General features: G+C 71.5%; 50 protein-coding genes, 2 tRNA genes, 2 pseudogenes and 1 riboswitch. Of the genes and pseudogenes, 19 read left to right on the top strand and 35 right to left on the bottom strand.

The features are described from left to right. From ACFXGX_RS16675 to ACFXGX_RS16655, 5 genes and pseudogenes are all read right to left on the bottom strand, one after another. A pseudogene (locus ACFXGX_RS16675) lies at positions 1–852 on the bottom strand (M18 family aminopeptidase); the annotation flags it as partial. Positions 853–1407: 555 nt separating this feature from the next. Further along, complete coding sequence (locus ACFXGX_RS16670) at positions 1408–3138, bottom strand: AMP-binding protein (RefSeq protein WP_384790905.1); 1731 nt, start codon at positions 3136–3138, stop codon at positions 1408–1410. 105 nt (positions 3139–3243) lie between these two features. Further along, a complete protein-coding gene (locus tag ACFXGX_RS16665; protein WP_384790902.1) occupies positions 3244–3714 on the bottom strand; it encodes a DUF3592 domain-containing protein in 471 nt (156 codons plus the stop codon). 133 nt (positions 3715–3847) lie between these two features. Continuing rightward, positions 3848–4501, bottom strand: a complete 654-nt coding sequence (locus ACFXGX_RS16660; RefSeq protein WP_384790899.1) for a lytic polysaccharide monooxygenase — start codon at positions 4499–4501, stop codon at positions 3848–3850. A gap of 138 nt (positions 4502–4639) precedes the next feature. Next, positions 4640–5830: an SPFH domain-containing protein gene (locus ACFXGX_RS16655; protein ID WP_384790895.1), complete on the bottom strand. Its 1191-nt coding sequence runs from the start codon at positions 5828–5830 to the stop codon at positions 4640–4642. On the opposite strand from ACFXGX_RS16655, the gene ACFXGX_RS16650 reads away from it, so the two are divergent. Beyond that, complete coding sequence (locus ACFXGX_RS16650; protein ID WP_384790893.1) at positions 5771–6142, top strand: hypothetical protein; 372 nt, start codon at positions 5771–5773, stop codon at positions 6140–6142. The genes ACFXGX_RS16655 and ACFXGX_RS16650 overlap by 60 nt on opposite strands. 90 nt (positions 6143–6232) lie before the next feature. Here the strand turns inward: ACFXGX_RS16650 and ACFXGX_RS16645 are convergent, their stop codons facing one another. After that, positions 6233–7573 carry a peptidoglycan-binding protein gene (locus tag ACFXGX_RS16645; protein WP_384790890.1) on the bottom strand — a complete coding sequence of 447 codons (1341 nt, stop codon included), beginning with the start codon at positions 7571–7573 and terminating at the stop codon, positions 6233–6235. 184 nt (positions 7574–7757) lie between these two features. On the opposite strand from ACFXGX_RS16645, the gene ACFXGX_RS16640 reads away from it, so the two are divergent. Then, a tRNA-Lys gene (locus ACFXGX_RS16640) sits at positions 7758–7831 on the top strand. 431 nt (positions 7832–8262) lie between these two features. Here the strand turns inward: ACFXGX_RS16640 and ACFXGX_RS16635 are convergent. From ACFXGX_RS16635 to ACFXGX_RS16575, 13 genes are all read right to left on the bottom strand, one after another. Next, positions 8263–8928, bottom strand: a complete 666-nt coding sequence (locus ACFXGX_RS16635) for a class F sortase (RefSeq protein WP_384790887.1) — start codon at positions 8926–8928, stop codon at positions 8263–8265. Between the two features lies 1 nt (position 8929). After that, the gene (locus ACFXGX_RS16630; protein ID WP_384790884.1) at positions 8930–9487 is read right to left on the bottom strand and encodes a hypothetical protein; all 558 of its coding nucleotides are present in this window, start codon (positions 9485–9487) and stop codon (positions 8930–8932) included. Between the two features lie 292 nt (positions 9488–9779). After that, entirely contained in the window at positions 9780–10559 is a 780-nt protein-coding gene (locus tag ACFXGX_RS16625; protein WP_355771953.1) for an HAD-IIA family hydrolase, read from the bottom strand. 110 nt (positions 10560–10669) lie between these two features. After that, the gene (locus ACFXGX_RS16620) at positions 10670–12151 is read right to left on the bottom strand and encodes an alkaline phosphatase family protein (protein ID WP_384790881.1); all 1482 of its coding nucleotides are present in this window, start codon (positions 12149–12151) and stop codon (positions 10670–10672) included. A gap of 272 nt (positions 12152–12423) precedes the next feature. Next, the gene (locus ACFXGX_RS16615) at positions 12424–13515 is read right to left on the bottom strand and encodes a 2-aminoethylphosphonate ABC transporter substrate-binding protein (RefSeq protein WP_384790878.1); all 1092 of its coding nucleotides are present in this window, start codon (positions 13513–13515) and stop codon (positions 12424–12426) included. Between the two features lie 60 nt (positions 13516–13575). Next, positions 13576–14373 (bottom strand): ABC transporter permease, encoded by a 798-nt coding sequence (locus ACFXGX_RS16610; RefSeq protein ID WP_384790875.1) that lies wholly within the window; start codon positions 14371–14373, stop codon positions 13576–13578. Next, on the bottom strand, positions 14360–15337 hold the full coding sequence (locus ACFXGX_RS16605) for a 2-aminoethylphosphonate ABC transporter permease subunit (RefSeq protein ID WP_384790872.1): 978 nt from the start codon (positions 15335–15337) through the stop codon (positions 14360–14362). The genes ACFXGX_RS16610 and ACFXGX_RS16605 overlap by 14 nt, the downstream gene beginning before the upstream one ends. Further along, the gene (locus ACFXGX_RS16600) at positions 15330–16382 is read right to left on the bottom strand and encodes an ABC transporter ATP-binding protein (protein ID WP_384790869.1); all 1053 of its coding nucleotides are present in this window, start codon (positions 16380–16382) and stop codon (positions 15330–15332) included. Before ACFXGX_RS16600 ends, ACFXGX_RS16605 begins: the two co-directional genes overlap by 8 nt. Next, complete coding sequence (locus tag ACFXGX_RS16595; RefSeq protein WP_384790866.1) at positions 16379–17092, bottom strand: HAD family hydrolase; 714 nt, start codon at positions 17090–17092, stop codon at positions 16379–16381. The genes ACFXGX_RS16600 and ACFXGX_RS16595 overlap by 4 nt, the downstream gene beginning before the upstream one ends. Next, a complete protein-coding gene (locus ACFXGX_RS16590; protein WP_384790863.1) occupies positions 17086–18210 on the bottom strand; it encodes a TIGR03364 family FAD-dependent oxidoreductase in 1125 nt (374 codons plus the stop codon). The genes ACFXGX_RS16595 and ACFXGX_RS16590 overlap by 7 nt, the downstream gene beginning before the upstream one ends. Before the next feature lie 141 nt (positions 18211–18351). After that, positions 18352–19110, bottom strand: a complete 759-nt coding sequence (locus tag ACFXGX_RS16585) for a GntR family transcriptional regulator (protein ID WP_384790860.1) — start codon at positions 19108–19110, stop codon at positions 18352–18354. Between the two features lie 138 nt (positions 19111–19248). Beyond that, positions 19249–20157, bottom strand: coding sequence for a hypothetical protein (locus ACFXGX_RS16580; RefSeq protein ID WP_384790856.1), 909 nt, complete (start codon positions 20155–20157; stop codon positions 19249–19251). A gap of 625 nt (positions 20158–20782) precedes the next feature. After that, positions 20783–22057, bottom strand: coding sequence for an ROK family protein (locus tag ACFXGX_RS16575; RefSeq protein WP_384790853.1), 1275 nt, complete (start codon positions 22055–22057; stop codon positions 20783–20785). A gap of 57 nt (positions 22058–22114) precedes the next feature. Here ACFXGX_RS16575 and ACFXGX_RS16570 point away from each other — a divergent pair, with 57 nt between their 5' ends. Continuing rightward, complete coding sequence (locus tag ACFXGX_RS16570; protein ID WP_384790850.1) at positions 22115–23206, top strand: Gfo/Idh/MocA family oxidoreductase; 1092 nt, start codon at positions 22115–22117, stop codon at positions 23204–23206. After that, on the top strand, positions 23203–23676 hold the full coding sequence (locus tag ACFXGX_RS16565) for a heme-degrading domain-containing protein (protein WP_384790847.1): 474 nt from the start codon (positions 23203–23205) through the stop codon (positions 23674–23676). The genes ACFXGX_RS16570 and ACFXGX_RS16565 overlap by 4 nt, the downstream gene beginning before the upstream one ends. Before the next feature lie 303 nt (positions 23677–23979). Here ACFXGX_RS16565 and ACFXGX_RS16560 read toward each other — a convergent pair whose 3' ends face one another. From ACFXGX_RS16560 to ACFXGX_RS16545, 4 genes are all read right to left on the bottom strand, one after another. Next, positions 23980–24837 carry a fumarylacetoacetate hydrolase family protein gene (locus ACFXGX_RS16560; RefSeq protein WP_384790844.1) on the bottom strand — a complete coding sequence of 286 codons (858 nt, stop codon included), beginning with the start codon at positions 24835–24837 and terminating at the stop codon, positions 23980–23982. Between the two features lie 246 nt (positions 24838–25083). Further along, positions 25084–25860: a YidC/Oxa1 family membrane protein insertase gene (locus ACFXGX_RS16555; RefSeq protein ID WP_384790979.1), complete on the bottom strand. Its 777-nt coding sequence runs from the start codon at positions 25858–25860 to the stop codon at positions 25084–25086. A gap of 169 nt (positions 25861–26029) precedes the next feature. Further along, a complete protein-coding gene (locus ACFXGX_RS16550; protein WP_384790841.1) occupies positions 26030–26338 on the bottom strand; it encodes a DUF6412 domain-containing protein in 309 nt (102 codons plus the stop codon). Between the two features lie 434 nt (positions 26339–26772). After that, complete coding sequence (locus ACFXGX_RS16545) at positions 26773–27345, bottom strand: winged helix-turn-helix transcriptional regulator (RefSeq protein ID WP_384790839.1); 573 nt, start codon at positions 27343–27345, stop codon at positions 26773–26775. Between the two features lie 174 nt (positions 27346–27519). Here ACFXGX_RS16545 and ACFXGX_RS16540 point away from each other — a divergent pair, with 174 nt between their 5' ends. After that, entirely contained in the window at positions 27520–28965 is a 1446-nt protein-coding gene (locus tag ACFXGX_RS16540; protein WP_384790836.1) for an MFS transporter, read from the top strand. Between the two features lie 236 nt (positions 28966–29201). Here ACFXGX_RS16540 and ACFXGX_RS16535 read toward each other — a convergent pair whose 3' ends face one another. Next, complete coding sequence (locus tag ACFXGX_RS16535; protein ID WP_384790833.1) at positions 29202–30014, bottom strand: class E sortase; 813 nt, start codon at positions 30012–30014, stop codon at positions 29202–29204. 284 nt (positions 30015–30298) lie between these two features. Here ACFXGX_RS16535 and ACFXGX_RS16530 point away from each other — a divergent pair, with 284 nt between their 5' ends. The 3 genes from ACFXGX_RS16530 to ACFXGX_RS16520 all read left to right on the top strand — a co-directional run bounded on the left by ACFXGX_RS16530 (position 30299) and on the right by ACFXGX_RS16520 (position 36341). Then, positions 30299–31774: a beta-1,6-galactanase gene (locus ACFXGX_RS16530; protein WP_384790830.1), complete on the top strand. Its 1476-nt coding sequence runs from the start codon at positions 30299–30301 to the stop codon at positions 31772–31774. 249 nt (positions 31775–32023) lie between these two features. Continuing rightward, the gene (locus ACFXGX_RS16525) at positions 32024–33037 is read left to right on the top strand and encodes an SEC-C domain-containing protein (protein ID WP_384790828.1); all 1014 of its coding nucleotides are present in this window, start codon (positions 32024–32026) and stop codon (positions 33035–33037) included. Between the two features lie 139 nt (positions 33038–33176). Continuing rightward, positions 33177–36341 carry a DUF3427 domain-containing protein gene (locus tag ACFXGX_RS16520; RefSeq protein ID WP_384790825.1) on the top strand — a complete coding sequence of 1055 codons (3165 nt, stop codon included), beginning with the start codon at positions 33177–33179 and terminating at the stop codon, positions 36339–36341. Positions 36342–36415: 74 nt separating this feature from the next. Here ACFXGX_RS16520 and ACFXGX_RS16515 read toward each other — a convergent pair whose 3' ends face one another. After that, a complete protein-coding gene (locus ACFXGX_RS16515; protein ID WP_384790822.1) occupies positions 36416–37108 on the bottom strand; it encodes a hypothetical protein in 693 nt (230 codons plus the stop codon). Between the two features lie 108 nt (positions 37109–37216). On the opposite strand from ACFXGX_RS16515, the gene ACFXGX_RS16510 reads away from it, so the two are divergent. After that, positions 37217–37519 (top strand): hypothetical protein, encoded by a 303-nt coding sequence (locus ACFXGX_RS16510; protein ID WP_384790819.1) that lies wholly within the window; start codon positions 37217–37219, stop codon positions 37517–37519. A gap of 45 nt (positions 37520–37564) precedes the next feature. On the opposite strand, the gene ACFXGX_RS16505 is transcribed toward ACFXGX_RS16510, so the two are convergent. After that, the gene (locus ACFXGX_RS16505; RefSeq protein ID WP_384790816.1) at positions 37565–38530 is read right to left on the bottom strand and encodes a GlxA family transcriptional regulator; all 966 of its coding nucleotides are present in this window, start codon (positions 38528–38530) and stop codon (positions 37565–37567) included. Positions 38531–38826: 296 nt separating this feature from the next. On the opposite strand from ACFXGX_RS16505, the gene ACFXGX_RS16500 reads away from it, so the two are divergent. Beyond that, positions 38827–39291, top strand: coding sequence for a DUF2269 family protein (locus tag ACFXGX_RS16500; RefSeq protein ID WP_384790813.1), 465 nt, complete (start codon positions 38827–38829; stop codon positions 39289–39291). Positions 39292–39345: 54 nt separating this feature from the next. After that, complete coding sequence (locus tag ACFXGX_RS16495) at positions 39346–39855, top strand: levansucrase (protein ID WP_384790810.1); 510 nt, start codon at positions 39346–39348, stop codon at positions 39853–39855. A gap of 78 nt (positions 39856–39933) precedes the next feature. Here ACFXGX_RS16495 and ACFXGX_RS16490 read toward each other — a convergent pair whose 3' ends face one another. The 3 genes from ACFXGX_RS16490 to ACFXGX_RS16480 form a co-directional block, all read right to left on the bottom strand. Next, complete coding sequence (locus ACFXGX_RS16490; RefSeq protein WP_384790807.1) at positions 39934–40407, bottom strand: hypothetical protein; 474 nt, start codon at positions 40405–40407, stop codon at positions 39934–39936. A 151-nt stretch (positions 40408–40558) separates the two neighbouring features. Then, on the bottom strand, positions 40559–42070 hold the full coding sequence (locus ACFXGX_RS16485) for an MFS transporter (RefSeq protein ID WP_384790804.1): 1512 nt from the start codon (positions 42068–42070) through the stop codon (positions 40559–40561). An 82-nt stretch (positions 42071–42152) separates the two neighbouring features. Beyond that, a complete protein-coding gene (locus tag ACFXGX_RS16480; RefSeq protein ID WP_384790801.1) occupies positions 42153–43709 on the bottom strand; it encodes a DUF445 domain-containing protein in 1557 nt (518 codons plus the stop codon). A 324-nt stretch (positions 43710–44033) separates the two neighbouring features. Between ACFXGX_RS16480 and ACFXGX_RS16475 the strand changes: the two genes are divergently transcribed. Further along, positions 44034–45362: an SGNH/GDSL hydrolase family protein gene (locus ACFXGX_RS16475; RefSeq protein ID WP_384790798.1), complete on the top strand. Its 1329-nt coding sequence runs from the start codon at positions 44034–44036 to the stop codon at positions 45360–45362. A 135-nt stretch (positions 45363–45497) separates the two neighbouring features. On the opposite strand, the gene ACFXGX_RS16470 is transcribed toward ACFXGX_RS16475, so the two are convergent. The 4 genes from ACFXGX_RS16470 to ACFXGX_RS16455 all read right to left on the bottom strand — a co-directional run bounded on the left by ACFXGX_RS16470 (position 45498) and on the right by ACFXGX_RS16455 (position 49188). Continuing rightward, on the bottom strand, positions 45498–46346 hold the full coding sequence (locus tag ACFXGX_RS16470; RefSeq protein WP_384790795.1) for a DUF1707 domain-containing protein: 849 nt from the start codon (positions 46344–46346) through the stop codon (positions 45498–45500). A 62-nt stretch (positions 46347–46408) separates the two neighbouring features. Continuing rightward, positions 46409–47419, bottom strand: coding sequence for an ATP-binding cassette domain-containing protein (locus ACFXGX_RS16465; RefSeq protein ID WP_384790976.1), 1011 nt, complete (start codon positions 47417–47419; stop codon positions 46409–46411). Between the two features lie 16 nt (positions 47420–47435). Beyond that, positions 47436–48290: an ABC transporter permease gene (locus ACFXGX_RS16460; RefSeq protein WP_384790973.1), complete on the bottom strand. Its 855-nt coding sequence runs from the start codon at positions 48288–48290 to the stop codon at positions 47436–47438. 97 nt (positions 48291–48387) lie between these two features. Beyond that, positions 48388–49188: an ABC transporter permease gene (locus ACFXGX_RS16455; protein WP_384790792.1), complete on the bottom strand. Its 801-nt coding sequence runs from the start codon at positions 49186–49188 to the stop codon at positions 48388–48390. A 199-nt stretch (positions 49189–49387) separates the two neighbouring features. Here ACFXGX_RS16455 and ACFXGX_RS16450 point away from each other — a divergent pair, with 199 nt between their 5' ends. Beyond that, entirely contained in the window at positions 49388–51949 is a 2562-nt protein-coding gene (locus ACFXGX_RS16450) for a transglycosylase domain-containing protein (protein ID WP_384790789.1), read from the top strand. Positions 51950–52122: 173 nt separating this feature from the next. On the opposite strand, the gene bcp is transcribed toward ACFXGX_RS16450, so the two are convergent. Beyond that, the gene (gene bcp / locus ACFXGX_RS16445; protein ID WP_037619171.1) at positions 52123–52590 is read right to left on the bottom strand and encodes a thioredoxin-dependent thiol peroxidase; all 468 of its coding nucleotides are present in this window, start codon (positions 52588–52590) and stop codon (positions 52123–52125) included. A gap of 129 nt (positions 52591–52719) precedes the next feature. Between bcp and ACFXGX_RS16440 the strand changes: the two genes are divergently transcribed. The 6 genes from ACFXGX_RS16440 (at position 52720) to ACFXGX_RS16415 (ending at position 55585) form a co-directional block, all read left to right on the top strand. After that, on the top strand, positions 52720–53058 hold the full coding sequence (locus ACFXGX_RS16440; protein ID WP_382790107.1) for a DUF3618 domain-containing protein: 339 nt from the start codon (positions 52720–52722) through the stop codon (positions 53056–53058). Positions 53059–53155: 97 nt separating this feature from the next. Beyond that, a complete protein-coding gene (locus tag ACFXGX_RS16435) occupies positions 53156–53458 on the top strand; it encodes a co-chaperone GroES (RefSeq protein WP_326790934.1) in 303 nt (100 codons plus the stop codon). A gap of 50 nt (positions 53459–53508) precedes the next feature. Further along, a riboswitch (guanidine-III (ykkC-III) riboswitch) is annotated at positions 53509–53578 on the top strand. A 34-nt stretch (positions 53579–53612) separates the two neighbouring features. Then, positions 53613–53933 carry a quaternary ammonium compound efflux SMR transporter SugE gene (gene sugE, locus ACFXGX_RS16430; protein WP_384790785.1) on the top strand — a complete coding sequence of 107 codons (321 nt, stop codon included), beginning with the start codon at positions 53613–53615 and terminating at the stop codon, positions 53931–53933. A gap of 95 nt (positions 53934–54028) precedes the next feature. Then, positions 54029–54652, top strand: coding sequence for an HNH endonuclease (locus tag ACFXGX_RS16425; RefSeq protein ID WP_384790782.1), 624 nt, complete (start codon positions 54029–54031; stop codon positions 54650–54652). Continuing rightward, on the top strand, positions 54649–55503 hold the full coding sequence (locus tag ACFXGX_RS16420) for an HNH endonuclease (RefSeq protein ID WP_384790779.1): 855 nt from the start codon (positions 54649–54651) through the stop codon (positions 55501–55503). Before ACFXGX_RS16425 ends, ACFXGX_RS16420 begins: the two co-directional genes overlap by 4 nt. Before the next feature lie 7 nt (positions 55504–55510). After that, positions 55511–55585, top strand: a tRNA-Leu gene (locus ACFXGX_RS16415). Here ACFXGX_RS16415 and ACFXGX_RS16410 read toward each other — a convergent pair. Further along, positions 55569–55730: pseudogene (locus ACFXGX_RS16410) on the bottom strand (D-aminoacylase); the annotation flags it as partial. The gene ACFXGX_RS16415 and the pseudogene ACFXGX_RS16410 sit on opposite strands and share 17 nt — an antisense overlap. Between the last annotated feature and the right edge of the window lie 4 nt (positions 55731–55734).

The following is a 55734-nucleotide window of genomic DNA, read 5'->3' as shown; positions in this document are numbered from 1 at the left end:
GTCGGTGCGGGGCTGCCCGGCCCCGCCCCCGCCGCCGGGCCACACAGAGGGGGTGTGCCCGGGGCCGCGGGGGGGGGGGGGGGCGGGCCCCCCCCCCCCCCCCCCCCCCGCGACCAGGGCGGTGACACCCGCGTGCACCGAGATCTGGTTGTCGAGGCGCGGCGCGACGATGAACTCCTCGTCCGCGCCCAGATATCCGGGCCGCTGGATGTCGTGCAGCATGAGGTCCCAGCCGAGGACCTCCGAGGTGTCGGCGCCCGCCTCGTCCGCGACCCGGCCGAGCAGCGCGCCGGGCGCGGAGCCGCCGAGCCCCCACAGCGGGGTCATGTGCCGCTGCCGGTCCAGAGCGAGCCCCTCGTTCACGGTCCGGTCGAGGTGGATGGCGAGCTGCGGCACCCGCAGCAGCGGCTTGTCGACGCGGACCAGCCGCGTCGAGCCGTCACGCAGGACCAGCCGCCCCGAGACGCCGAGGTCCCGGTCGAGCCAGGTGTTGAGCGGCACCGCGCCGTAGATCTCCACGGCGATCTGCCGCCACCCCGCCGAGCCGGTGTCCGGCATGGGCTTCACCCGCAGGTTCGGTGAGTCGGTGTGGGTGCCGACGATCCGGAACGGGGTGCCGGCGGGGGCGCCCGGCGGGACGTACCAGGCGACGAGTGCTCCCCCGCGTACGACATAGCGGCCTCCCTCGGCACCGGCCGTCCACTCGTCCCGCTCCCGCACCTCCGCGAAACCCGCCTTCTCCAGGCGCTGCGCCGCGCTCGCCACCACGTGGTACGGCGAGGGGCTGGCTCTGACGAATCCGAGCAGGTCGTCGTTGTGTCCGCGGTCGTGCGGGTCATGCGTGGGGGACATGATGGCCTTTCGGGTGCCGTCGAGGGGGTGGGGGTGGGGGGCGTCGGACCGGCCGGTGGGGCGCACGGGCCGGCTGGGGCGGCGGTCCTCCCCGGGGGCGGCCTGGGAGGCGGGGGCATGACACATCCCCGGCCGGCTCCGGGCCTCGGCTCCGGCGACACCACCGGCGTCACCGGCGCGGACGTGAGCCGGGGCGGCATCGCCCCGCGGCTTACGTGTCCGCGACCCGGATCAGGCAACGCAACGCCCTTCTTCCCTCGACTCGGGCCCGTGGCGCACAGGCCCCTCGGCACACGTGCCCGGATATCCTCCCCGCGGAAAGCGGCCGGGATGCCTCGTGCCGCCACCGTTCACAAGACACCGCCGGGCGCCACCGGCCCTCACGGACCGTCCGGGACGAACGCCCCATGCCCCCGGGCCGTCCGGGACGACGGTCACCCCTCCCCCGGACCACCCGGAACGAAGGTCACCGGCCCGGACCTGTACGAGTACCGGGCCCGGGACGAGGCCCGCTCGTGTGCCGCTGGAGCGCCCACCCCCGAGCCGTCCCGGCGGCTATCGCGTCAGCAGTTCCTCCCGGCCGTGCGCCCGGTACCGGGTCACCAGCCCGTCCACGTCCGCCGCCGTGAGTCTCCGGTACGCCGGTTCGCCCGGCGGCCGCCACCACACCGGGTCGGCACAGCGGAAGCCCTCGCGCCGCAGGGCCACCCGGTGGATCTTGTTGGTCGCGGTGACGGGCATCCGCTCCACGATCCGCAGGAACCGGGGTGCCATCTTCGTGCCCAGATCCGGCTGGGCCAGCAGGAACGCGGCGAAGGGCGAGGGACCGAAGCGGGCGCCCTCCTTCAGGGCCAGGGTCGCCATCACCTGGTCGCCCGCCACCGGATCCGGTACGGCGTAGACCGCGACGGCGGCGGCGTCCTCGTACCGCGCGAGGATGTTCTCGATCATCGCGGCGGCGAGGTTCTCGCTGTCGACGCGCAGCCGGTCGTCGGCGCGTCCGGCGAAGTAGAGGAAGCCGTCGGCGTCGCGGTAGAAGAGGTCACCGGTCCAGTACCAGCCCTCTCCCGCCCCGCCGTTCCCCTCCCCCGCCTTCCCTTCCCCGCCGTTCCCCTCCCCCGGCCCGGGCGACGCTCCCCGGCGCCGGGCCGCCTCGGCCTCGGGATTGCGCCAGTACCCCTCGAAGAGACTGGCGCCCCGGTTCACCAACTCTCCTATCGCGTCGCCTCCGTTGAGCAGACGCCCGTTCTCGGCGAAGACGGCGGGCGGGCACTCGCGCCGGCTGTCCGGGTCGATCACCGCGAGGTCGTCCGCGGGCGCCGCCCGGCCGATCGCCCCGGCCGGGGTGCCGGGCGTGCGCTGGACGGCGGCACCGCCCTCGGAGGACCCGTAGCCCTCGACGAGCCGCGCTCCGAAGCGCTTCTCGAAGGCGGCCGCGTCGACCGCCCCGGCCTCCGTCCCGAATCCCAGGCGCAGCGGGTTGTCGCGGTCGTCGGGGCGGGCGGGCGTGGCCAGCAGGTACTGCACGGCACGGCCGACATAGGTGAAGTACGTGGCCCCACAGGCCCGTACGTCGGGCAGGAACCCGGAGGCCGAGAAGCGGCGCCGCAGCGCGATCCCCGCACCGGCCGCCAGCGCGGGCGCCCAGTCGGCGATCACGGCGTTGCCGTGGAACATCGGCATGCAGATGTAGTGGATGTCGTCCGCGCGCACCCCGAAGTGGCCGGCCAGCGAGCGACCGGCCGCCGCGATCCTGCCCTGGGTGCAGATCGCGGCCTTGGGCGCGCCGGTCGAACCGGACGTGAAGAGCAGCAGGAAGCGGCTGTCCGGGCTCGCCGCGCCCGCGTCCGGCTGCGCGCCCTCGTACGGCTTCAGGAGCTCGGCGTAGGCGTCCGTGCCGGTCACCAGGACCCGCACGCCCGGGAGTTCGAGTCCGTCGAGGAGCGGCAGGTGGGCCGTCTCGGTGACCAGGACACGGCACTCGGTGTGCAGGATGTCCCGGGCCAGTTCGGGTCCGCGCCGGGTCGGGTTGATCCCCGCGACGGCGGCACCGGCGAGAGCGGCCGCCCCCAGCCACAGGGGGTATTCGGGGGTGTTGTCGAGCAGCACCCCCACATGCGGCTCCGCGCCGGACGGCAGCAGTTCGGTGAGCAGTGCCGCGCGGGCCGCCGCTCCCGCCGCGACCCGGTGATGGCTGACGACCCGGCCCTCGAACCACAGTCCCGGCCGGTGGTCACCCCACCGCTCCCGCACGAGCTCCCCGATGGTGCGCCTGCTGGATTCCATGGCGCCGTACGATAATTGACGATCCATCAGATGAGGAGAGGCACGCGGTGCGATCCCGCCCCGCCCCCGCCGCGGCAGGCGCTCCGGCGGGCGCCGCCGCCGGTCCTACATCCCGCCGAGGAACTCGTCGATGCCCGAGACCGTCTCGTGATAGGTGATCATGAAGCCGACGCAGAAGCTGACGATCAGGCCGAAGAACACCAGCAGGCCGAGGGTGCCCGCGGCCGCCCTGGCCTGGCTCGGCGGCTGCGCCGTGGCCTTCTCGGGGTGCGAGGCGGTGTAGTACACGGGGACGATGTCACCCTCGATGACCGTCGCGCGGCCGCGGGCCTCCTCGAAGCGGACCGCCCGGCCCTCGCGCGTCGTGAACTCGTAGACGTGGTGCAGGGTCGTGGTGACGGAGGTGTCGTTGCCGCCCCCGCTCACCGTCGTGTACGAGCGCAGACAGCGTGCCTCCGCCGTCAGTCCGCTCGTCCAGGCGCTGCGCAGCTCCAGCGAGCGGCGCACGATTCTGGCCGCCGCGATCAGCACCACGGCGATGATCAGGCTGGGTATGACGTAAAAGATCGCACTCATGACGGTCCCCCGGTGGTCGATGTCGTTCCCCGCACGCCGGCTTGGTCGAGTCGGCGTGCGGGGAACATACCCGCACCGGTGGCACCCGCGCCTCAAGGGAGGCTCAGAACTCGGGCCGCCGGGGCCCCGGTCGTCAGAACGTGACGTCCGCGCAGGAGTAGAACGCGTTCGTCGTGTCGGCGACCGTCCACACCCCGAGGACGACGTGGTGTCCGGTCCTGCCGCCGGGCAGCGTGCCGGTGTGCGTGAGCGTGGACGGGGGACGCTGTCCGTTGTAGGGGACCGTCAGGAACGGGGTGGTCTCCAGGTCCGCGCGGGTCAGCGCGTGGTTCTGGTTCCAGCCGGTCTTGGTGATGAAGTACTTGAAGTCGGTGGTCGCGTGCATCGCGGTGAACTGCCAGCGGAACGTGTAGGTCTGGCCCGCGGTGACCTTGGTCGTCGGCCAGGCCGTGCCCGCGGGGGTCTTGGGCTGGTCGAGCTGGCCGAAGTTGGTGTGGTTCGCGGAGCAGATCCGGCCGTCGGCCGGGCCCGCCGCCGGGAAGCCCTTGAGGCCCTCGACGCTCTGCGGCTCCCATTGGATGTCACCGCAGTTGGCCACGACGCCGCCGTTCGCGGCGCACATCTTCTGCCTGCTGAGGGGCTGGTCGGTGTAGCCGTGGGCGCTGGCTCCGCCGGTGGAGAGCACGAAGGTGCCCGCCGTCGCGAGGCCGAGCGCCGCCGCGTACATCTTGGCCTTCCGGCCGGTGCGGGGCCGGCCGGCGCGGAGGTGGTTCGTCCGTGTGCGCATGCTGCCGCTCCTGGAGGACGTGGGGGATGTTCCCGTGAGCTGTGCGCGCGATTTTCAGGTCTAGACCAAGTGTCAGATTATTGCGGGTAGTTGAACATGTCCATACCAATAGCGAACCTGTCCGCCCCTCCCGGCCGCCTACGGGGAGACCTCCCCGCGCCCCGTGCAGAACGCCACCGTCAAGTCCTTCACCAACGCCTTGCGTTCGTAGTCGTCCAGTTCGACCAGCCCGCGCAGGGTGAGCCGGGTCACCGTGTCCTCGACCGAGTCGACGACCGAGCCCAGCACGCTGTCGCGATGCTGGGCGTCCAGGGCCGCGATCCGGCGGCGCTGCATCACCGCGGCGATCTCCGGCGCGTACTCGATCCGGGTCGGCTGCGCGGAGAACACCTCCAGACCGACGGGAGCCGTGTCCGCGGCCACCATCCGGGTCAGCGCCTCGCCGACCGCGTCCGTGTTGCGCAGGGTCAGATCCCTGATCACGGCGGGCGGCAGCTCGGCCGGAAGCTGCGAGAGCACCCGCGACAGGGCCGCCTCCACACATTCGCGCAGATACGTCCGGTGGTCGTCGACCGCGAGCATGGCCCGCGCGGTGTCCTTGACACGCCACACGACGAGCACGACGACCCGCAGCTCGACCCCGTTCGCGTCGACCACGGACATCGGCTCGCTGCGCCAGTGCCGCAGCCGTACGTCGACCCGGCGGCGCAGCACCAGCGGGTTGACCCACATCAGACCCGTGCGCCGGACCGTGCCGCGATAGCGCCCGAACAGACCGAGCACCCAGGCCCGCCCGGTCCGGCCGCGGGCGAGACCGCCGAAGCCGAACAGAGCGACCGCGCCCGCACCGGCGTACGCGGCCCACTGCGCGGGCCCGAGTCCGGTGGCCGCGTGCCCGTGGAGCTCCAGCGCCGCCAGCACGGAGGGCGGCAGGAGACCCGCCCACCAGGTGGTGAGGGCACATCCGGCCACACCACAGGCCCCGGCCAGCACACCCGCCGCGCCGGGCAGCACCCGTGCGGGCCGCTCCACCAGCTCGGGGTCGGCCTCCGGCACCGGGCGCGGCGGGGGGCCGGGCGCGGGCCGCCGGATCCTCGGCTGCTCCCCGGTGCCGCGCCGGCGGCCCACGACGGCGGGCGCGAGCGGCACGGACACCGGGTCGGGGTCGTCGCGGAAGAGCAGGTGGACGGGGATCTCGGTGGTGACCTCGTTGTGGATGAGCCGGGCGGGCCGGTGACCACCGCCGCCCTCGGCCGCGCTCTCGGACCGGTGACCGCCACCCCCCGCCGCCGAGTCGGACCGCTCACCGCCACCACCTCCGGCCGCCAAGTCGGACCGCTCACCGTCACCGCCCACAGCCGCCATGCCGGACCGGTCACCACCACCCCCGGCCGCCGTGCCGGACCGGTCACCGCCACCCACAACCGCCGTGCCGGACCGGCCACCGCCACCCACAACCGCCGTCTCGGACCGGTCGCCGCCACCACCGACAACCGCCGTGTCGGAGCGGTCACCACCACCCACAACCGCCGTCTCGGCGCGGCCACCGCCATCACCCACAGCCGCCGTGCCGGACCGGTCATCGTCGCCACCCCCGGCCGCCGTGTCGGGCCGGGGTTCCGCCGGAGCCGCCCCCTCTGACTCCGGGGTGTCTGACGTCGTCGTACTCATAGCTGCCTCCATGCCTCCGCGCCTGGAAGTGTGTTCACGAGCCGTGGGGAACCCGGCCGCTCAGGAGAAGAGCCGTCGCCAGGTCTCCGGTCCCGGATAGCCGTCCGCCGCCCCACCGCGCCAGCCCTGGGCCCGCTGGAACGCCTCGACGTTGCGCCGGTCCGCCTCGCCCCAGCGCGGCCCGGGGCCGGACGTGTAGTACGTGCCGAAACCCTTCTTGACGAGCTGCTTTCCCAGCGCGGTCACCTGGGCGTCGTTCGCCCCGGGCCGGAACACCGCGCGTCCCGGATAGCCGGGCACGGTGCCCGTGGAACCCGGTCCGGCCGTCACGGCGGGAATGTTCCTGCCCTGCCTGCCGACCAGGTACGACCAGGTCCTCGGCCCCGGCAGCCCGTCCGCGTCGGCTCCCTTCCAGCCCTGCGCCCGCTGGAACGCCTGCGTGGCCCGCCGGTCGGCGGCCGACCAGCGCGGCCCCGGTCCCTTCGTGTAGAAGCGGCGCCCGCCCCGGTCCACCAGGAGCCGGCCGAGCTGGGTGACGTACGCGTTGTCCGCGCCGGTCCCGAAGTACGCGGCCCCCGGATAGCGGGTCGACGTGGACGGCGGCGGACCGCCCGCGCCCTCCGTGATCCCCCGGTAGCGGTAGGGCACGTAGTGGTCCGAGTTCGTCCAGTACGCGTACGGGGTGGACTGCTTCCTGGCGTGCGGCGGGGCCTGCTCGTAGGCGACGTACTGCGTGTGCGTGTAGTCCGTCCAGCCGCCGAAGACGACGACGTGCGAGCCCTGCTCGGGGTTGTCCGGGTTGTGGAAGAGCAGGATGTCGCCCGGCTGGAGCCGGTCCCGGGTGATCCGCACCCCGAAGCTGCCGAGACTGCCGGTCCATTCGTTGCCCGCCAGGTTCCAGGCCATCGACACGAAGCCGGAGCAGTCCTGCCGGTATCCGTCCCGCCAGTAGTCGTCCATGCTGTACGGCACCTGCGCGTCGATCCAGGTCCTGGCCCGGCTGATGATCGCGGCCCGCGTGGTGGTGGGCCCCCGGACCGCCTTGCCCGGCCTGACGGGCAGCGCGGGTTTCCCCGCCGGGCCGTGCAGCGGCGCCCGGTGCCCCTGCGGGGTCTCTTCGTGCCCGTCGGACGGGGGATGACCGGGCCGGGCGGGTGCGTGCACGGCGGCGACCGCCGGCACCGCGCCGAGGACGGCTCCCGCGGAGACGGCCAGCGCGAGCGCCATGGGGGTCCGCGCCACCCCCACGAGGCCGAGGACATGGGCGCGGGCCGCCGGATGGCCCAGCGGGCCGGACGGCCCGAGCCGCGAGGAAGGGGGCAGCACGCGCCGCCAGTGAACACATCCGGGGCAATCGCAGTCACTCGCGGGATCGACTTCCTCGAACACCGGAGTCTTCATGTGGCGCCCCTCGCGATCCAGATTGAAATGTCCGCAATTCTGCACGTTCGTCAGTTTCTCAACTGGTATCCGGAGCCGCACGCTGACGGTCCGAATGATGTACGGGAACGCCCCGACCTGCCCCGCGGCCGCACACCCGGTCGGGAGCACCCTCGAGGGTCGGGTAGAGTTTTCCCGTCAGCAGGCGCCGCTAGCTCAGTTGGTTAGAGCAGCTGACTCTTAATCAGCGGGTCCGGGGTTCGAGTCCCTGGCGGCGCACCGACCGGAGGGCCTCCTCGTGATGAACGAGGGGGCCCTTCGTCATGCCCGGAAGTCGTCCGCCGGGGTGCTCGCCGGAGCTGTTCGCCAAAGCCGCTCGCCGGAGCCGTCCCCGTTTCGGACTTGGCGTCAAACAGTCTATGAACGGTGGCGCTCATCCGTTCTAGGGTGGCCTCAGGTGGGCCCGGCATCAGGTCGGTCGCTCCGGCCCGACCGCGTCACTCCGGTGGGCGGGCCCCGGACCTCCCGTGCCGACGCCGGGCTACTCCCGCAGCCCGTGCGCGTGCGGTCGAGGACCAGCCCGGTCGGCGGCTTCGGGTGGGGGAACCGGCCGTCGACCGGGCCCGGTACCGTCGCGGCCCCGGTACCGCCGGGCACCAGCCGCCTCGCCCCCGGCCCCGCCCGGCACCCTCCGGCCTCCGCCCGGCGCCCTACAACCCGCTCCCCGTGAGATACGCCGAGACGACCACGTTCGCCGTGTAGCTGCCGTCGGCGCGGTCGAAGGTCCCGCCGCAGGTGATCAGCCGCAGCTCGGCCCGCCCCGCCTCCCGTACCCCGTAAGCCTGCCGGGCGTCGAAGTGGTCGCGCGGCAGCACCTGGACGTCGTCCACGGTGAACTCGGCGACCGTCCCGTCGTCGCGCGTGACCCGGACGGTGTCGCCGGGCTTGACGGTGCTGAGCCGGTAGAAGACCGCGGACCGGGTCTCGGTGTCGACGTGGCCGACCATGATCGCCGTACCCGCGGCGCCCGGCCTCGCCCCCGCCGCGTACCAGCCGACGACACCCGGCTGGTCGAACGGCGGCGGGTCGATGGCGCCCCGGCCGTCCAGCCCCCGGGCCACGACGGGGGCCTGCACCCCCATCGAGGGAATGTCGACGCGCTGCGGCCGGGCGCTGCCGAGGGGCTTGAGCGCGGGAGGCAGCCGCACCTCCGGCGGCCGGCCGACGGCCGCGATGTCCCCCGTCGTCGGTGCCGAGATCCCCAGCCGTACGTCCGTTACCTCGCGGCCCCACAGCCACAGCCCGAGCAGCAGGACCAGCCAGGCCACACCGGTCAGCAGACGTCCGGTGCCGGAGGAACGCTCCCGTTCGGCCATGTCAGTCGCGGCCGTCGTCGCCCCGGCGCGCGCTGCGGATCGCCACGGCGATCGCGGCCACGCTCGCGAGGACCAGGCCGACCACGGCCTGCCGGGTGCCGGGTCCGGCCGCGTGGGCGTCGTCGTGCGCCGCGGCGAGCCGGGCGGTTCCGCCGCCGCCCGCGTTCACGGGCGCGACCGGCGAGGCGTGCGGGACGACGCTCGGGGAGGAGTCGGGTGCCGGGACGGTGAGGGTGCCCTTGACCCGGTCACGGTGGCCGTCGCAGTCGACCTGGATGCCGTAGCTGCCGGGGCGCAGTGCGGTACGGACGCGGGTGTCACCGACGAGTCCGCCGCCGCCCCCGCCGGTCAGGCGGGCGTCCGAGACGAACGCGTCCGACACCGCGGTGCCCGTGCGCCCCGCGCAGCCCATGGCCCGCAGCCGGATGTCGCTGCCGGCGGCCGGGGACGCCGGGTTCACGGACACACCGGCCGGTCCCGTGTCGGCCGCGTACGCGGCGGGAGCGAACCCGGCCGCGACCACCGCCCCGGCACAGAGAGTGAGACGCATTGAGCGCATCGTGAAACCTCCAGACAACTGGAGACTCCCCCTCCGGGGGGGGGGGGGGCGCGGGCAGGCGGGGGCGGGGCGCGCCCGGGGAGGGGAGTGGGGGCGGGGGCGGGGGGGGGGGGGGGAGCGCTCCCCCGACCCTCCTCACCCCCACCGCCCCCCACACCCCCCGCCCCCCCGCCCCCCGCCCGCGCCGCCCCCCCCCCCCGCCCCCCCCCCCCCCCGCTGCTCCGTACGGGTCTGTGCGCGCCGCCGGGGGTTTGGAACCGGCCCGACGCGCTCCGGAGGTCGGATCGCTCGCTCAGACGCGGTCGACGAGGTCCGCGATCGAGTCGACGATCTTCGACGGCCGGTACGGATAGCGCTCGATCTCCTCCGGCGTGGTCAGCCCGGTCAGCACGAGGAAGGTCTGCATCCCCGCCTCCAGACCGGCCAGCACGTCGGTGTCCATCCGGTCGCCGATCATCGCGCTGGACTCGGAGTGCGCGCCGATGGCGTTCAGGCCGGTCCGCATCATCAGCGGGTTGGGCTTGCCCGCGAAGTACGGCTGCTTGCCGGTGGCCTTGGTGATCAGCGCGGCGACCGCTCCGGTGGCCGGCAGCGGGCCCTCGGTGGACGGGCCGGTCTCGTCCGGGTTGGTCGCGATGAACCGGGCGCCGCCCTTGATCAGCCGGACCGCCTTGGTCATGGCCTCGAAGGAGTACGTACGGGTCTCGCCGAGGACCACGTAGTCCGGTTCGTGGTCGGTCAGGACGTACCCGATGTCGTGCAGCGCGGTGGTCAGACCCGCCTCGCCGATGACGTACGCCGTGCCGCCGGGCCGCTGGTCGTCCAGGAACTTCGCGGTGGCGAGAGCGGAGGTCCAGATGTTCTCGACCGGCACGTCCAGGCCCATGCGGTTGAGCCTGGCGTGCAGGTCGCGCGCGGTGTAGATGGAGTTGTTCGTCAGGACCAGGAAGGGCTTCCCGGACTCCCGCAGCTTCTTGATGAAGGCGTCGGCGCCGGGGATGGGCACACCTTCGTGGATGAGGACACCGTCCATGTCGGTGAGCCACGAATCGATCGGCTTGCGCTCTGACATGTGCTGGGTCTCCTGCCGTCCTGGCGTACGTACGCACTCGATCCGCGGGCGCCGGAACGACACTGTGCCGACGCCCTCAGCCTAGTCAGGGCATTGCGGTGCCGTTCCGGTCAGGCGGGCTTCTCCGACACTCCGTCGATCACCCAGTACCAGTTGTTGCCGCCGGTGTACCGGAACCGCACGCGCGCGGTCGTCGCACCCGCCGGGACCTGGAGGGTCAGCCTCTCCACGCGGGAGGACGTGTCGGCGGTGTACGTCTTCACACCGACCGGCGCGGCACCGTCGTAGGAGACGAGCACCTCGCCCTTCTGCGGGGACTCCTGCCGGTAGTAGGTGGTGTACGTGAGGGTGGCGGCGGCGCCCCCGGTGACCGGGTACGCGGGACTGACGAGCGTGGAGTCGAAGGTGCCCGAGAACGTCTTGTCCTGCCACTCGTCGCCGTCGGCCACGGCGAACACGTTGCGCGCGCGGACGTTGCTCTCGCGGTTCTGGTCGGCCTGCGCCTTCGTCCAGAACTCGTCCGTGGTGAAGGACCAGCCGCGCCACTCGGTGACGCCTCCCGTGCCCATCGCGGAGTTGTCGACCGACCAGCCGCTCGGCGGGGTGTGCGTGAAGCCGAGCACCGAGGCGCCGATGCCGGTCTCGTCGACGCGGGTGGCGAGCTGCGGGCGCAGCGTGTCGAAGTCGTCCGGGACGGGGTGCTGCACGGGCCGTCCGTCGAGGCCCCAGGCCGGGTCGATCGCGACGCCGAGGTGGGCGAGGGCGGAGGCGGCGATGTCGGGCATCTTGACGTCGTGACGCACCGAACCGGCGGCCAGGGCCGGGCCGGTCGCGATCATGAAGGTCTGCCGTTCGGGCGTGCTGGAGCCGCCGTGGCCGCCCGCGTCGGTGTGCCCGTGGTCGGCGGTGATCATGATCAGCCAGTCCTCGGAGGCGTACGTGGCACGGGCCTTGACCGCGGCGACCATCTGACCGACCTGGGTGTCGACGCCGTGGATGGCGTCCAGGTACTGCCGGGCGGCGGCGCCGTAGCTGTGGCCCGCGTGGTCGACGTTGTCGAGCTGGACGAACACCGCGTCCGGGTCGGCGTCGCGCAACTGGGCCACGGCGCGCGAGGTGGTGCCGGTGTCGTACTCGGCGCCCGGGGTGGACACGCGGGTGTCGACCTTGGGGGAGAAGACCGTGTCCGTCAGGGGCGCCCAGGACGAGACGGCGTACGTCGACAGGGACGGCCGGGCGGTCTCGATCCGGGTGAGGAAGTCCGGGTACTGCGCGAACTTCTGGCCGGTGAAGGTGTTGTCCTTGACGTTGTGCTTGTCGGGCCAGACGCCGGTGATGATCGTGGACCAGCCGGGGCCGGAGAGGGTGGGCGCGAAGGGGTTGGCGTAGATGCTGCTGGGCGCGGTGAGGCCGGCGGCCATGAGGGCGTCGAGGTTGGGGGCGTCGGCGTCCTTGACGCGGTCCAGCAGGGTGCCGTCGAGGCCGATGACGAGGACCTTGGGGGTCCTGGCGGCGGCTCGGGCGACGGAGGCGAGGGGGCCGGCGGCGAGGGCGAGACCGGCCGCGGAGGCGAGCAGGGAGCGACGGGACATGCGTGACGACACGTGATCCTCCGGAAGGGGGACGAGGGTGTGGAGCACGGATGGACAGCGAGGGTGGCGCGGTGGGGCGTGGCGATGCCCCTGGTGGTTCCAGGAGTCTCGCGGGGCCGGTGGGTCCGGCCGACGGCCTTTCGACCGAAGGCGGTCCGGCCTAAGGCGGTCCGGCCGACGGCGTTTCGGCTGAAGGCAGTTCGGCCCGGGGCCCTCGCCGAGGGCGGTTCGGCCGACGGCCTTCGGCCGAAGGCGGTTCGGTCGGTGGTGGATCAGCTCCCCGTGGCGGACTTCCAGTCCTCGACGTACGTGGTCAGGTTCTTGTCGATGTCTGACCAGTCCGGCTGGAAGACCTCGACGCCGTCCATGACCTTGGTGAGCGCGATGGCGTTGGCGTCGGTGGCCTTGACGTCCTTGCGTGCGGAGAAGCCGCCGCCGATCTCGCTGACCTGCCGCTGCGCGGTGGCGGACAGCATGAAGTCGAGGAGCTTCTCGCCGTTCTCGGAGTGCGGCGCCTTGGTGACGAGGCCCGCGGCGTACGGAAGCGCGAAGGTGGTCGGCTTCCCGGCCGCGTCGGCGGCCTTGTCGGTGGCCCGCGGGAACCAGATGCCCAGGTTCGGCATGTCCTTGGACTGCGCGTAGTTCATCTGGACGTCTCCGTTGGCGACCAGCAGTTCGCCCTTGTCGACCTTGGGGACGAGTTTGCCGGTGGACGCGGACGGGCCGACGTTGTTGGCCTGGAGCTTCTTCAGGTAGGCGAGCGCCGCGTCCTTGCCGCCGAAGTCGTGGATCGCCTTGATGAGCACGGCGGTTCCGTCTCCGGCGACGCCCGGGGTGGAGTACTGGAGCTTGTTCTCGTACGTCCCGTCCAGCAGCTCGTTCCAGGTGGTGGGCGCCTGCTTCAGCTCCTTCTTGTCGTAGACGAACCCGAAGTAGTTGTTGACGATTGAGGTCCAGGTCGCGTCGGCGGCCTTGTCGGCCCCGTCGACCTGCTCGGAGCCCTTGGGCGCGTACTTCTGGAGCAGCCCCTTTCCGTCGGCCTGCTGGATGAACGGCGGGAGCGTGACCAGGACGTCGGCCTGCGGGTTCGTCTTCTCGCGGACGGCCCGCTGGACCATCTCGCCCGAGCCTCCCTCGACGTATTCGACCTTGATCCCGGTCTGCTTCTCGAAGTCCTTGAAGAGTCTGTCGTACCAGCCGTCCCCGTTCTCGCCCTTGAGGCCGTCCGCGCTGTACACGGTGACGACCTTGACGTCGGAGGCCGCGGAGTCCCCGCCGCAGGCGGTGAGGGAGCCGGCGAGGGCGAGGGCGCCGATGACGGCGGCGATCGGAGCGAGGTGCCGGGAGTGCGCGTGTGCGGGCATGGCGAGATGAACTCCTTGCGGTGTCAGGGCTTTTGAGGGTGGGACGGACGGGTGGGCGGATCAGCGGTAGGAGGCCCTGGTGCGGATCCGGGAGACGGCGGACAGGACGAGCACCGTCGCCGTCATGAGGACCACGGCGAGCGCGGACCCGGTGAAGAGGGCGCCGCGGTCGGTGGCCGCGTAGATCCGGACGGGGAGCGGGGTCCAGTCGGGCGGGTAGAGCATCATGGTGGCGCTCAACTCGCCCATGGACAGGGCGAAGCAGAGGCCCGCGGCGGCGGTCAGCGAGGGCAGCAGCAGGGGCAGCCGCACCCGCCACAGCACGGTCGAGGGCCGGGCGCCGAGCGAGGCGGCGGCCTGTTCGTAGGCCGGGTCGAGACGGACGACGGCCGCCGACACCGACTGATGGGCGAACGCCGTGACGAGGACGGCGTGCGCGAGGAAGACGATCCACCGGGTGCCGTTGAGCAGCATCGGCGGCTGGGAGAAGGCGACCAGGACCGCGAGCCCGACGACGACGGAGGGCACCGCGACCGGCAGCATGAACAGCGTGTCGAGGACACGCCTGCCGCGCCGTCCCAGGGCGTGCCCGGCGAGCGCCGCCCAGGTGCCGACGAGCAGAGCGAGCGCACTCGCGGTGACCGCGGTGACCAGGCTGGTGGTGAGGGCGTGGAGGGACTCGCCCCGGGTGGCGGCCGCGTAGTGCCCGGCGGTGAGGCCGGACGGGAGCGCGCCGGACCAGTTGGTGGCGAAGGACGCGGCGAGGACGACGAGCAGCGGCAGGGCGAACAGGGGCAGGAAGAGGACGAGGAAGAGGGCCCAGACGGCCCACTTGCCCTTGCGGCTATGCACCAGCACGGCGGCTCACCACCCGGTAGAGACCGTAGAGCCCCACGGAGATCAGGACGTTGACGACGGCGACGACACAGGCTCCGGGATAGTCCGACTCCAGGATCGCCTTGCTGTAGACGAGCATCGGCAGGGTCGTGACCCCCTTCGCCCCGGTGAACAGGACGATCCCGAACTCGTTCAGGCAGAGCACGAGGACGAGGCTGCCGCCGGCCGCGAGCGCGGGCAGCGCCTCGGGAAGGATCACCTGGCGCACGATCCGCGCGGGCCGCGCCCCGAGCGAGGACGCCACCTCTAGCTGCCGGGTGTCGATCCCCGAGAAGGCGGCGAGCAGGGGCCGCATCACGAACGGGGTGAAGTAGGTGACCTCGGCGAGGAGTACCCCCCATGGTGTGGTCAGGAACCGGAAGGGGCCCTCGGCGGCCCCGGTGGCGCCGGCCCAGAGCCCGTTGGCGATGCCGGCGGTCCCGTAGACGAACAGCAGGGCGAGCGTGATCAGGAAGGACGGGAAGGACAGGAACACGTCGATGAACCGGGCGACCGCCTTCGCTCCGGGGAACGGCACGAAGGCGATGACCAGGGCGAGCGCGAACCCGAGGACCAGACAGCCGGCCGTGGACCCCACCGCCAGCCATACGGTGGTCCCGAGCGCCTCCCGGAACGCGGTGGAGGCGAACACCTCACCGTAGGCCCGCGCCGAGGTCCCCCCGGTCTCGGGCCGGAACGACTGCTGGACGACGAGGGCGAGCGGGTAGAGGAAGACGAGGCCGAGGACGGCTACGGGCGGGAGGGCCCAGAGCGCGGCGGTGGGCCGACGCCGGGAACCTCCGTTCCCCTTCACCCGCCGTGGGCCGTCGTTCCGCGGGGCGATGAGGGTGTCCCCTGCTGGGACGGAGCCGGGAGCCCGGGGGAGGGCGGGCGCAGCCGACGACGCCGGGTCACCTGTGATCACGGGCTCACCTGACCTACCCATCGGTCACCCCTGCGGCGAGCAGCACGGCGTCCTCCGGTGCGAAGTGCAGGTCGACGAGGTCGCCCGGCGCGGGGGCGGTGCGCAGTTCCCGCAGATCGGCCATCACCCGATGGCCGCCCACGTCGACGTGGAGGCGATGGGTCGCACCGCGCCACTGCACCTCGGCCAGACGCCCGTTGAGGACGTTGGGGCCGGCGCCGAGTCCGACGAGGTGCGGCCGTACGCACAGGGTGGCGCCGGCACCCTCGGCGGCGTCCCCCGTCGGCACCTTCAACTCGGTCCCGGCGAAGGTGACTCCGTCCGCCACCACCCGTACCGGCAGCAGGTTCGCCTCGCCCACGAAAGCCGCGGTGAACCCGGTGCGCGGCGCCCGGTACAGCTCCCGCGGTGTGCCGACGTCCCGCAGCCGCGCCTTGTCCAGGACGGCGATCCGGTCGGCCAGCGTCAGCGCCTCGACCTGGTCGTGGGTGACGTAGAGGATCGACACGTCGGGCAACTCCCGGTGCAAACGGGCGAGTTCGGCGAGCATTCCGGAGCGCAGCCGGGTGTCGAGCGCGGACAGCGGCTCGTCGAGCAGGAGGACCCCCGGCCGGATGGCCAGCGCCCGCGCGATGGCGACGCGCTGCTGCTGCCCGCCGGACAGCTCGCGCGGATGGCGCCGGGCGTACGCGGACATCCCGGTCATCTCCAGTGTCTCGGCCACCCGTTCGCGGATCTCGCCCTTGGACACCCCGCGCGCCCTGAGGCCGAAGGCGACGTTGTCCTCGACCCGCATGTGCGGGAAGAGCGCGTACTGCTGGACGACCATGCCGATCCCCCGCCGGTACGGGGGCAGTCCGGTCACATCGCGGTCGCCGATGAACACGCGCCCGGCGGCGGGCCGCACGAAGCCGGCGACCGCCCGCAGCGCGGTGGTCTTCCCCGAGCCCGACGGTCCGAGCAGGGCCATCACCTCGCCGGGTTCGACGGTCAGGTCGAGGGAGTCGAGAACCGTGGTGCCCTCGTAGGCGACGGAGACCCGGTCGAAGCGGATGCCGCCGCTCATCGTCCGGCTCCGGCGGCGGCATCGGCGAGCAGCGTGGGGAGTTCGGCGACCGAGCCGAGCACGTATCCGGCCCCGGCGGCGCGCAGCGCCTCCTCCCGGTGCGCCCCGGTGAGCACACCGGCGACGACACCCGCCCCGGCGCGTACACCGCTTCGCATGTCGTACGTGGTGTCGCCGACGACGGCGATCTGGTGGACCCCCTCCGCGGCCCCGGTCCGCAGGAAGGCCTCCAGCACCATGTCGGGGTACGGGCGTCCGCGGCCTCCGGCGTCCGCGGGGCACAGCGTGAGCGGCACCAGGTCGCTCCAGCCGAGGGCGTCGAGGATCGCGTCCTGGGTGACACGGGCGAACCCGGTGGTCAGGGCGACGGTCCGGCCGCCGCCATGGAGTTCCTCGATCGCCTCACGGGCCCCGGCGACCGGCGCGATGTGCCCGTCGTCGACGAGTTCCCCGTACGCCTTCTCGAAGGCGGCGTTGGCGCGCCGGGCGAGGGCCTCCGCACCGAACAGATGCCGGAAGACGGAGATCTTGGACTCGCCCATGGTGGCCCGTACGTGGTCGAGCTTCGCCGCGTGGTCGGCGGAACCGGGCTCGACGCCCAGCTCCGCGGCGGCCGCGGCGAAGGCCCGTTCCACGAGGCCGCCGTCGGCGACGGTGGTGCCGGCCATGTCGAGCACCACAAGTCGTATGTCGTTCAACTCGGTCACCATCCCAGCTCGTCGGCGGTGGTCTCAGCGATCGCGGGTGAGCAGGTCATGCCGCGCCCACCGGGCCCGGTGACCAGCCACACCCCGTCCCGCACCTGCTGGCGGTGCACGACCCGGCTCGGGTCGGTGCACTGCGCGTACACCCCGGCCCAGCGGCGCCGGATCCTCGGCAGCGGGCGGCCGAGGAAGGATTCGACGACCTCGGCGAGGTGGTCGTAGGGGTCTTCGAGGGTGTCGAAGGCGAAGGGGTGCTCGTACTCGTGGGTGTCGCCGATGGTGAGCCCGCCGTCCGCGCGCTGCACCATGAGCAACTGCATCCGGTGTTCGGCGGCGGTCGGCGCCTGCGGCTGAACGGCGTCGAGCTCGTCGAGCGCCGCGCTCCGGTACGCGGGGTAGTAGCGGAAGCTGTCCGCGTCGGCGACGGAGGTGGTGAGCGGCTCGCCCAGCGGGTCGGTCTGCATCATCTGGAGTCGCACGCGCCGCACGGGCAGGTCGGGGCCCGCCAGTTCGCGCACGAGACCGCCGAGCCAGGCTCCCGTGCACAGCACGACGGCGTCGCCGGCGTGGATGTCCCCGTGGTCGTCGCGCACGGCGTTCTCGCCGATCACCTCGCGGACCTCGCGGCCGGGCCGGAAGGTGTAGTTCGGTGACTTCAGCAGCGCTTCCCGCAGGGCCAGTTGGGCGGTGCGCGGCTCGACGGCCGCGTCCCGCTCGCAGTACAGGGCCGCTTCGAAGGCGCCGCGCAGCGCGGGATTGACGGCTCGCGCCCGGTCCGCCGTGAGCAGTTCGTAGCCCCGGGCGGCGGCGTCGTCGCGGGCCAGGGCGGCCTCGGCGACGGCGAGTTCGCGCGGGTTGCGCACGGGGGTCAGCGACCCGCACGCCCGGAAGCCGAGGCCGGGGACCTGCGCCCCGATCTCCTCCCACAACCGCCGCGCCCTGAGGGCGGTTTCCAGTTCCTCTCCTCCGGCGCGTCCACTGACCCAGATCTGTCCGAAGTTGCGCAGCGAGGCCCCGCGGGCCTCGGCCTCACGCTCGATCTGGACGACCTCGTGGCCGCGCTCCACCGCATGCCAGGCGTGCAGGGTTCCCACCACGCCGGCTCCGACGACTATCACTCTCACGACGGCAACGCTCCTGGGGACGAGGGAATCGGGAGGGTCCGGCCGGCAACCGAATGATGAACTGCCCATCACGTTTGGGCTAGACCCGTTATCTTCACGTTATAAAAAGAGGCGGGCCGGAGCCCGCCTCACCGGCGAGGATCAGCCACCGAGACGCGCGGTGAAGGAGAACCGGTCCCCCCGGTACAGCGTCCGCACCCGCTCCAGCGGCAGCCCCCGGGTGTCCCGCGAGATCCGGTGGATCAGCAGCATCGGCAGCGCGGGAGGCGTTCCGATGAGCAGCGCCTCGCGCGGAGTGGCCAGTACGGTCTCGATACGCTCGTCGGCGTCGCCGAACGCGACACCGAGACGGTCGTGGAGGTACGCGTAGAACGAGGAGTCGGGGTCGAAGTCGCGGTCGAGGTCCGGGACCCGGCCGACCGCGACATAGGTGCTCTCCAGCCCGACCCGTTCGTCGTCCGCGAGCAGCACCCGCTCCATGTGCCAGACGGGCTCACCGCGCCGCAGCCCCGCCTCGGCGGCGAGTGGTTCCGGACAGGGGAAGCGGTCGAGGGAGACGAGCGTGCGGCCGGGGGTGCGTCCCTGCCGCCGTACGCCCTCGGTGTAGCTCGCCAGCGAGAGCGGCTGCTCCAGCTTGGGACCGGCGACCACCGTGCCGCGGCCCTGCCGGCGCAGCTTCCCTTCGAGCAGCAGCTCACGGAGCGCCTGACGCACCGTCTCGCGGGCGACCTCGTACGTCTCGGAGAGGTCGCGCTCGGTGGGCAGGAGCCCTCCTTCGCCCAGCTCCTCGACGAGCCGGGCGATGTGCGCCTTGACCGCGTAGTACTTGGGGATGCGGCCGTGCTCAGGAATACCGGAGCGGACGGGGGCGCCGGGGTCCTGGTCGTTCGGATAGTCCACGGAAACGATCGTCGCAGACGGCGCTCACCGCACCGCTGCCAGGTGGCGGCGCCGGACACCGCTGCCAGGCGCGCCGGCTTCCAGGCACCGGCGCCGGACACCGTTGCCAGGCACCGGCGCCGGACACCGCTCCGGCCATCAGCGCCGGCGCGGGCGCATCCACCGGGCCAGGGCGAACAGTCCGGCTCCGAGGGCGCCGAGGGCGAGCGCGAGCGCGGCCAGTGCCGGCCGGTTCGGCCTGCCGGGTCCTGTGCTGGCCAGTTCGGCGGCGGACGGCGCCGTCGTACCGGTCCCGGCGGTGGTCCCGCTGCCCGTGCCCGTACGGGCCGCGGCACCGGGGTCCTCACTCGCGCCCAGACTCGCGCCGGTGTCGGCACCGGTGTCACCCGTACCGCCCAGGTCCTCCCCCGTGGCGTCCGGGTCCTCCCCCGTACCGGTCTCCCTGCCCGGCTCCGGCTCCTGGTCCTCGACGGCGCCCTCGATCCGGAAGCGGTAGGCGTTCGACTCCCCCACCCAGTCGCCGTCGTCGTCGTGCTTCTGCACCACGGCCGCGTTCGCGACGACGGCGTTCGGGGCGCTCACGCCGGAGGCCAGGGAGAGCCGCACCTTCACCGTGAGGGTGCGGCCGGGGGCGACGGTGAAGCCGGGGAAGCCGTCGTCGAACGGCCCGACGTTCTCGTCCTCGTCGCTCCGCTCGAAGCGCACCGCGTGGGCCCGCTCCCCCTCGTAGAACTCCAGCCGCGCCTGCTCCGGCCGCAGCGTCCGCTTCTCGTCCACGAGGACGACGACCGGATGGATCGCCCCGCAGGGGTGTGCCGTGGTGTTGGTGAGGTCGATGTACCAGGTCCCGGAGCCGCCGCCCGCCTCGTAGGCGTCGGGGCCGCCGTGGATCCGGGTCTTGATCGGGAAGTCGTGGGTGTCGGACGAGACACAGTCCGGGCGGACGTCCAGCGCCTGCGCCGGGGCAGGCGTGAACGTCACGAACAGCGCGAGAGCGGTCGGGGCGAGGGCGGTCGGAGCGAGCGGATGAGAGGTACGCAGTCGCATGAGGAGCCTTTGGCCGATCGGGAGGGGGCGGGGATCGGGAGGGTCGAATGCGTCGGTTCGGTCACCGGCAATGGCCCCGTGACCCTGCCACGCCGCACCCCTTCCGCCAGACCGCCGAACGGGGAGTCACCCCCGTTCGGCCCCCGAAGTCCCACCGTCCGGCGGCACGGTCCGGTGGCACCGCTCGTCGGCACCACTCGTCGGCACCGCTGTCGGCACCGCTTGTCGAAGATCCCTGGTACGGGCGGCCGGCCCAGACACCGGCTCGCTTTCGCCCGACCGGCCCGACCGGCCCGACCGGGTAGCCGAAGGGCCCTGGCGCCCGGCCGGCCCCCGCACCGGCTCGCTTTCGCCCGACCGGCTCGCTCTCGCCCGACCGGCTCGCTTTCGCCCGGCGGGCCCGCTTGCGCCCCTACCGGCCCGACCGGCCCTTCGGGGACGACCCGCGAACCGCGAACCGAGGCCGAGGCGTACTCCGCGGGCGCACCAGCCCACTCGGCGTCCCCCGGCCCGCTCAGCTTCCCCCGGCCCGCCCGAAGCGAACCTCCCCGGCCGAAGCACGCGCCACGGACACGCCGCCCCACTCGACCCCGTCCGGCGCACGCGCCCACCGGCGGCGACCCGCTCAGCCCTCCCCGCGCCCGAACAGCGGAGCCAGGAGCAGTTGGGCCGCGCCCTCGGCCACTCCTCGCGCGCCGCCGGGGGCCGCCCGGACCGGCACCGCCGCGCCGCCTCCTTCACGCCGGGCCCGTTCCTCCAGTACGGCCCCGACGCCCTGGAGGAAGACCTCCTCGTGAGCCGCGACCGTGCGCCCGCCCAGCAGCACGAGGTCGATGTCGAGCAGCCCCACCAGGTTCGCCGCTCCGGCGCCCAGCACCCGGGCCGCCTCGGCCACGGTCCCCCGCCCCACCGCGTCCAGGCACAGCACCTCGATGCACCCGCGGTTCCCGCACTCGCACAGCGGCCCGTCTAGCTGGATGACCTGGTGTCCGAACTCCCCGGCCCCGGTACGGGCCCCCCGGTGCACGGCCCCGCTTATCACGAGCCCGGCGCCCAGTCCCGTACCGAGATGCAGATACGCGAAGGACCCGCCGCCCGCGATGCCGGAGCCGGACCGGGCCCCGGTTCCCACCGCGACCCCGAGCGCCGCCGCGTTGGTGTCCTTGTCCACGACCACCGGCAGCCCGAGCCGCCCGGCCAGCGCGTCCCGCAGGGCGAACCCGTCCCACTCGGGGAATCCCGTCACGCGGTGCAGCACCCCCAGGGTGTGATCGAGCGGCCCCGGCAGGGCGACCCCCACACCCAGCGGCGACACCCCGCCGAGCAGGGCCGAGACCTCCCCGGCCGCCCCCTCGACCACAGCGCCGGACCCGGCCCCCAGATCCAGCGGGGCGCGCCGTTCGGCCACCACCGACCCGGTGAGGTCGCAGAGCACCGCGGTCAGCTCGTCCCGGTCGAGATGCAGCCCGACCGCGTGCCCCGCCTCGGGCACGAGCCGCAGCACCGTACGGGGTTTTCCGCCCGTGGACGCGAGACGCCCCGCCTCCGTCGCGAGACCGTCGGCCCGCAGCCGCCCGGTGATCTTGCTGACCGCCTGCGGGGTCAGCCCGGTCCGCTCGGCGAGTTCCAGGCGGCTGATGCCGGAGGCCCCCGCCGTGCGCAGCAGATCGAGCACCAGCGCGGCGTTGTGACTGCGCAGGGCAGGAAGATTCACCCCGACCGCCCCCGCGCCGCCACCCCCACCACCGCCACCACCCGGATTCCCGGGGACACCCTGGTTCGCGAAGACACCGGAGGCCCCGCCCCCGCCCTGGTCCGCGAAAACTCCGGAAGTCCGGGGTACACCTGGATTCCCGGGGCTCCCCTGCTTCCCGGCCCCACCCGCATTGGTCCTGTTCACATCACCCATTGTCCCCCGCGCTTGCACTTTGGCAACAGCGTTGCGAAAGTAGGACGCATGACAGGCATGACTGGTACTGGTACGCCCCTTCGCGTGGGTCTCGTCGGCTACGGCCTCGCGGGTTCCGTCTTCCACGCCCCGCTGATCGCCACGACCGAGGGGCTCGCCCTCGACACCGTCGTCACCTCGAACCCGGAGCGCCAGGCACAGGCCCGCGCCGAGTTCGGCGACGGGCTGCGCTTCGCCGCCACCCCCGACGACCTGCTGGCACGCGCCGACGAACTCGACCTGATCGTCATCGCGTCCCCGAACAAGACCCACGTCCCGATCGCGACCGCCGCCCTGAAGGCCGGCCTCCCCGTGGTCGTGGACAAGCCCATCGCCGGTACGGCGGCGGAGGCCCGCGAGCTGGCCGCCCTGGCCGACGAGCGCGGCCTGCTGCTCTCCGTCTTCCAGAACCGCCGCTGGGACAACGACTTCCTGACCCTGCGCAAGCTGTTCGCCGACGGCGAGCTGGGCGACATCTGGCGCTTCGAGTCCCGTTTCGAGCGCTGGCGCCCGCAGCCCAAGGGCGGCTGGCGCGAGTCCGGCGACCCGGCGGAGATCGGGGGTCTGCTCTACGACCTCGGCAGCCACCTCGTCGACCAGGCGCTCGTCCTCTTCGGCCCCGCCGCCTCGGTGTACGCGGAGTCGGACGTCCGCCGTCCGGGCGCGCTGACCGACGACGACACGTTCATCGCGATCACGCACAAGAGCGGGGTCCGCTCCCACCTCTACGTCTCCGCGACGACCGCCCAGCTCGGCCCGCGCTTCCGCGTCCTCGGCTCGCAGGCGGGCTACGTCAAGTACGGCCTCGACCCGCAGGAGGCCGACCTGCGCGACGGCAAGCGCCCCGCTGCCGGTGCCGCGTGGGGCGTCGAGCCGGAGGCCCTGTGGGGCCGCGTCGGCTCCGGCGAGTCCCCGCTGACCGGTGGCGGCCGTCCCGAGCCGACGGTCCCGGGCACGTACCCGGCGTACTACGCGGCCGTCGCCGCCGCCATCCGTGACGGCGCCCCGAACCCGGTCACCGCCCACGAGGCCGGCGCCGCCCTCGACGTCCTGGAGGCGGCCCGCCGCTCCGCCCGCGAGTCCGTGGTGGTGTCCCTGTGAACGCGCCCGTCGCACCGGAGATCGCCGACCTGGAGGAGCAGGAGCGCCGGCTGACGCTCCAGCGTTTCACCCACGACGACGCCTGGGCCCTCGGCACACTCCTCGTCGAACTCGCCCGCGAGCGCGAGGCGCCGGTCGCCATCGACATCCGCCGCGGTGGCCAGCAGCTCTTCCACGCGGCGCTGCCGGGGTCCACCCCGGACAACGACGCCTGGATCGACCGCAAGCGCCGCGTCGTCGAGCGGTACGGGTGCTCCTCGCTGCTGGTCGGCTCGCGCTTCCGCGCCAAGGGCACGACCTTCGAGGACTCCTCGCGCCTGGACCCCGACACGTACGCGGCCCACGGCGGCGCGTTCCCGATCGCCGTGACGGGCGCGGGCGTCGTCGGCACCGTGGTGGTCTCGGGCCTCCCGCAGATCGAGGACCACAAGATGGTCGTAGAGGCCCTGGAAAAGTTCCTGGCCGCGTAGCACCCCGGTTCCCCGCGCCCTCCAAGGAGCGCGGGGAACCCCCGTAGGGGCGCGAGGAAGCCCCGCAAGGGGCGCGGGGGAACGGCGCGGCCAACCACAACCCACCCGCAGCGAACGACGCACAGCACAGCCCCGTAAGGGGCGCGGGGAACGGCGCGGCCAACCACGAAGCACCCGCAGCCAGCAACGCACGGCACACCTCCGCAAGGGGCGCGAGGAACGGCGCGGCCAACCACAACCCACCCGCACCAGGAAGAGCACCGGGGCCAAAGCGAACCCCACCCGGCGAACCCAGCGGAGCGCCTACGCGTTGGCGAGCGTCTGCCGCTGCCGCCCCAGCCCCTCGACCTCCAGCTCCACGACGTCCCCCGCCCGCAGATACGGCTTCGGCTCGGGCCGGCCGAGCGCCACCCCGGCGGGCGTACCGGTGTTGATGACATCCCCCGGGTACAAGGTCATGAACTGGCTCACGTACCGGACGACCTCCGCGACCGGAAAGATCTGCTCGGCCGTCGTACCGTCCTGCTTGAGCTCACCGTTCACCCAGAGCCTCAGCGACAGCGCCTGCGGGTCCGGGACCTCGTCCGCGGTCACCAGCCACGGCCCCAGCGGGTTGAACGTCTCGCAGTTCTTGCCCTTGTCCCAGGTGCCACCGCGCTCGATCTGGAACGCGCGCTCGGAGACGTCGTGAGCCACCGCGTACCCGGCGACATGCGCGAGCGCCTGCTCCCCGGACTCCAGATAGCGGGCGGTACGGCCGATGACGACGGCCAGCTCGACCTCCCAGTCCGTCTTCACCGACCCGCGCGGCACGAGCACCGTGTCGTACGGCCCGACCACGGTGTCCGCCGCTTTGAAGAAGATCACCGGCTCGGCGGGCGGCTCGGCCCCGGTCTCCCGGGCGTGGTCGTGGTAGTTCAGCCCGATGCACACGACCTTGCCGATCCGGGCCAGCGGTGGTCCGACGCGCAGTCCGTCCGCGTCCAGCGCGGGCAGCTCACCGGCCGCCGCCGCGGACCGGATCCGGCCGAGCGCCGCGTCGTCGGCGAGCAGCGCCCCGTCGATGTCGGCGACGAGGCCCGACAGGTCGCGCAGGGTCCCCTCGGCGTCGAGCAGCGCGGGCCGCTCCGACCCGGACGTACCGACTCGCAGCAGCTTCATGGTCACCATCTCCCTCGGTCGCGGGCCGTCCGGCCGACAGGTGCGACCGTCGGGGGACCGTGCGATCCTCCAAGCTCACCGTCCAGTCCGCAAGACCCCGTTCACAGACCGGACCCGGCTGACATACCTTTCCCACCGCCCGGACGGCTGGACGAACGACCGGACGAACGGACGAACGGCACGGTCACGCGAGAGCAAGGGCCGTCAGGCGAGAGCAAGGGTCGCGTCAGGCGAGAGCCAGGATCGTCAGGCGAGAGCCGCGACCGCGGGCGCCGCCCCCGGCATGTCCCGGTAGAGCACCGCCCGCTCCACGGCGCTCCAGGTCGCGCTGGTCACGACGTACAGGGCGGCGGCCAGCGGCACCACCGCCACGGTGAACAGCGTGAAGAAGGACATGAACGGCATGATCTTGCCGACCGAGGCGAGCGCCGTCGCGGCCGCCTGCTCACTCTCGCTCCGGCCCTCGCTCTGCGCCTCGCCCGCCGGAGTCGCGGCGGCGGTCATCCGCTTCGTACGCACGTAGTTGAACGCGGCCACTGCCGTGACGACGGCGAAGAGGCCCAGGTAGACGAGACCGGCCGGCCCGAAGAGCCCGCCGTCGCCGAGCGCGTCCGCCCACCGGCCCCCGAGCGGCGCGGCGAACAGCTTGTGCCCGAGCAGGGTGTTGGCCTCGCCGCCGATCGTCGAGCTGGAGAACAGGTGGTAGAGAAGGAAGAAGGCCGGCATCTGCAACAGGCTGGGCAGACATCCGGAGAGCGGCGACACCTTCTCCTCGGCGTGCAGTTCCATCAGCGCCTTCTGGAACTTCTCGCGGTCCTTCCCGTGCTCCTTCTTCAGCTCGGCGATCCGCGGCTGGAGGGCCGCCCGCGCCCGCTGTCCGCGTGCCGAGGCCCGCGACAGGGGGTGCACGAGCAGGCGTACGAGCGCGGTGAACAGGACGATCGCCGCGGCGGCGGCCGAGGTGTGGAACAGCGGCTGGAGCAGATCGGCGAGGTGCTCGACCAGGTGCGCGAAAACGGACATGAACGTGGACATGCGTGAGCCCTCCGGGGGTCTCGTCGTGCCGGGAGTACGGATTGCGGCATGACGACCCGCGCGGGTCACCCGTGACGGAGTACCACTCGGGGTGAGTCACCGGGAGTGGAGAGCCACCCCGGGCGGACGGTCACCGGGGGTGGAGGAAGGGGGTGCCCTACGCGGTCGCCGGGAGGGCGTGTCCGGGCGCCCTGGGACGCGGCCGTCCGCTGGCGTCGGGATCGCGTTGCGGCAGGAAGGCCGTGCGGCGGTCGCGGTCGCGGATGGCCGTACGGACCCGGGTGGGCGGCACGACGGGCGCGCAGCGCGCCACGATGAGGGAGCACGCGGCGAAGGCGGACCCGGCGGCGGCCGTCGCCGCGATCGCGACGGTGGCGGTGAGGGTGCCCGTGTCGAGCAGGGCGACCTCGAGGAGCAGGAGCAGCAGTACGGCGGCGGGGCGGGCATCGGCCCAGGTCCGGATCATCGACCGCTCCTCCTCTCGTACGTGGCGCGCGTGTCTCTCCGTTCGTTATACAGGATGGTTCCGGACCAACCGCCCTGGATCGGCTGCGGTATCGGTCACGGGGTCCGCCGCGCGGTCGGTCCGTACGCAGGGCATGCGGTCGGTCCGTACGCAGGGCATGCGGTCGGTCCGTACGCAGGGCATGCGGTCGGTCCGTACGCAGGGCATGCGGTCGGCACGCACGAGGCAAGCGGTCGCCGCGTACGGGGCCAGGTGTCGGGCGCGGTCGGTATGTACGGGCCAGACGTCCGGCGCGGTCGGCACGTACAGGTCCGGCGTCAGGTGCAGCCGGCACGTACGGGCCAGACGTCCGGCGCGGTCGGCACGTACAGGTCCGGCGTCAGGTGCAACCGGCACGTACGGGCCAGGCGTCCGGCGCGGTCGCTGCGTACGGGTCAGGCGTCCGGCGCGGCCGGCTCGCCGGACACGGCCGCCGCCGGTTTCAGTGGATCCATGTCGAGCGGCTCCAGCAGTCGCCTCGGCGCGACCAGGGCGCGGCTGACCGGATCCGCCGGGTCCCGGTCGAGCCCGGGGCCCGGCGTCATCTCGACGTCCGGGACGGGCACGACCAGCGCGCAGCGGGGGCATTCGCCGTAGGGGCCGAGTTCCGTGCCGCAGTCGGCGTGCCGGAAGTACCGAAGACGGCTCTCCCCGAAGTGCTCGCGGCCCCACAGTCCGAGCGAGCGCAGGGTGGGCCACAGGGCGACACCGCGGTCGGTCAGGACGTACTCGTCACGCGGCGGCGACTCCTGGTAGCGGCGCTTCTCGAGGACCCCCTCGGCGGTGAGCGCCTGGAGACGGGCCGCGAGCACGGCCCGCGGGATGCCGAGGTGCACCAGGAAGTCGTTGTAGCGCCGTACGCCGTAGAGCGCGTCTCGGATGACGAGAAGTGTCCAGCGCTCACCGACGACCTCCAGCGCGCGGGCGATCGAGCATTCCTGCGTCGCGTAGTCCTTGCCCAGAGCCATGCCCCCACTGTAGCCACTTTTCGACCTGTTGGTTCATTGAACGAACCTAGATGCTATGGTCTATGCACACACAAGGTTCAATGAATGAACTGAAGGATGTCGGAGAGGTCGGCCCGAACCGACCGTCCGACCCGCTGAACCGACTGACCCGACCCAGGGAAGTGAAGGCAGGCCATGACCCGGCTCGACCGGCCCGACACCAGCACGCAGCCCGCGCACGCCACCGGCGTCTCTCCGGCCACTCCGGCCTCCCCGACTCCCCTTCCGGCCCCTTCGGCGGACAGCGCTCCGCGGGCCACCCCGACCCTCGTCCTCACCAGCGCCGCCACCGCCGTGGCCCTGATGACGTACACGGCCCCGATGGTCACGCTCCCCGACACCGCGGCCGCACTGCACACCTCGGTCTCCGCCCAGGCCTGGCTGCTCAACGGCACCCCGCTGGGCCTGGCCGCACTGCTCCTGGTCGCGGGCAGCCTCGCGGACGACTACGGCCGCCGCCGGATCTTCCTGGCCGGCACGGTCGCCCTCGGCCTCACCACCGCCCTGGGCGCGCTCGCGGACTCCACCTGGCTGTTCACCCTGGCCCGCATCGCGCAGGGAGCGGCGAGCGCGGCGATCCTCGCGAGCAGCCTGGGGCTGATCGTGCACGCCTTCCCGACCCCGCGCGGGCGGCTGCACGCGACGGGGGTGTGGGGCGCGTTCGTCAGCGGCGGCATCGCGGCGGGCCCGCTGCTCGCGGGGGCGATCGCGGGCTGGGACTGGCGGATGGCGTACGCCGTCCTCGGCGCCGCCGCTCTGGCCGTCGCCCTCCTCGGGACCCGTGCCCTGACCGAGTCCCGCGCACCGCGCGGCGGCCGGCCCGACCTCGCGGGGGCGCTGACCTTCGGGCTCGCGCTGGTGTCGCTGGTGGCGGCGCTGACGCTCGGCCGCGACGGCTGGCTGCGTGCTCCGGTCGGCCTGCTGCTGGCCGCGTTCCTCGTCCTGATGGCCGTGTTCGTCGCCGTCGAACGCCGCAGCGACACACCCATGATCGACCTGGGCCTCCTCCGCCACCGCCGCTTCCTCGCCTCGTCCGCGGGCGGGCTCTTCATGGGCCTCGCGGTGATCGGCCTGTTCAGCTTCCTGCCGGCCCTGCTCCAGCGGACGCTCGGGATGTCCGCCATGGACACGGCGTGGCTGTTCCTGCTGTGGTCCGGGCTCTCCTTCACGGTCGCCCTCCAGGCCCGCCGTCTCGCCGGCCGGGTCTCGCACCGCCATCAGCTCGCCATCGGTTTCGCGCTGCACGCGGCCGGCGTCCTGACGATGCTCGGCGCGATCGGCTCCGGTTCCTGGACCCACCTGCTGCCGGGCTTCGTGATCTCCGGGGTGGGCAGCGGCCTGCTGAACGCCGCGCTGCCCCTGCTGGCTGTGGAGTCCGTGCCCGCGACCCGCGCGGCGATGGGCTCGGGCGCCCAGCAGACCTTCCGCTACATCGGCTCGTGCGCCGGGGTCGCCCTCACGATCGCCCTGGTCACCTCCACCGGCGGGCCGGCGCACGGCGCGGACATCGCGATCGCCGTGTCGGCGGGACTGGCCGCCGTGGCCGCGGCGAGCGTCCTGGTCCTGCGGGACCGGACGTGACGCGGCCGTACCCGGCGGAGCCCGCGTTCGGCTGTGCCGGAGCCCGACGGGCGTGATCGGCGGAGCCCGGCGGGCGGGACCGGCGGAGCCCGACGGACGCCACTGGCGGAGCCCGACGCACGTGACCGCCCGAGCCCGGTGGGCGGGACCGGCGGAGCCCCGCGGACGTAACCGGCGGAGCCCCGCGGGCGTGACCGGCCGGGCCCGGCGGGCGTGACCGGCCGGGCCGGCGTTCGTCAGCGGGGCCGCATGGAGGTGAGCTTCCCCCACACCGCCATGCGGTATCGGGAGGTGTACTCGGGGGTGCACGTGGTGAGCGTGATGTAGTACCCCGGCCGCGTGTACCCGTACGACGGCCGGACGGTGCTGCGCGGCACCGGGCGGATCACCCCGACGTCCCGCGAGGAGGTCTGCGACATCGTCCGGTCGACGGTGTACGTGTAGACGGCGGCCTTCGTCTCCACGGTGATCGTGTCACCGCGCCGGAGCCTCGGGAGGTACCGGAACGGCTCCCCGTGCGTGTTCCGGTGCCCGGCGAGCGCGAAGTTCCCGGCCTGCCCCGGCTGCTGGGTGCCCTTGTAGTGACCGACGTAGCCCTTGTTCAGGACGTTCGCCTTGCTGATGCCCTCCGCGACCGGCACCCGCAGGGAGAGCCGCGGAATGCTGAGGACGGCATAGGCCTGCGACCAACGGGGTTGCTTCTGATCGCCGCCGCCCCCGGATCCGGACGGAGAGTTCCGCCCCGACGCCCGTCCGGTCCCGTCCTTCGCGTCCCCGCCGCTCCTGGCCGCCGCACCGGCACCGGACTCCGCGCCGCCACCGTTCCCGGAACTCCCCGGGTCCGGGGTCCCCCACTCCCGCTCCAGCGCCTGCACCTTGCGCTCGGCGCCGTGCCGCGCCTGCCGGTTGGTCCACCACAGCTGGTGCGCGACGAGCAGGAGCAGCACCACTCCGACGGTGACGAGCACCTCGGCACCGCTCCAGACCGCTCGCCGGTACGCGGCCCGCCGTCGCCGCGTGCCGTGGTGCACGACCCCCGGAGCCCGCATCCGTACGCCCCCTTCGCCGGGCGCACGATAGGCGTCACCCCGTCAACTCTCCAGCCCCGCGCGGCTCCTGTCCGGCGCGGGGCTTCCTCCACCGGTTTTAGAAAGGGCTGTCACAACCCTCGACAACCTCAGGCGCCACACCCGATGCTTCCTGATGGCATCAGTGGGACGGGCAAGCGCCGGCGGGTACGAACCGGCGACCGAGTTCGAAGTCGAGTCGACAGCCATGGCCAACTCCGTTACGGGGGACGCGAGTTGTGCTGAGACGGACGGAGAAGCCAGCCATGATCCGACGCAGAACACTTCTGGGCGCCGCGGGCGGTGCGGTCCTCGGCGGCGCCCTGGCGACCGGCACGGCCCGCGCGGACGCGACGATCGCCGTCAACCCGGCCACGACGTACGGGAAATGGGAGGGGTGGGGCACCTCACTGGCGTGGTGGGCCAATGTCTTCGGCGCCCGCGACGACTTCGCCGACCTCTTCTTCACCACCAAGTCGACGACGTACAACGGCGCTTCGCGCCCCGGCCTCGGACTGACCATCGCCCGTTACAACCTGGGCGCGTGCGGTTGGAACAGCGTGGGCGGCGAGACCATGACCGCCTCCGCCAACATCCCCTCCTTCAAGCAGATCGAGGGCTACTGGCAGGACTGGAACAACGAGGACCCGACGTCCTCGGCCTGGAAGTGGACGGCGGACGCCACCCAGCGCGCCGCCCTCACCAAGGCGACGGCGCGCGGCGCGACGAGCGAGCTGTTCGCCAACTCCCCGATGTGGTGGATGTGCCTGAACCACAACCCGTCGGGCGCGTCAGGCGGCGGCAACAACCTCCAGTCCTGGAACTACCGCCAGCACGCCTCCCACCTCGCGGCGGTCGCCCTCTACGCGAAGACGAACTGGGGCGTGAACTTCGCCACCGTGGAGGCGTTCAACGAGCCCTCCTCCAGTTGGTGGACGTCCACCGGCACCCAGGAGGGCTGCCACATGGACGCCTCCGTCCAGTCGGCCGTACTCCCCTACCTGCGAAGCGAGTTGGACAAGCGCGGCCTGACGGCCACCAGGATCTCCGCGTCCGACGAGACGAGCTACGACCTCGCCCGTACGACATGGAGCTCCTTCAGCTCGACGACCAAGGCCCTGGTCAACCGGGTCAACGTGCACGGCTACCAGGGTTCGGGCGGCCGCCGGGACCTTCTCTACACGGACGCCGTGACGTCGTCCGGCAAGGCGCTGTGGAACTCCGAGTACGGCGACGGCGACGGCACCGGCCTGACCCTGGCGAGCAACCTCCTCCTCGACTTCCGCTGGCTGCATCCGACCGCCTGGGTCTACTGGCAGGTGATGGACCCCACGGCGGGCTGGGGCATGATCAAGTACGACGCGGGCACCCTGACGGCCGGCGCGGTCGAGACGAAGCTGTATGTGATGGCCCAGTTCAGCCGCCACATCCGCCCCGGCATGACGATCGTGGACACGGGCGTGGACTACGCGGTGGCGGCGTACGACGCGACGGCGAAGCGCCTGGTGATCGTCGCGGCGAACAAGGCCACGTCCGCCCAGACCCTGACCTTCGACCTCTCCCGCTTCACCACGGTCTCCGGCGGCACGGGCGGCCTGGTCCCCCGCTGGAACACCCTGACCTCCGGCACCGGCGACCTCTACACCGCCCACTCGGACACCTACCTGAACGGCAAGTCCGTGGCCGTCTCGTTCCCGGCCGGGGCGGTTCAGACGCTGCAGGTGGACGGGGTGGTGGCATGAGGCGGAACTGACCGACCCGTCGCCACCGCGGTGACGGTGGCGGTGACGGCGGCGTCGGTGTCGGCGGTGTCGGCGTCGGCGTCGGCGTCGGCGTCGGTGACAGGCTCCCCCTGCCTCCCCTCTCCCCTCCTCCTCTCCCCTCCCCCTCGACACTCGGGCGGGGATCCCGGAATATGCCGTCGGGGACTCCCGCGTCTCTGGCCTGCAGGTCTCTCTCCTTGGCGGCCCGGCGGCAGTACGGTGTCCCCCATGCGCCCCGACACGCCTGCCGAGAACGTCGACCACACCGCCGAAGCGGCTCGCCTGGAGCGGACCGCCGGCCTGTACCCGGAGGACGCCGAGCACCTGCTCCTGCAGGCCGCGGCCCACCTCGAACTGGCCGGCGACCGCCCCGGCGCCACCACTCTCTACGACCGCCTTCTCTCCTCGGACACTCCCCTGGAGAAGCCGTATCTGGTCCGCGCCCTCAAGGCGTCGAACCTGTGGGAGTACGACCACGAGGCCGAAGCCCGCGCGATCATCGACGGAGTCCGGGCGGCGGCCCCCCGCGACCCGGCCCCCTGGGTGATCGTCGCGGAGGCCCTGGAGTCGCACGACGAACTGGAGGCGGCACAGGACACCTTCACCGAGGGAACGACCCTGCTCCTGACGGACGTGGCGGAACCGCCCTACTCCACGCTCCCCCTCCTGTTCGGCCGTCACCGGGTGCGCCGCATGCTGGGCGCGGCGCACGACGAGTGGGACGCGCTGGCCGACACCCTGCACTCGTCCCCGATCTCCCTGGACGAACTCCACGACCCGAAGCGGGTCTGGTCCCTCGGCTCGGACAACCCGGCGGAACTCCAGGCCGAGATCAGCCGCCTCCAGGCCGAACTGGGCGCCTACCGCGAGGCCCTGTCGCGCCCCTTCCCGGTGGCGGTCCTGCACTGGTCGGCCCCCGAACTCACGGAACTGACCACCGCGTACCCGGACCTCACCACCGAGTACCCCTCGCACGACGAGCACCTCGCGACGATAGAGGCGTCCCTGCGCGAACTGGCCGTCTCCGGCACCCCGAACCTCGGCATCGTCACCGCCACGGTCCCCTCGTACGAGGCCTTCGCCGCCTCGGAAGCCTCGTCCCCCGCGGACACGACCCTGCTCCCCCAGTACGCGACAACGCTGGCGGCCCGAGGCCTGGCAGTGGCCTGGCCTCCGCAGCGGACGAGCGAGTGCTGGTGCGGATCGGGGGCTTCTTACGGGGAGTGCCACGGGGCCATTTGATGGCCAGTGGCATCGCCACGCTCTGCCATCTCCCATGAAGGTGCATCCCGGGCTACCAGCAGTCGGGGTGCACCTTTGGCTTTCTTAGCTCCATGACTCGATCGTGTCAGTGGCCCCTGTTAGAACTGTGCACGGCGCAATGAACGATCGGGGGGCCAGCGTGGTTCAGTCAGGGGATCCGGCACAGCCTGTTGCGGGTGTGTACGAGGAACTCATCACCGAAGGCGTGCAGGCACAGATCGACCAGTTGAAGGCGGCCGGATGGAAGCCGATTCACGCGGAGGTCAGTGCCGAGTCGTCACCCCATGTCCTGGCGCGCCACATCGGCGAAGCCGTGGGGCGACGGTTGAGTCTGCTCCCTCACGACAAGCAGGTAGCCGCAGCCAACCAGATCATGCAGTCCCTGGTCAGTAGCCTGCCGGACCCAGATGAGGACGAGGCATCGCCCACCATCGTCGAGGGCCCTCGCCAACTCCTGGCCTTGGCAGAGCAGCAGGCTCCGGGCGCCTACGCCATCAGGCCCCTGACTCCCCTGTCTGAAACAGCGTTGATCACCAATGCCCCAGATGATCCGAGCCTGGGGGCGGAATTGCGGGCCGAGCTCGCTACTGCCGACCGCATCGACCTGCTCTGCGCGTTCGTAAAGTGGTACGGAATACGAGTTCTCGAGGACTCGCTCCGCGCAGCCAAGGAACGTGGGATCCCCATCCGGGTCATCACCACCACCTACATCGGCGCCACAGACCGGCACGCTTTGGACCGACTCGTTCGCGAGTTCGGTGCCCAGGTGAAGGTCAACTACGAGATCAGGTCGACGCGCTTGCACGCCAAAGCCTGGCTGTTCCGGCGTAACACAGGCTTCGACACCGCCTATGTAGGCAGTTCGAACCTCTCCAAAGCCGCTTTGCTCGACGGCCTGGAGTGGAATGTACGACTGTCCTCAGTCGCCACGCCGAGAGTGCTCGACAAGTTCGAGGCGACCTTCGACGCGTACTGGGCCGACACCGCCTTCGAGGCGTACGACCCTGATCGCGACGGCGAGCGACTCACCGAGGCACTTGCCAGGGCGGGTGGCACTGGCCCCGCTGGAGACGTCAAGATCAGTCTGTCGGGTCTCGAGGTGCATCCTCTCCCTCACCAGAAAGACATGCTGGAGCGCCTCCGAGTCGAGCGTGAGATCCGCGGACGCAACCGGAATCTCCTCGTCGCCGCGACGGGAACCGGCAAAACCGTAATGGCGGCACTTGACTATCGAAGCATGCGTGACAGACGCGGTGGTGAGCTTCCCCGCCTGCTCTTCGTCGCCCATCGCAAGGAGATCCTGAACCAGTCCCTGCGCACCTACCGGGAGGTACTGGATAACGCCTCGTTCGGCGAGCTTCTCCACAGCGGCAAAGAACCACGCGACTGGACACATGTGTTCGCCAGCGTCCAATCGCTCAACCTCCAGCGCCTGGAGCAACTCGACCCTGGGCACTTCGACGTCATCGTCATCGATGAGTTCCACCACGCCACGGCCGAGACGTACAAGCGGGTCATCGAGCACTTCAAGCCGGCCGAGCTGCTAGGCCTCACCGCGACCCCCGAGCGGATGGATGGGCGCAGTGTGCAGAACGTGTTCTTCGACGGGCGCATCGCTGCGGAGCTTCGCCTCTGGGAGGCCCTGGAGAACGACCTCCTCAGCCCCTTCCACTACTTCGGGCTTCCAGACGGCACGGATCTGACCCGTCTCAACTGGCGTTCGGGTACCTACGACCGGGATCAACTCGGCCATCTCTACACAGGTCACGAGGCTCGGGCGCGCATCGTCATCAAGCAGGTCCAGAACAAGATCTCAGTCCCCGCCTCCATGCGGGCCCTCGGATTCTGCGTGTCCAAGGCGCATGCCCACTTCATGGCGGACTGCTTCCGCCGGGCAGGCTTCCAAGCGGCGGCGCTCGACAGCGACTCGCGTCCCGAGGTGCGCGCGCAGACGCTCGACGATCTCAAAGCAGGTCGTATCCAGGTGATCTTCTCTGTTGACCTGTTCAACGAGGGCCTGGACATCCCTGACGTGGACACCCTCCTGCTGCTGCGCCCCACCAACAGCGCGACCGTCTTCCTCCAGCAGCTTGGGCGTGGTCTGCGCCGCACGCCAAACAAGCCTGTTTTGACGGTGCTCGATTTCATCGGTCAACATCGAGCGGAGTTCCGCTTCGAGGAACAGTTCCGGGCCCTGACAAACCTGTCCCGTAACCGGCTCGTCAACAGCATCGAGCAGGACTTCCCACAGTTGCCATCCGGGTGCCAGATCATCCTGGAAGGCAAGTCCAAGGACCTCATCCTGGACAACATCCGTACGCAGCTCAAGGCCACCATCACTACGTTGGCCAGAGAGGCCAGGGACTACAGCACCCCGCGACTGGCGAACTATCTGCGCGAGAGCCGCCGAGACATCCAGGAGCTCTACAAGAGTGACAACTCCTGGACCAAGGTGCTGCGCAAGGCTGGGTTCATCCGCGAGGAGGCGCAGCCAGGTGAGGCAGAACTCCTTAAGCGCGTCCATGCCTTCCTGCACGTCGACGACCCGAACCGCATCCAGGCGTACCTACGACTGCTGGCAGATGATGCTCCCGACTACGACTCCCTGTCTGAGGCGGAAGCGTCGTACGCCCACATGCTCTTTTTCAACCTGTGGGACAACGGTGGCGGGTTCTCCAGCTACCGCCAAGGCCTTGAGTCGCTTAGATCGCAGCCAATGATGCGGGACGAACTGCAGCAGGTTCTCTCCTACGCCCTCGAGCAGGCGGACCACTTCCCGCTCCCATTGGAGGGTCCGCTCGCTCACGTCCCCTTGAAGATCCACAGCTCGTACAACCGTTCCGAGATCCTCTCGGCCCTGGGAGTGGCGCGTTTGGGGGGCCAAATGCCCCGGGATTTCGGGCAAGGGGTGCGGTGGGTCGAGGAGCTCAAAACCGATGCCCTCCTCATCACTCTGGAAAAGAGCGAGCGCGACTTCTCTCCCACCGTCCGCTACAAGGACTACGCGCTCAGCCCGACCCGCTTCCACTGGGAGTCCCAGAGCACCACTCCAGCAAACTCCGCGACTGGCTTGCGCTACCAGCAGCACGACCAGCTCGGGAGCCATGTCCTGCTCTTCCTTCGCCGCTACAAGCGCAACAGCATCGGCAAGGCCGAGCCGTGGATGCTTCTGGGACCAGCCACATACTTCGACCACTCCGGCAGTAAGCCCATGGCAATCACTTGGGATCTACACCACGAGCTTCCTGCCGATGTGAGCGCGTACGCCTCGATCACGAGTTGACTCGGCGCTGATCTCAATCGCCGACTTCTCCGCTTGAGCCACGCCGACAAGATTTCGCGTTCGGCGACAAGAGGTCAGCCCGCCGCCGACCTCAAGTCGGCCGCGACGGGGTAACCGATCATGCTGGCCGCAGCCGTAATCAACTCGGGCGAGGCTGACGGGTTGAGTGTGACGACGAGTGCTCGCTCAAGAGGACGCAGCTCGTACACATGTCGAAGTGCCTCGACGTCCACCGACACCTCGTAGTAGTCCTCGGCGAACGTCCGGAACGCCTCCGGGGTCGGGTCGAGGAGGAGTTCGAAGAGCCGGTGCGAGCCGTCGGGGTCCGGGTGGGGCTCGGGGAAGGTGATGCGGCCCGTCTGCCAGGACGGGGCGTTCGTCTCGCGCCACAGGCATGCCGTCAGCACGGGGCATCCGTCCTCGTCCGTGAACGCGGGCTCGTCCACGTGGCGCCGGAAGACCTCGGGCACCGAGTCCAGTACGCCCGGCCAGGGCTGTGGCACGTCCTCGTGGTGGTACGGACTCAGAGGGGACTCGTGGTCGAAGCCGCGGATGTACGCGCCTTCAGGGGCGAAGACGATGTCGTACTCGTCGCCGGATCCGTTCCTCATCGAGGCCGCCTCCTCGGATTCCGACCACTGGGCGCTGTACGAGTAGATGCACTCGCCGTCGGGGTTCAGGATCGCCTCGGCCATGGCCATCGACCGGCAGAGGTCCTTCAGGGTGTCGATGTCGGGCAGGGCACCTGCGATGTCTCGGGCTGTCATACGGCCCATCCAATCGGGTGCCACCGACAGGCGGCCCCCGGTGCCGGGGCCCGCGCCCGCCCCGCTCCCGCAGGGCGTTAGCCTCGGAGGACGAACAAGGAGGCAGTGATGGCGAAGGTACCAGCCGCGATGGTGGCCGCCGGGGGGCTTGTCGGTGGGTACGGCGTCGCCCGGTGGACGAGGAAGCGGCAGCTCGGCGGGGTCGTGCTCGCCGCCGCGGGCGTCGTCGCCGCCCGGCAGTGGAAGCAGGAGGCCGGCGGTGCCGCCGCCGGAGTGCTGACCGCCGGGTACGTCGCCGCGTTCGCCGGGTCGCATCCGCTGGCCAAGAAGGTGGGCGCCTGGCCCGCCGTCTTCGGTGTCGCCGGTGCCATGGCCCTCGCCTCCTGGGCCGTGGCCGACCGACGCGCCTGAGCCGGGGTCGGGCGGACCCACGACTGAGCCCGGTCGGGCGGAACCTCAGGAAGCCCGCTCCTCCACCCCCCGAAACGCCCGCCGGTACGCCTGCGGGCTCGTCCCCACCACTCGTCTGAAGCGGTCCCTGAAAGCCGTCGGGGAGCCGAAGCCCGCCTGGGTGGCGATGCGTTCGACCGGGTACGTGGTCGTCTCCAGGAGGTACTGGGCTCGGCGCACCCTGGCCCGGTGCAGCCACTGGAGCGGTGTCGTGCCCGTCTGTTCGCGGAAGCGGCGGTTGAGGGTACGGGTGCTCATGCCCGCGTGGACCGCGATGTCCTCCAGGGTCAGCTCCCGGTCCGCGTTCTCCTCCAGCCAGTGGAGCAGCGGCTCCATGGTCGTGCCCGCCGGTGCCGGGGGCTGGGTGTGAACGATGAACTGGGCCTGACCGCCCTCCCGTTCGAGGGGCATCACCGACAGCCGGGCGGCATGCGCGGCGACCGCCGAACCGTGGTCCCTGCGGATCATGTGCAGACACATGTCCAGCGCCGCCGACGCCCCCGCCGAGGTCAGGAACTGGCCGTTGTCGACGTAGAGGACGTTCGGGTCGACGGTCACCGCCGGGTGCCTGGCCGCCAGTTCCGCGGCCGCGAGCCAGTGCGTGGTCGCGCGCAGTCCGTCCAGCAGGCCGGTGGCGGCGAGGACGAAGGCGCCGACGCAGATCGAGGCGATCCGGGTGCCGTTCGCGGCCGCCGCGCGCAGCGCCTCCGCGACGCCCGGCGGGAGCGGGGCGGACGGGTCGGCCACGCCCGGCAGGACGATCGTGTCCGCGTCGGCCAGCGCCTCCAGGCCGTACGGGGCGCGCAGCGTGAACGCGCCCGCGCTCACCTCCGCGTCCGCCGTGACCGAGCACACCCGGGTCCGGTACGCCGGACGGCCGTCGGGCAGCCGGGCCCAGCCGAACGTGTCGATCGGGGCTGCGAGATCGAACGGGATGACCTGGTCGAGCGCCAGTACGGCCACGGTGTGCATGACCAGAGCCTATGCATACGCCGGGTTCTCGCCATGCCCCGAGGCATGCGCCGGTTCTCGTGCATGCCCCCTGAGGCATGCACCGGTTCTCGCCATGCCCGTACATCGGGTTCCACCGTCGTACCTCCGCAGCGCCGATCGTACGAGCGAGCGCACCGGGGCGCGCACTCCCACCTCCTCACCCCGACAACCCCGACAACCCCGGCAACCTCGGCCATGAAGCCCTGGCCAGAATCCGTCGCCCCCTGGCAAAAGTGCCACTTCTCCATGATCCTCCCGGCCTCTACCGTCACCCCGTGACCAAGTTCCTCCTCGCCGTCCACGTCATCGCCGCGATCGTCGCCATCGGGCCCGTCACCGTCGCCGCGAGCATGTTCCCGCCGGCCGCGCGCAAGGTTCTCGAAGCGCCGGACGACCCGGACGCCCTCGCCACCACCCGGCTCCTGCACCGCATCTGCCAGGTGTACGCCGTGGTGGGCGTCGTCGTTCCCGTCTTCGGGTTCGCCACGGCGAGCGACATGGGTGTCCTGGGCGACACCTGGCTGATCGTCTCGATCGTGCTGACCGCGCTGGCGGCCGTGGTCCTCGCCGCGCTGGTCCTGCCACGGCAGAGCGCGATCCTGGAGGGGGCCGTCCAGGACAGGACCGTCGACCGTGCGGCGACCGTTCGGCTGGCCATGTTCACCGGGATCTTCAACCTGCTGTGGGCCACCGTCACCGTCCTGATGATCATCCGGCCGGGGTCCACGACAGGCGCCTAGCCGATCGGGCGGCACCCGTTCCGGCCGCTGCCCCCCGGGCCCTAGGATCCCGCCATGGACGCAAACCAGCAGCAATCCGCGCCGGGCACCTATCTGACCTTCGTGGAGCGGCAGTTGACAGCCGACGGATGTGCCACGCGGTGGGAGGACTGGGCCGGGGTGCCCGTACTCGTGGGGCGGCGGGCCGAGTTCCGGATGCGCTGGATGGGAACGAAGCTGCACCTGTTCACGGTGGCCGCGGTCGTCCCGGAGATAACCGTGCAGGCCATCTCCGGCTTCACCGACCAGGTGATGAAGTACGCCAAGGACACCAAGGGCGGTCTGCCCGTCGGGTTCCAGAACGGCATCGGCGCCTTCCCGCTGCTCGTCAGCGACCGGGTCGACCCGGCGGCCGTGCAGTGGGCCGAGGCGCAGCAGCGGGTCAAGTTCGCCTGCATGACACGGCCCGTCGTGGTCGACAGTTCGCGTCAGTACGTGGGGATGTACCGCGGCAAGCCGGTCCTCGGACGCGTCTACGCCTCGTACTTCAACGAGAAGAGCTCGCGGTACTTCTACGGGCAGTAGGCGGGCCCGGGCGGGCGGCGGGCGGACCTGGGCGGGCGGACCCGAGCCGGCCCGCCGGCCGGCCCGCGTGTCTCACCGTCACCACTGGCCGGCCAGGACCCGCTCCTCCTCCAGGGCGTCCGCCAGGTCCGTCCTGAACTGGCGTGCCACCGCGCTCACGACCAGCACCGCGGTGGCCCCGAGCAGCGTGACGGCCGCCCAGGTCAGCGGCCACACCCCGGCCAGGCCGTCCGGGGGTCCGGGGTGGGTCCGCAGCGACACGTGGAGCAGGATCGCCGGGGGTGCCGCGACCAGCAGCAACGGCCAGGCCAGCGCGTCCCGGAGCCCGAAGTGGACGGCCAGGAGCAGCAGGACCGCGGCGAGGGCGAGGACGCCCGTACCGGTCACCGGGGTGGTCTCCACGGTGGAGCCCGGCGCCTCCGGGCGGTCGCGCAGGTCCCAGGGGAGACAGATCAGGTACGCCGCGCAGGAGAGGGCGGCGCCGAGCACACGCGTCAGCCAGCGTTCCGGCCAAGGGCGCGTTCGCAGTGGGCGGAGCAGTTTCTCGGTCATGCGTACGAGGGTCACGTGCCCGGCCGGGCCGCGACAGAGTACGCGTACTCAGAACCGTGGACGAGCTACGACGCGTCGCGGAACCGGGGAGTGCGACGAGCAGCGGAACCGGGGAGCCTGAAGGAACCGCTCGCGCGGGCCCGCGCCCGGTTCAGGTCGCCTGTGCGGTGGACACCGGTGAGGCGGCGGCCGTGGAGGGTGCCGTCGACAGCGGCGCGGCGATGTCCTCAAGGGAGCGCCGCTCGGCCTTGACCGCGAGGAACACCGCGACCAGACCCGCGGCGCACATCAGGGCGGCGCCGATCCGGAACGCGAGCACCGTGTCGGCGACGACACCGGACTTGGTGAGGTCGGCGAAGACCAGCGGGCCGCTGATTCCGCCGGCCGCGGTGCCGATGGCGTAGAAGAAGGCGATGGCCATCGCGCGGGTCTCCATGGGGAAGATCTCGGAGACGGTCAGATACGCGCTGGAGGCGCCCGCCGACGCGAAGAAGAGCACCACGCACCAGCAGGCCGTCATCGTCACCGCGTTCAGCGCGCCCTGGTCGAAGAGCCAGGCCGTGACGAAGAGCAGCAGACCGGAGAGCAGATAGGTCGAGGAGATCATCACGCGGCGGCCGAGGGTGTCGAAGAGCTTGCCGAGCAGCAGCGGGCCGAGGAAGTTGCCGGCCGCGATGACGGCGAAGTAGTAGCCGGTGCCGCCGGTGGGCACGTCGAAGAACGTGGTCAGGATGGAGCCGAAGCCGAAGGTGATCGCGTTGTAGAGGAAGGCCTGGCCGATGAAGAGGGCGAGGCCGAGCACGGCCCGTTTCGGGTACGTGCCGAAGACCGTCCTCGCGATGACGCCGAAGCCGATGCTCTTGCGCTGCTCGATGGTGATCTCGCCCTCCGGCGCCGGCAGCGGTTCACCCCGTTCCTCCTCGATCTCCTTCTCGACCGAGGTGACCAGTTCATCCGCCTGTTCACCGCGGCCGTGGATGAACTGCCAGCGCGGGCTCTCCGGCACATGCCGCCTGACCAGCAGGATCACCAGACCGAGGACCACGCCGAGGCCGAAGGTCAGCCGCCAGCCGAGGTCCTTGGGGAAGATGTCCGTGTTCAGCATGACGATCGACAGCAGCGCACCGCCGATCGCGCCGAGCCAGTAGGTGCCGTTGATGATCAGGTCGACCCGGCCGCGGAACCTGGCGGGGATGAGCTCGTCGATCGCCGAGTTGATAGCCGCGTACTCGCCGCCGATGCCGAAGCCGGTGAGGAAGCGGAAGGTGAAGAACCACCAGGCGTCGAAGGACAGGGCGGTGAGCGCTGTCGCCGAGAGATAGACGACGAGCGTGATCATGAAGAGCTTCTTGCGGCCGTACCGGTCGGTCAGCCAGCCGAAGAACAGGGCGCCCGCGCAGGCACCCGCCACATAGAGCGCCGCCGCGATACCGGTGACCTGTGCCGAGGAGATGGCCAGGCCGCTGCCCTCCTCGGAGAGCCGGCCCGCGATGTTGCCGACGGTCGTGACCTCCAGGCCGTCCAGGATCCACACGGTTCCCAGGCCGATCACGATCATCCAGTGCCAGCGGGACCACGGCAGCCGGTCCAGACGGGACGGCACGTTCGTGGTGACCGTGCCGTCGGCCGCCGGGCCGGGTGCCGGTGAGGCGGGGGCTGACATGAGGTTCCCTCCGTCGGGCGAGCCCGGCGGGGGTTCCCTCTCCGTCGGGTGAACCCCCGCCGGGTTCCCGCCCTTTGGCCGGTTAAGCCCCCATCCCCCGTGACACCACGTAGATCAGCAGTCCGGCCAGTGAGCCGACCACCGTGCCGTTGATCCGGATGAACTGCAGGTCGCGGCCGATGTTCGCCTCGATCTTCCTCGTCGTGTGCTCGGCGTCCCAGCCCGCGACCGTGTCCGTGATGAGCGAGGTGATCTCCTTGCGGTAGGTCGTCACGACGTACACGGCGGCCCCCTCCACCCAGCCGTCCACCTTGGCCTGGAGCTTGGGCTCCGTCGCCATCCGGGCGCCGAGGGACAGCAGGGAGGCCCGCACGCGCAGCCGCAGCTCACTGCGCTCGTCCTCCGCCGCGGACACGATCATGGACCGTACGGCCGTCCAGGCGGAGGCGATGAGGTCCTGGACCTCGCCGCGGCCCAGCACCTCGCCCTTGAGCCGCTCCACCCGCGCGCGGGTGTCCGTGTCGGACTGCAGGTCGGACGCGAAGTCGGTGAGGAACCGGTCGAGGGCGCCGCGGGCCGGGTGGGTCGGGGAGTCGCGCATCTCGGTGACGAAGCGGAGCAGTTCCCTGTAGACCCGTTCGCCGACCTTCTTGTCGACGAACCGGGGGGTCCAGCCCGGCGCGCCGCCCTGGACGGCGTCCATCACCTGCGTGTCGTGGAACACCAGCCAGTCGTGCGCGCGGACCACCACCAGGTCGACGAACCGCTTGTGGCCGCCGTCCAGGACGATCTTCTCCAGCATCTTCCCTATGCCGGGCGCGATCTCCTGGGCGTCGGCGCGGCGCGTGATCGCCTCCCCGACGACGGCCTGGACGTCGGAGTCGCGCAGCACGGTCAGGGCGCCTCTTAGCGCGGCGGCCAGTTCGGCCGTGACCCGGTCCGCGTGCTCGGGATCGGCGAGCCAGGCGCCCAGTCTGCTGCCGATGCCCACCGCGCGCAGCCGTTGGCGGACGACCTCCTCGGAGAGGAAGTTCTCGCCGACGAACTCGCCCAGCGAGACGCCGAGCTGGTCCTTCTTGGTGGGGATGATCGCGGTGTGCGGGATGGGCAGGCCGAGCGGGTGCCGGAAGAGAGCCGTGACCGCGAACCAGTCGGCCAGCGCGCCGACCATGCCCGCCTCGGCGGCCGCCGCGACATAGCCGGCCCAGGCGCCCGCGCCTTCGTTCGAGGCCCACTTCGCCAGTATGTAGACGAGGGCGACGAAGAGCAGCAGACCGGTGGCCGTCGCCTTCATCCGGCGCACCCCGCGGCGCTTCTCCTCGTCGGCGGGGCTGAAGGTGTTCATCGCCCGCCCCGGCACGGAGGCCGTCCGGCCACTCCCGGCTCCGGCGGTCTTTCCGGCACCGGCAGTCTTTCCGGCACCGGCGGTCTTCCCCGCACCGGCGACAGCACCGGCGCCAGGGGCCTCCCCGGCACCGGCAGCCCCGCCGGAGTCCGCGGCCTCAACGGCCCTGGCCGTACCGGCGGCTCCCGCGGCACCGGCGTCCGTCGCCCCGGTGCCCGCGGCGTCAGCGGCCCCTGCGCCGTTCGCGGCCTCGTCGGCGTTCACGGCGTCGGCGGGTCGGGCATGCTGCTCCATGCCGTCCCCTTCACCCGAATTCGTGCGTCCCATTCACTCCACCCGTTCGCAGGCCACATCGCGCCTCGTACGCATTGTCCCTTTCTCGCTCTCTTCTCACCGACTCCTGGAACGCCCCAGGAGTTCCCGGCGTCTGTTCGGATGGGGAATCGACCAGGGGGTCCCCTAGGGCCTGTCTGACAATCGCGTCGTCGCCCGCCGGGCAGACGGGAATTGTCAGACAGGCCCTAGGGGGGCGCGTCGTCGCTCTCCCGGTCCATGACGCATCATGGAGTGATCACATCCGGAGCCTCGGGCTCCCTCGTCCGAGGAGACACGCACCGCATGACCAAGCGTCACGGTTATGCCCTGCTCGCCGCGATCCTTTCCGTGGTCGTGGTCCTTTCCGCCGCCATCTACATCGGCGTCGGCGCGGACGACGGCACCGGCGCCAAGGCCGCCGTGGCCGGTGGCCACACGTCGCACGACGCCGCCCCCGCCTCCACCGGCACCTGGGTCGGCGCCTGGTCCGCCTCCCCGGCCGGAGCCGAGCCCGGCACGGAGCCCTGGGGACTGGCGGGCCGCTCCGTGCGCAACGTCGTGCACACGGCCGCCGGGGGTACGAGTGCCCGCATCACGCTGTCCAATCTCTACGGGCAGCGGCCCCTGGTCGTCACGCACGCGACGATCGCCGTCGCCGCGACCGCGAACAGCGCCGCCGCCACCGTCGACACCATGCGCCGCCTCACGTTCGGCGGTGCCACGAGCGTCGAGATCCCGGCCGGCCGGCAGGCGACGAGCGATGCCGTACGCGTGCGCATCCCGCACGACGTCGACGTCCTCGTCACCACGTACTCGCCCACCCCGTCCGGCCCGGTCACCTACCACCCGCACGCCCAGCAGATCTCGTACGTGGCCGACGGCGACCGCACGGAGGACGTGAGCGCCGCCTCGTACGCCGAACAGAGCCCGTACTGGCGCTACCTGACCGCGCTCGACGTGCTCAGCGACGACGCCACGGGCACCGTCGTCGTCCTCGGCGACTCCCTCACCGACGGCATAACCTCGACCGTGGGGGCCAACCGCCGCTGGACGGACGTCCTTTCGGAGCGGCTGCGCGCCACTGCCGGGTCCGGTGACACGCCCCGCTACAGCGTCGTCAACCAGGGCATCAGCGGGAACCAGGTCCTCGCCGCGGGGCTCGGCCGGCCGGCCGACAACCCCAGCGGGCTCAGCCGGTTCGGCCGCGACGTGCTCGACCGTACGAACGTCAAGGCCGTCGTCATCGACCTCGGCGTCAACGACATCCTGCGCAACCCGAACCCGGTCGATCCGACCACCGTGACCGACGGCCTGCGGACCCTGGTACGGCAGGCCCACGCCCGTGGACTGCGGGTCGTCGGCGCCACGTTGATGCCCTTCCAGGGGCACCGCGGATACACCGACGCCCGGGAGGCCGTACGCCAGGCCGTGAACGCGGAGATCCGGGCCGGCAGGGTGTACGACGCCGTCGTCGACTTCGACGCCGCGCTGCGGGACCCGTACAACCAGCGCCGGCTGCGGACCGACTACGACTCGGGCGATCATCTGCACCCCAGCGACAAGGGGTTCCGGCGGATGGCCGAGGTGTTCGACCTGAAGGAACTGAAGGGCGCGGTTCCGGCGGAGCTGTGATCCGCCGGCGGGAACGGGGTCTGATCCGCCGTAGCGAAACGGGGCTCAGATCGCCGGAGGCGGCCTAGCTCTCATCGGCCGGAGACGGAGCCCCACTGGCCGAAGGAGGCCGACCGCCCGCCCGGCGCCCGGACCTCAGTAGTCCCCGTCGTGCCGCCGTCGGCGGTCCTCGCGGCGCTCCCGGTGGCGGTCCCTGCGCTCCTCGTGACGCTCACGGCGTTCGTCGTGGCGCTCGCGTATCAGGTCGCGGGCCTCGTCGAGCGCGTCGAACATGTCGTCGAGGCCACCGTCCCGGGAGCCCTGAAGCTCCTTGCGGGCCTCCCTGCGCTCCAGCTTCTCCTGCCGGCGCTCCTCCTTCAGGCGCTGGCGCTCGGCACGGGTGAGCTTGCGCTCCACGCCGACCCCGCCCCAGAACGCGAACCCGGTGACGATCACCCGGGGCGCGCCGGGGTCGCCCGGCCGGCCCTCCTCACGGTGGTCGAAGCCGCCCATGATGCCGATACCGCGGACCACGACCTCGACGCCAGGCGGCACGATGACGTTCAACCCGCCCATGACCGCGACACAGTTGACGACGACCTCACGGTCCGCGAAGTTCGCCTCGCGCAGGTCGATCTCTCCGCCGCCCATGAAGGTGAAGGAGTTGAAGCGCTTGGGCACCGTCCAGCGGCCCTTGCGCTCGAAGCCGGACAGAACCGCCACGCCCCACGCGGACGTTCCCTCGCCGCCGACGATACGAGAGCTCCAACTGCCGTCGTCCACAGGCTGCTTGACCATGGAGATCCGAGGGGACGGCACCGCTCCCGGCAGATCGCGGGTGATCGGCGTCAACTCCCCGTACGTACGGGCCGCGTACGTCGCCTCCAGCCGCTCCTCGAACTCCTCCATGTCGAGGCGGCCCTCCGCGAGGGCGTCCCTGAGCTGTTCGGCGACACGTTCACGATCGGCGTCGGAGGCACGCAGCTCCGGGAGTTCGTCGGTCATGGCAGCAGCCTACGAGGTCCCCCGCCCGGGGGCCATCCGCACCACCCATGCCGTCACCGCCGCTACGCCCCCGTCTTCCCGGCGTACATACGGCTGATGACCGCCTCGATGTCCGGCTCCCGTACCGAAAGGTCCACCAGCGGATATTCCGCCGCGATCCGCGCCACCAGCGGAGCGGCCGACATCGCGGCGGGGAACGCCAGCCACTGGCGCGGCCCCTCCACCTTCACCACCCGCGCCGACTCCAGCTCGATCGGGGGCAGTTCGCGCTCCAGGTCCACGACCAGGGTCCGCTCGCTCTCCCCCACCTCGTGCAGCCCGCTCAGCGCGCCGTCGTACATCAGCCGCCCGTGGTCGATGACCATCACCCGGCGGCACAACTGCTCGATGTCGGTGAGGTCGTGTGTGGTGAGCAGGACCGTCGTGCCGCGTTCGGCGTTCAGATCCCGCAGGAACTCCCGGACCCGCACCTTGCTCACCACGTCGAGCCCGATCGTCGGCTCGTCGAGATAGAGCACCTCGGGGTCGTGCAGCAGAGCCGCCGCGATGTCGCCGCGCATCCGCTGCCCCAGCGACAACTGCCGCACCGGCACGTCCAGCAGGGCGCCGAGCTCCAGGAGTTCGACACAGCGGTCGAGGTTCTCCCGGAACCGCGCGTCCGGCACCCGGTACATCCGGTGCATGAGCCGGTACGAGTCGATCAGCGGGAGGTCCCACCACAGCGTCGTCCGCTGCCCGAACACGACCCCGATCCGGCGCGCGACACGCGTGCGCTCGCGGGACGGGTCGAGACCGGCGACCCGCAGCCGGCCGCCGGACGGGGTGAGAATGCCGGTGAGCATCTTGATCGTGGTCGACTTGCCGGCGCCGTTCGGCCCGATGTAGCCGACCATCTCACCGCGCTCCACGGTGAACGAGATCGAGTCGACGGCCCGCACCTGCCGCCGCTCGCCGCGCAGGAACCCCGTCCTCCTGCGCACGTCGAACACCTTCTCGACCCCGTCGAGCTCGATGAACCCGGTCCGCGCACCCGGCTCACCGCCCGGACCCGCCGACTCCCTGTCCGCCGCGATGACCACGCCTGTTCCCCTAACTTCCCGTACTCCGGTAGGCGCGCAGCCCCGCGCGCCAGGCGAGCCCGGCCAGCGCGCAGCAGAGCGCCGCCACGGCCGGTGGTGCGAACGCGACCCACACCGGCAGGTCGAGCGGATAGGGCCGCCCCAGCACGTACAGCGCGGGCAGCCAGTTGACGAAGGCGAGCGGGAGGACGAACGTCACCCCGCGCAGCATGTCCTTGGCGAACACGGTCGGCGGGTACTGCAGGAGCGTATTGCCGCCGTACGTGAAGGAGTTCTGCACCTCGGAGGCGTCCTGCGCGACGAACTGGAACGCCCCGCCCGCCACGAACACGGCCGAGAAGATCGCCGCGCCGCTGAGCAGCATCATCGGCATCATCAGCACCTTGAGCGGCGTCCAGTGGATGTCGAGGACGGCGAGGGCGTACCCGAGGACGAGGAGCCCCTGGGTGATCCGGCCGAGGCGGCGCAGCGCGAAACGGTCCGCGGCGACCTGTGCGAGCACCGGCGCCGGGCGCACCAGCAGGGTGTCCAGCGTGCCGTCGCGCACCCGGCGGCCCAGCCGGTCCATCGAGCCGAGCGCGAGGTCCGCGAACCCGAACGCGGTACCGGACACCCCGTAGAGCAGGGCGACCTCGGGCAGGCTGTAGCCGCCCAGCCGGTCGACCCGCGAGAACATCAGCAGGATCGCCACGAAGTCGAGCGCGGTCGCCGCGAAGTTCCCGAAGGCGGTCATCACGAAGGAGGCCCGGTAGGCCATCGTCGAGCGGATCCACATCGCGGTGATCAGCCGGTAGGCCCGCAGCCCGTCCCGCAGCCGCTCGTACGCGCCCTGCCGCTCGAACGGCCGGAACTCCAGCGCCCGCACCGCCGCCGCACCGGCCCGCCCGGCCGCACCCCGCTCCCGCGCCGGCTCCCGTTCCCGCGCCGGGCCCGCCACGACCCCCGTCCCCCGCTCCACCGGATCAGCCACCCTGCACCACCACCCTCCGTGTCGCCACCGACTGGACCAGCCGCCCGACCGCCAGCAGAGCGACCGCCCAGGCACCCTGCACCGCGTACGTGCCCAGCGGATCCGCCGTGCCGAGCAGGACGTCCACGGGCGCCTGGATCAGCGACGACCAGGGCAGCGCCCGTACGACCTCGCCGAGCGCGCCCGGAAAGACGTTCAGCGGCAGCAGCATCCCCGAGCAGAAGATCCCCGCGATGGAGGTGAGCTGCGCCACCCCCGCACCGTCCATCAGCCATAACGCGGACAGCGCCACCAGGAAGCGGATCGCGAACCCGACGACCACTCCCAGCGCGACCGCGACCAGGAAGGCGAGCCAGGTCAGCGGATCCGAGGGCAGCGCCAGGTCGAAGACCAGCGCGCCGAACAGGAGCGGCACCACTCCGCGGCCCAGCAGATGGAACAACGCCCGGCCCACGTCCTGGGCGAGCCACCACACCTGGAGGTCGGCCGGCCGGTACAGGTCGATCGCGATGTCACCCGTACGGATGCGCTCGATCAGTTCGTCCTCGAAGCCGCCGCCCATCATCGCGACCACCATCAGCAGCCCCTGGCTGACCCAGACGTAGGTGAGCGCCTGCGCCTGGTCGTAGCCGCCGAGGTGCGGCTTGCTGTCCCACAGGGCGATGAACAGATACGCCAGGATCAGCCCGAAGACGGTGTTCGTGAAGACCCCGGCGGCGGTGGCGACCCGATAGGTGGCGTACCGCCGGAACCCGCTGCCCGCGACAGCCGCGTACAACCGCGCCGTGCCCACAACCCGTCCCTTTCCTCAGCGTTGAGCCAAAACGCAGGAGCCTAGTCCCGGCCCGGCGCGGGCCGCCAGGCATTTTCCGGCGTGACGCGTGCCGGGATCGAGGAACGGAACACATGGTGCGAGAGTCTTCATACGGGGCGCACCAGGCGTATGAGGGCATACGGCTACGTACGACGCGAAACAGGAGTCCGGCGAACAGATGAGCGACGAGCCGCAGCAGCGCAGCCAGGGCTGGGCACCGAGGGAACCGGAAGCGGGCCCCCGCCCGAACCCGTCCCCCGCGGCGGGACCGCAGACGGGCCGGCGGTCGGGGCCGGGAACAGGACCGGGCGGACCGGGCACAGGCCCTGGCGGACCCGGCGCAGGCCCTGGCGGACCCGGCGCGCAGCCGAACCAGAAGCAGACGGCGCAGCAGAAGCGGAAGCGGAAGCAGCGGCCGAAGCGGACCGGCCTGCGCAGACTCGTCCCGACCTGGCGCATGGTGCTCGGCACGGTCCTCGGCACGGCACTGCTCCTGGTCGGCCTCTTCGCGCTCGGTTACTTCCTCGTCAGGATCCCCTCCGCGAACGCCGCCGCGGTCAAGCAGAGCAACGTCTTCCTGTACGCCGACGGCAGCCAGCTCGCCCGCGACGGCGACGTCAACCGCGAGAACGTCGCACTCGAGCACATCTCCAAGGACGCCCAGCACGCCACCCTCGCCGCCGAGGACCGCGACTTCTACAGCGAGTCCGCCATCGACCCCAAGGCGATGCTGCGCGCCGGCTGGAACACCGTCACCGGCAAGGGCAGACAGTCCGGCTCGACCATCACCCAGCAGTACGTCAAGAACTACTACCTGGGCCAGGAACAGACCGTCACCCGGAAGGTGAAGGAGTTCTTCATCTCCGTCAAGCTCGACCGGGAGAAGAGCAAGGAAGACATCCTGGAGGGCTACCTCAACACCAGCTACTACGGCCGCAACGCCTACGGCATCCAGGCCGCGGCCCAGGCCTACTACGGCGTGAACGCCAGGAACCTCACCGTCGGCCAGGGCGCCTACCTCGCCGCCCTGCTCAACGCGCCCAGCGAGTACGACGTGATCGCGCACCCCGAGAACAGGGCCGGGGCCCTCGCCCGCTGGAACTACGTCCTCGACGGCATGGTCAAGCAGAAGTGGCTGACCCGGGCCGCACGCGACCGCGTCTCCTTCCCGGCCCCCCGGCAGGCCAGGGGCTCGGCGGGACTGTCGGGCCAGCGCGGCTACCTCGTCCAGGCCGTGACCGCCTATCTCACCTCCAAGGGGATCCTCGACGAGGACACCCTCACCCGCGGCGGCTACCGCATCACCACCACCATCCAGAAGGCCAAGCAGGACGCCTTCGTGGAGGCCGTGAACGACCAGGTGACGGACCGGCTCGACAAGGAGAACCGCAAGGCGGACACCTACGTCCGCGCCGGCGGGGTCGCCATCGACCCGTCCAGCGGCAAGGTCCTCGCGATGTACGGAGGCATCGACTACACCAAGCAGTACGTCAACAACGCCACCCGCCGCGACTACCAGGTCGGCTCCACCTTCAAGCCGTTCGTCTTCGCCTCGGCCGTCCAGAACGGCGCCCAGACCCAGGACGGCCGCGCCATCACCCCGAACACCGTCTACGACGGCACCGACCAGCGGCCCGTGCGGGGCTGGAACGGCAGCACCTACGCACCGGAGAACGAGGACGGCGAATCGTACGGGGACATCTCCGTGCGCACCGCCACCGACCGGTCGGTCAACTCGGTGTACGCGCAGATGGCCGTCGACGTCGGCCCCACGAACGTGAAGAAGACCGCCGTGGCCCTCGGCCTGCCCGCCGACACCCCCGACCTGACCGCCTCCCCCTCCATCGCGCTCGGCCCGGCCACCGCCAGCGTCCTCGACATGGCGGAGGCCTACGCCACGCTCGCCAACCACGGCAGTCACGGCGCGTACACCCTCGTGGAGAAGATCACCAAGGACGGGTCGCAGAACGTGAAGCTGCCGGCCCAGGACGACGAGCGGTCGGACCGGCAGGCCGTGAGCCGCGAGGCCGCCGACACGACGACCTCCATGCTCCAGAGCGTCGTCGACGGCGGCACCGGGCAGGCCGCGCAGAACGCCGGCCGGCCCGCCGCGGGCAAGACCGGCACGGCGGAGGAGGACACCGCCGCGTGGTTCGCCGGCTACACCCCCGACCTCGCCACCGTCGTCGCCGTCATGGGCCAGGACCCCGGAACCGGCGCCCACAAGCCCCTCTACGGCGCCCTGGGACAGGCCCGCATCAACGGCGGCGGCTACCCGGCGCAGATCTGGGCCCAGTTCACCCGGAACGCCCTGGAGGGAACCGAGGTCTCGGACTTCGACCTCGAACTCCAGCCGGGCGCCGAGGAGATGTACGACCCCGGCGACGACACCGGTGACCCGGACGCCACCGGCGGACAGAACGACGGCGGCACGGACGGCGGCGAGGAGGTGGGCGGGGCGGGCGGCAGCGCACCGGCGACGCCGAACGGCCGGACCCCGGGCCAGAGCCACACCCCGGGCCGGACCGACGGCCACACCCCGGGCCACACCGACGGCGGGACCACGGCCGGCACCACCGGTGGCACCCCCACGGACGAAGGCACCACCGGAACCACCCCGACCGGCGGCACCTCGGCCGGCACCACGACCGGCGGAGACCCCACCGACACCGGCACCACGGGCAGCACCGCGGGCCAGGGGCCACTGAGCGGGCTCACACCCCGGAGGGGGAGGCACTGAGCAGGGTGGTCGCGCGACGGCCCGGCGCCGGACCGGCGATCAGGTCCGGCGGCCGGAGCCCGCGGTCAGAAGCCCGCGGTCAGAAGCCGGCGGCCAGGAGCCGGCGGTCAGGAGCCGGCGGCCAGATCGCGCCGTCAGCGACAGCGGTCGGAAGCGGCGGCCGGAAGCCGCGGTCAGATCCCCAGATCCTTGATGATCTTCGCCACATGCCCGGTCGCCTTCACGTTGTACAGCGCCCGCTCGACCTTGCCCTCCTCGTCCACGACGACCGTGGAGCGGATGACACCGACGACCGTCTTGCCGTACAGCTTCTTCTCGCCGAAGGCCCCGTACGCCTCCAGGACCGTCTTGTCGGGGTCCCCGACCAAGGTGACCTTCAGCGACTCCTTCTCACGGAACTTCGCCAGCTTCTCGGGCTTGTCCGGGGAGACACCGATCACGTCGTAACCGGCGCCCGCCAGCAGGTCCAGGTTGTCCGTGAAGTCGCAGGCCTGCTTCGTGCAGCCGGGAGTGAGCGCGGCCGGGTAGAAGTAGACGATGACCTTGCGGCCCTTGTGGTCGGCCAGGGAGACCTCGTTGCCGTCGGCGTCGGGCAGGGTGAAGGCGGGGGCGGTGTCGCCGGGCTGGAGTCGCTCGCTCATCGGAACCTCACGTGGCCGGTGGAATGGATACGGAACGAGCGTAATGGGGGGTGCCGAGGGGTGCGGTCCGGTACGAACTGACAGACTGTCCGAATCAGGGAGTCACTACACGACCACGGAGGCAGCGCGGTGTCGGATACGTCGAGAACGCCGGATACCAGGACTCCGGCGCAGATCGAGGCGGACATCAAGCACCGCCGCACAACCCTCGCCGACACGCTCGACGAGATCGGCGTACGGGTGCACCCGAAGACCATCGTCGGCGACGCCAAGGCGAAGGTCGCCTCCAACATCGACCACACCCTGGGGCGCGCCTACGTCGGCGTCAACCGCGTCGTGGGCGATGTGAAGGGCCAGTTCGTCTCGGAGGACGGCGCGCCCCGGCTGGAGCGCATCGTGCCGGTGGCCCTCGTCGCGGTGGGGCTCGTCGGGCTGCTCGTGATGGGGACGCGGCGGCGCAAGGGCTGACCCGCCCGCGTACGAAACCGGCCGGGACAGGTAGGTTCAGGGCGTGAGCGCCAACCGTGAAACGCACAGCACCCATGACGACAAGCTGCCCATCCGGATGCTGCACGACCGCGTGCTGGTACGGCAGGACGCCGCCGAGGGCGAGCGGCGCTCCGGCGGCGGCATCCTGATCCCCGCGACGGCGGCCGTCGGCCGCCGTCTCGCCTGGGCCGACGTCGTCGCGGTCGGACAGAACGTCCGCACGGTGGAGCCCGGGGACCGGGTCCTGTACGACCCCGAGGACCGGGCCGAGGTCGAGGTGCGGGGGACCGCGTACGTGCTGATGCGCGAGCGGGATCTGCACGCCGTGGCCGCGGACCGCTTCGAAGGGTCCGAGGACTCGACCGGCCTTTACTTGTAGGGCATACGTTCCCCGAAAGGGGCCGGTGACCATGGTCACCGGCCCCTTTCGCCATTCCTTGCTACGGTGGAGGGACCCCGACGAGACGCGCCGTACCGGGCTCAGCAAAGACGACGCAGCCCTGCCCGGCCGTCGTCTCCCGGAGGTACCCGTCATGGCGTGGATCCTGCTGATCATCGCCGGAATGCTCGAAGTCGGCTGGTCGATCGGAATGAAGTACACCGACGGCTTCACGCGCCCGGTCCCCAGCATCCTGACGGGCGCGGGCATCGTCGCGAGCATGATCCTCCTCTCCTACGCCGCCAAGTCGCTCCCCATCGGCACGGCGTACGGCGTCTGGGTGGGCATCGGCGCGGCCGGCGCCGCGATCCTGGGAATGACCCTCCTGGGCGAACCCGCGACAGCGGCCCGCATCTTCTTCATCTGCCTGCTCCTGGCCTCGGTGATCGGCCTGAAGGCCACATCGGGCCACTGACCCCCACCGAACCCCCCTCACAAGGCGTAACCGTCCGATAAACGGTTCGTTAGCCCGTACGAGGTCGCGAACACGTGGCCGAGGACGGAGCAGGCATGGGCGTCAGGTACACCCGTGAGTTGCTTGAGGAAGCAGCTCGCGAGACACGGCACATCGACGACGCGGTCCGGTGGTGCGGAGGGAATCCGACACCGGGCAGCCGTCGGTACCTGCGGCAGAAGATGAGCGAGGCCGGCATAGACATCTCGCATTTCATGACGAGCCAAGTGCGCCACACCGAGGAACGCCTGCGGGCGGCGGTGAGCGTGTCGACCAGTATCAAAGGCGTCGTACGCCACCTCGGAATCAGCCAGGTCGGCGGCAATCAGACACATGTGGCCCGCAGGATCACCGCGCTCGGAATCGACACGTCGCACTTCACCCGGGCCCGCCGTGGCGCCTCGAAGAGCTCACCCGGCTGCCTCCTCACCGTTCGGCTTCCGGAGAACGGCAGAGTTCCAGGAAGGAGGCTCCGCCGCGAGTTGCTGCGATCCGGACTGGAAGAGCGCTGCGCCGAGTGCGGCACCGGCCCCGAATGGAACGGCAGGCCGCTCACCCTTGAGGTCGACCACATCAGCGGGCGCTGGTGGGACAACCGGCCGGAGAACCTGCGCCTCCTCTGCCCCAACTGCCACGCCGCAACGGACACTTATCGCGGCCGCCAGAGGAGGCACACGTGACCGGCCCGAAGTATCCACGGGAGGGGCTGGCCAGGACGGCTGCCGTGTCCACGAGCCTGGTGAACCTGCTGAAACGCCTCGGCGCTCCCCTCGGCAGCCACACTCTGCGCTATGTGAGCGGCAGGCTCGACCACTATGGAATCGACACCTCCCATTTCGTCGACGAGCCTCTGCCCTCCCGCGAGAAGCGCTTCTACACACGGGAGTTGCTTCAGGAGGCGGCACGCCACTCGCACAGCCTGAGGGAGATATTCGAGTATCTCGGCCACTCACCCGACAACAGCCCGTACAGCCATGTCCGCAAGAAGCTCGACCAGTTCGGAATCGACACCTCACATTTCACCAGTGGCCGCGGATACGGCCCCGGCTTGGTCCCGGCAGAAACACTCCTGCCCGCCGTCGCGCGGTCCAGCAGCCTCGCGGGCTTGCTGAAACTGCTTGGCCTGACGGACAACGGTGCCAGTCGGGAACGGGTGAAGCGCAGCGCGGAAAGGTACGGCATCTCGATCGACCACTTCACCGGCCAGGGGCACCGGCGAGGCCAATCATCGCCGCAGCGGAAGTCCGCCGCGGATATTCTGCGCCTGGAAGCGACCGGATCGCAGCGGACCAAGACCGCTCACCTCAGACGGGCTCTCGACGACCTCGGCGTGGCGCACCTGTGCACGGAGTGCGGAACCGGGGACTCCTGGCAAGGCAAACGTCTGGTGCTGGAGATCGACCACGTCAACGGTGACCGGCTCGACAACCGTCGCGAGAACCTGCGATACCTCTGCCCGTCCTGCCACAGCCAGACGCGGAGCTACTCCCGGAGTCGACGAACACGCGACCCGCACCGACCAGTAAAGTGACGGCGTTGGGCCCGTACCCCAGCTGGCCAGAGGGCGCCGGTTTAGGTCCGGTGTGTCGTGGGTTCGAGTCCCACCGGGCCCACCGTCGGAAAGGGGGGGGGGGGGGGGCGGGGGGAGCCCTCGCGGTGGATCTCGGTGATCCGGCCGCCGTCCACCGCCACATCGGCGCGGTAGGACGGCCCGCCGGTGCCGTCGACGACGAGCGCGTCGCGCAGGACCAGGTCCATGGGC

Origin of the sequence: Streptomyces sp. NPDC059371 (genome assembly GCF_042751995.1) — a bacterium.
Lineage (GTDB): Bacteria > Actinomycetota > Actinomycetes > Streptomycetales > Streptomycetaceae > Streptomyces.
This window is presented reverse-complemented; position numbering and strand designations above follow the sequence as displayed.

Coding starts and splice junctions, on each gene's coding strand:
- ACFXGX_RS16670 (WP_384790905.1), bottom strand. CDS start 3,138: ATGGAATCCAGCAGGCGCACCATCGGGGAGCTCGTGCGGGAGCGGTGG.
- ACFXGX_RS16665 (WP_384790902.1), bottom strand. CDS start 3,714: ATGAGTGCGATCTTTTACGTCATACCCAGCCTGATCATCGCCGTGGTG.
- ACFXGX_RS16660 (WP_384790899.1), bottom strand. CDS start 4,501: ATGCGCACACGGACGAACCACCTCCGCGCCGGCCGGCCCCGCACCGGC.
- ACFXGX_RS16645 (WP_384790890.1), bottom strand. CDS start 7,573: ATGAAGACTCCGGTGTTCGAGGAAGTCGATCCCGCGAGTGACTGCGAT.
- ACFXGX_RS16635 (WP_384790887.1), bottom strand. CDS start 8,928: ATGGCCGAACGGGAGCGTTCCTCCGGCACCGGACGTCTGCTGACCGGT.
- ACFXGX_RS16630 (WP_384790884.1), bottom strand. CDS start 9,487: ATGCGCTCAATGCGTCTCACTCTCTGTGCCGGGGCGGTGGTCGCGGCC.
- ACFXGX_RS16625 (WP_355771953.1), bottom strand. CDS start 10,559: ATGTCAGAGCGCAAGCCGATCGATTCGTGGCTCACCGACATGGACGGT.
- ACFXGX_RS16620 (WP_384790881.1), bottom strand. CDS start 12,151: ATGTCCCGTCGCTCCCTGCTCGCCTCCGCGGCCGGTCTCGCCCTCGCC.
- ACFXGX_RS16615 (WP_384790878.1), bottom strand. CDS start 13,515: ATGCCCGCACACGCGCACTCCCGGCACCTCGCTCCGATCGCCGCCGTC.
- ACFXGX_RS16605 (WP_384790872.1), bottom strand. CDS start 15,337: ATGGGTAGGTCAGGTGAGCCCGTGATCACAGGTGACCCGGCGTCGTCG.
- ACFXGX_RS16600 (WP_384790869.1), bottom strand. CDS start 16,382: ATGAGCGGCGGCATCCGCTTCGACCGGGTCTCCGTCGCCTACGAGGGC.
- ACFXGX_RS16595 (WP_384790866.1), bottom strand. CDS start 17,092: ATGGTGACCGAGTTGAACGACATACGACTTGTGGTGCTCGACATGGCC.
- ACFXGX_RS16580 (WP_384790856.1), bottom strand. CDS start 20,157: ATGCGACTGCGTACCTCTCATCCGCTCGCTCCGACCGCCCTCGCCCCG.
- ACFXGX_RS16570 (WP_384790850.1), top strand. CDS start 22,115: ATGACAGGCATGACTGGTACTGGTACGCCCCTTCGCGTGGGTCTCGTC.
- ACFXGX_RS16560 (WP_384790844.1), bottom strand. CDS start 24,837: ATGAAGCTGCTGCGAGTCGGTACGTCCGGGTCGGAGCGGCCCGCGCTG.
- ACFXGX_RS16555 (WP_384790979.1), bottom strand. CDS start 25,860: ATGTCCGTTTTCGCGCACCTGGTCGAGCACCTCGCCGATCTGCTCCAG.
- ACFXGX_RS16550 (WP_384790841.1), bottom strand. CDS start 26,338: ATGATCCGGACCTGGGCCGATGCCCGCCCCGCCGCCGTACTGCTGCTC.
- ACFXGX_RS16545 (WP_384790839.1), bottom strand. CDS start 27,345: ATGGCTCTGGGCAAGGACTACGCGACGCAGGAATGCTCGATCGCCCGC.
- ACFXGX_RS16540 (WP_384790836.1), top strand. CDS start 27,520: ATGACCCGGCTCGACCGGCCCGACACCAGCACGCAGCCCGCGCACGCC.
- ACFXGX_RS16535 (WP_384790833.1), bottom strand. CDS start 30,014: ATGCGGGCTCCGGGGGTCGTGCACCACGGCACGCGGCGACGGCGGGCC.
- ACFXGX_RS16530 (WP_384790830.1), top strand. CDS start 30,299: ATGATCCGACGCAGAACACTTCTGGGCGCCGCGGGCGGTGCGGTCCTC.
- ACFXGX_RS16525 (WP_384790828.1), top strand. CDS start 32,024: ATGCGCCCCGACACGCCTGCCGAGAACGTCGACCACACCGCCGAAGCG.
- ACFXGX_RS16520 (WP_384790825.1), top strand. CDS start 33,177: ATGAACGATCGGGGGGCCAGCGTGGTTCAGTCAGGGGATCCGGCACAG.
- ACFXGX_RS16515 (WP_384790822.1), bottom strand. CDS start 37,108: ATGACAGCCCGAGACATCGCAGGTGCCCTGCCCGACATCGACACCCTG.
- ACFXGX_RS16510 (WP_384790819.1), top strand. CDS start 37,217: ATGGCGAAGGTACCAGCCGCGATGGTGGCCGCCGGGGGGCTTGTCGGT.
- ACFXGX_RS16505 (WP_384790816.1), bottom strand. CDS start 38,530: ATGCACACCGTGGCCGTACTGGCGCTCGACCAGGTCATCCCGTTCGAT.
- ACFXGX_RS16495 (WP_384790810.1), top strand. CDS start 39,346: ATGGACGCAAACCAGCAGCAATCCGCGCCGGGCACCTATCTGACCTTC.
- ACFXGX_RS16490 (WP_384790807.1), bottom strand. CDS start 40,407: ATGACCGAGAAACTGCTCCGCCCACTGCGAACGCGCCCTTGGCCGGAA.
- ACFXGX_RS16485 (WP_384790804.1), bottom strand. CDS start 42,070: ATGTCAGCCCCCGCCTCACCGGCACCCGGCCCGGCGGCCGACGGCACG.
- ACFXGX_RS16480 (WP_384790801.1), bottom strand. CDS start 43,709: ATGGAGCAGCATGCCCGACCCGCCGACGCCGTGAACGCCGACGAGGCC.
- ACFXGX_RS16475 (WP_384790798.1), top strand. CDS start 44,034: ATGACCAAGCGTCACGGTTATGCCCTGCTCGCCGCGATCCTTTCCGTG.
- ACFXGX_RS16470 (WP_384790795.1), bottom strand. CDS start 46,346: ATGACCGACGAACTCCCGGAGCTGCGTGCCTCCGACGCCGATCGTGAA.
- ACFXGX_RS16450 (WP_384790789.1), top strand. CDS start 49,388: ATGAGCGACGAGCCGCAGCAGCGCAGCCAGGGCTGGGCACCGAGGGAA.
- bcp (WP_037619171.1), bottom strand. CDS start 52,590: ATGAGCGAGCGACTCCAGCCCGGCGACACCGCCCCCGCCTTCACCCTG.
- ACFXGX_RS16435 (WP_326790934.1), top strand. CDS start 53,156: ATGCTGCACGACCGCGTGCTGGTACGGCAGGACGCCGCCGAGGGCGAG.
- sugE (WP_384790785.1), top strand. CDS start 53,613: ATGGCGTGGATCCTGCTGATCATCGCCGGAATGCTCGAAGTCGGCTGG.
- ACFXGX_RS16425 (WP_384790782.1), top strand. CDS start 54,029: ATGGGCGTCAGGTACACCCGTGAGTTGCTTGAGGAAGCAGCTCGCGAG.